The sequence below is a fragment of the Mucilaginibacter sp. P4_D1 genome (assembly GCF_056401935.1).
The window spans coordinates 1-57671 of the sequence record NZ_JBFUIJ010000039.1; the positions used below are offsets into that span (position 1 = coordinate 1).

Annotated in this window: 47 protein-coding genes (1 of these 47 running past the window's edge); 34 read left to right on the forward strand and 13 right to left on the reverse strand. The window is 45.7% G+C overall.

The window, feature by feature from the left end; genetic code table 11:
* Window positions 1-355: 355 nt before the first annotated feature.
* Window positions 356-1027, reverse strand: coding sequence for a hypothetical protein (locus AC1DV1_RS24365; RefSeq protein ID WP_477364840.1), 672 nt, complete (start codon window positions 1025-1027; stop codon window positions 356-358).
* 1013 nt (window positions 1028-2040) lie between these two features.
* On the opposite strand from AC1DV1_RS24365, the gene AC1DV1_RS24370 reads away from it, so the two are divergent.
* From AC1DV1_RS24370 to AC1DV1_RS24390, 5 genes are all read left to right on the forward strand, one after another.
* Window positions 2041-2397: a hypothetical protein gene (locus tag AC1DV1_RS24370; RefSeq protein ID WP_477364843.1), complete on the forward strand. Its 357-nt coding sequence runs from the start codon at window positions 2041-2043 to the stop codon at window positions 2395-2397.
* A gap of 46 nt (window positions 2398-2443) precedes the next feature.
* A complete protein-coding gene (locus AC1DV1_RS24375) occupies window positions 2444-6424 on the forward strand; it encodes a hypothetical protein (protein WP_477364846.1) in 3981 nt (1326 codons plus the stop codon).
* 42 nt (window positions 6425-6466) lie between these two features.
* The gene (locus AC1DV1_RS24380) at window positions 6467-10069 is read left to right on the forward strand and encodes a DUF6443 domain-containing protein (protein ID WP_477364849.1); all 3603 of its coding nucleotides are present in this window, start codon (window positions 6467-6469) and stop codon (window positions 10067-10069) included.
* 1 nt (window position 10070) lies between these two features.
* Window positions 10071-10397: an NTF2 fold immunity protein gene (locus AC1DV1_RS24385; RefSeq protein ID WP_477364852.1), complete on the forward strand. Its 327-nt coding sequence runs from the start codon at window positions 10071-10073 to the stop codon at window positions 10395-10397.
* A 389-nt stretch (window positions 10398-10786) separates the two neighbouring features.
* Complete coding sequence (locus AC1DV1_RS24390; RefSeq protein WP_477364855.1) at window positions 10787-11209, forward strand: hypothetical protein; 423 nt, start codon at window positions 10787-10789, stop codon at window positions 11207-11209.
* A 496-nt stretch (window positions 11210-11705) separates the two neighbouring features.
* Here AC1DV1_RS24390 and AC1DV1_RS24395 read toward each other — a convergent pair whose 3' ends face one another.
* On the reverse strand, window positions 11706-13604 hold the full coding sequence (locus AC1DV1_RS24395; RefSeq protein WP_477364858.1) for a T9SS type B sorting domain-containing protein: 1899 nt from the start codon (window positions 13602-13604) through the stop codon (window positions 11706-11708).
* Window positions 13605-13880: 276 nt separating this feature from the next.
* Between AC1DV1_RS24395 and AC1DV1_RS24400 the strand changes: the two genes are divergently transcribed.
* The 15 genes from AC1DV1_RS24400 to AC1DV1_RS24470 all read left to right on the forward strand — a co-directional run bounded on the left by AC1DV1_RS24400 (window position 13881) and on the right by AC1DV1_RS24470 (window position 34906).
* The gene (locus AC1DV1_RS24400; protein WP_477364861.1) at window positions 13881-15371 is read left to right on the forward strand and encodes a phytoene desaturase family protein; all 1491 of its coding nucleotides are present in this window, start codon (window positions 13881-13883) and stop codon (window positions 15369-15371) included.
* On the forward strand, window positions 15368-16204 hold the full coding sequence (locus AC1DV1_RS24405) for a phytoene/squalene synthase family protein (protein WP_477364864.1): 837 nt from the start codon (window positions 15368-15370) through the stop codon (window positions 16202-16204). The genes AC1DV1_RS24400 and AC1DV1_RS24405 overlap by 4 nt, the downstream gene beginning before the upstream one ends.
* Window positions 16201-16674 (forward strand): hypothetical protein, encoded by a 474-nt coding sequence (locus AC1DV1_RS24410; RefSeq protein ID WP_477364867.1) that lies wholly within the window; start codon window positions 16201-16203, stop codon window positions 16672-16674. The genes AC1DV1_RS24405 and AC1DV1_RS24410 overlap by 4 nt, the downstream gene beginning before the upstream one ends.
* Window positions 16675-16692: 18 nt before the next feature.
* Window positions 16693-17208, forward strand: a complete 516-nt coding sequence (gene idi, locus AC1DV1_RS24415; protein WP_477364870.1) for an isopentenyl-diphosphate Delta-isomerase — start codon at window positions 16693-16695, stop codon at window positions 17206-17208.
* 19 nt (window positions 17209-17227) lie between these two features.
* Window positions 17228-17686, forward strand: a complete 459-nt coding sequence (locus AC1DV1_RS24420) for a sterol desaturase family protein (RefSeq protein ID WP_477364873.1) — start codon at window positions 17228-17230, stop codon at window positions 17684-17686.
* Window positions 17683-18417, forward strand: a complete 735-nt coding sequence (locus AC1DV1_RS24425; RefSeq protein ID WP_477364876.1) for a lycopene cyclase domain-containing protein — start codon at window positions 17683-17685, stop codon at window positions 18415-18417. The genes AC1DV1_RS24420 and AC1DV1_RS24425 overlap by 4 nt, the downstream gene beginning before the upstream one ends.
* A 28-nt stretch (window positions 18418-18445) precedes the next feature.
* A complete protein-coding gene (folE, locus tag AC1DV1_RS24430) occupies window positions 18446-19129 on the forward strand; it encodes a GTP cyclohydrolase I FolE (protein WP_477364879.1) in 684 nt (227 codons plus the stop codon).
* The gene (locus AC1DV1_RS24435) at window positions 19126-19842 is read left to right on the forward strand and encodes an SDR family NAD(P)-dependent oxidoreductase (protein ID WP_477364882.1); all 717 of its coding nucleotides are present in this window, start codon (window positions 19126-19128) and stop codon (window positions 19840-19842) included. The genes folE and AC1DV1_RS24435 overlap by 4 nt, the downstream gene beginning before the upstream one ends.
* 1 nt (window position 19843) lies before the next feature.
* Window positions 19844-20482 (forward strand): flavin reductase family protein, encoded by a 639-nt coding sequence (locus AC1DV1_RS24440; RefSeq protein WP_477364885.1) that lies wholly within the window; start codon window positions 19844-19846, stop codon window positions 20480-20482.
* 82 nt (window positions 20483-20564) lie between these two features.
* Complete coding sequence (locus AC1DV1_RS24445; RefSeq protein ID WP_477364888.1) at window positions 20565-21608, forward strand: oxygenase MpaB family protein; 1044 nt, start codon at window positions 20565-20567, stop codon at window positions 21606-21608.
* 57 nt (window positions 21609-21665) lie between these two features.
* A complete protein-coding gene (locus AC1DV1_RS24450) occupies window positions 21666-22349 on the forward strand; it encodes a MarR family winged helix-turn-helix transcriptional regulator (RefSeq protein ID WP_477364891.1) in 684 nt (227 codons plus the stop codon).
* 29 nt (window positions 22350-22378) lie between these two features.
* Window positions 22379-23155: a 3'(2'),5'-bisphosphate nucleotidase CysQ gene (gene cysQ, locus AC1DV1_RS24455; protein ID WP_477364894.1), complete on the forward strand. Its 777-nt coding sequence runs from the start codon at window positions 22379-22381 to the stop codon at window positions 23153-23155.
* Window positions 23156-23737: 582 nt separating this feature from the next.
* Window positions 23738-25465, forward strand: a complete 1728-nt coding sequence (locus AC1DV1_RS24460) for a hypothetical protein (protein WP_477364897.1) — start codon at window positions 23738-23740, stop codon at window positions 25463-25465.
* Between the two features lie 4 nt (window positions 25466-25469).
* Window positions 25470-32843, forward strand: coding sequence for a hypothetical protein (locus tag AC1DV1_RS24465; RefSeq protein WP_477364900.1), 7374 nt, complete (start codon window positions 25470-25472; stop codon window positions 32841-32843).
* Window positions 32844-32848: 5 nt separating this feature from the next.
* Window positions 32849-34906 (forward strand): fibronectin type III domain-containing protein, encoded by a 2058-nt coding sequence (locus AC1DV1_RS24470; RefSeq protein ID WP_477364903.1) that lies wholly within the window; start codon window positions 32849-32851, stop codon window positions 34904-34906.
* 225 nt (window positions 34907-35131) lie between these two features.
* Here the strand turns inward: AC1DV1_RS24470 and AC1DV1_RS24475 are convergent, their stop codons facing one another.
* The 4 genes from AC1DV1_RS24475 to AC1DV1_RS24490 form a co-directional block, all read right to left on the reverse strand.
* Entirely contained in the window at window positions 35132-35875 is a 744-nt protein-coding gene (locus AC1DV1_RS24475; RefSeq protein ID WP_477364906.1) for a hypothetical protein, read from the reverse strand.
* 160 nt (window positions 35876-36035) lie between these two features.
* Window positions 36036-37478: a L,D-transpeptidase scaffold domain-containing protein gene (locus AC1DV1_RS24480; protein ID WP_477364910.1), complete on the reverse strand. Its 1443-nt coding sequence runs from the start codon at window positions 37476-37478 to the stop codon at window positions 36036-36038.
* Between the two features lie 158 nt (window positions 37479-37636).
* On the reverse strand, window positions 37637-38050 hold the full coding sequence (locus AC1DV1_RS24485; RefSeq protein ID WP_477364913.1) for a hypothetical protein: 414 nt from the start codon (window positions 38048-38050) through the stop codon (window positions 37637-37639).
* A gap of 97 nt (window positions 38051-38147) precedes the next feature.
* Complete coding sequence (locus tag AC1DV1_RS24490; protein ID WP_477364916.1) at window positions 38148-38867, reverse strand: LOG family protein; 720 nt, start codon at window positions 38865-38867, stop codon at window positions 38148-38150.
* 272 nt (window positions 38868-39139) lie between these two features.
* Here AC1DV1_RS24490 and AC1DV1_RS24495 point away from each other — a divergent pair, with 272 nt between their 5' ends.
* The 4 genes from AC1DV1_RS24495 to hemN all read left to right on the forward strand — a co-directional run bounded on the left by AC1DV1_RS24495 (window position 39140) and on the right by hemN (window position 43859).
* Window positions 39140-40327, forward strand: a complete 1188-nt coding sequence (locus tag AC1DV1_RS24495; protein WP_477364919.1) for a PAS domain-containing sensor histidine kinase — start codon at window positions 39140-39142, stop codon at window positions 40325-40327.
* Window positions 40324-41373, forward strand: a complete 1050-nt coding sequence (locus AC1DV1_RS24500; protein WP_477364922.1) for a response regulator — start codon at window positions 40324-40326, stop codon at window positions 41371-41373. The genes AC1DV1_RS24495 and AC1DV1_RS24500 overlap by 4 nt, the downstream gene beginning before the upstream one ends.
* 81 nt (window positions 41374-41454) lie before the next feature.
* On the forward strand, window positions 41455-42489 hold the full coding sequence (locus AC1DV1_RS24505; RefSeq protein WP_477364925.1) for a 2-hydroxyacid dehydrogenase: 1035 nt from the start codon (window positions 41455-41457) through the stop codon (window positions 42487-42489).
* The gene (hemN, locus tag AC1DV1_RS24510; RefSeq protein ID WP_477364928.1) at window positions 42489-43859 is read left to right on the forward strand and encodes an oxygen-independent coproporphyrinogen III oxidase; all 1371 of its coding nucleotides are present in this window, start codon (window positions 42489-42491) and stop codon (window positions 43857-43859) included. The genes AC1DV1_RS24505 and hemN overlap by 1 nt, the downstream gene beginning before the upstream one ends.
* Before the next feature lie 131 nt (window positions 43860-43990).
* Here the strand turns inward: hemN and AC1DV1_RS24515 are convergent, their stop codons facing one another.
* The 4 genes from AC1DV1_RS24515 to AC1DV1_RS24530 form a co-directional block, all read right to left on the reverse strand.
* A complete protein-coding gene (locus AC1DV1_RS24515) occupies window positions 43991-45262 on the reverse strand; it encodes an aspartate kinase (protein WP_477364931.1) in 1272 nt (423 codons plus the stop codon).
* Complete coding sequence (locus AC1DV1_RS24520; RefSeq protein WP_477364934.1) at window positions 45263-46057, reverse strand: RsiV family protein; 795 nt, start codon at window positions 46055-46057, stop codon at window positions 45263-45265.
* A gap of 268 nt (window positions 46058-46325) precedes the next feature.
* On the reverse strand, window positions 46326-46745 hold the full coding sequence (locus tag AC1DV1_RS24525) for an N-acetyltransferase family protein (RefSeq protein ID WP_477365003.1): 420 nt from the start codon (window positions 46743-46745) through the stop codon (window positions 46326-46328).
* A gap of 245 nt (window positions 46746-46990) precedes the next feature.
* Complete coding sequence (locus tag AC1DV1_RS24530) at window positions 46991-47680, reverse strand: YggS family pyridoxal phosphate-dependent enzyme (RefSeq protein WP_477364937.1); 690 nt, start codon at window positions 47678-47680, stop codon at window positions 46991-46993.
* A gap of 43 nt (window positions 47681-47723) precedes the next feature.
* On the opposite strand from AC1DV1_RS24530, the gene AC1DV1_RS24535 reads away from it, so the two are divergent.
* The 5 genes from AC1DV1_RS24535 to AC1DV1_RS24555 all read left to right on the forward strand — a co-directional run bounded on the left by AC1DV1_RS24535 (window position 47724) and on the right by AC1DV1_RS24555 (window position 52920).
* The gene (locus tag AC1DV1_RS24535; RefSeq protein WP_477364940.1) at window positions 47724-48335 is read left to right on the forward strand and encodes a DUF4296 domain-containing protein; all 612 of its coding nucleotides are present in this window, start codon (window positions 47724-47726) and stop codon (window positions 48333-48335) included.
* Window positions 48316-50688: an endonuclease MutS2 gene (locus AC1DV1_RS24540; protein WP_477364943.1), complete on the forward strand. Its 2373-nt coding sequence runs from the start codon at window positions 48316-48318 to the stop codon at window positions 50686-50688. The genes AC1DV1_RS24535 and AC1DV1_RS24540 overlap by 20 nt, the downstream gene beginning before the upstream one ends.
* A gap of 3 nt (window positions 50689-50691) precedes the next feature.
* The gene (locus AC1DV1_RS24545; protein WP_477364946.1) at window positions 50692-51213 is read left to right on the forward strand and encodes a hypothetical protein; all 522 of its coding nucleotides are present in this window, start codon (window positions 50692-50694) and stop codon (window positions 51211-51213) included.
* 48 nt (window positions 51214-51261) lie between these two features.
* Entirely contained in the window at window positions 51262-51624 is a 363-nt protein-coding gene (locus AC1DV1_RS24550; RefSeq protein WP_477364951.1) for a VOC family protein, read from the forward strand.
* 210 nt (window positions 51625-51834) lie between these two features.
* Complete coding sequence (locus AC1DV1_RS24555; RefSeq protein WP_477364954.1) at window positions 51835-52920, forward strand: SGNH/GDSL hydrolase family protein; 1086 nt, start codon at window positions 51835-51837, stop codon at window positions 52918-52920.
* Between the two features lie 184 nt (window positions 52921-53104).
* On the opposite strand, the gene AC1DV1_RS24560 is transcribed toward AC1DV1_RS24555, so the two are convergent.
* A complete protein-coding gene (locus tag AC1DV1_RS24560; protein ID WP_477364957.1) occupies window positions 53105-53647 on the reverse strand; it encodes a hypothetical protein in 543 nt (180 codons plus the stop codon).
* A 229-nt stretch (window positions 53648-53876) separates the two neighbouring features.
* Between AC1DV1_RS24560 and AC1DV1_RS24565 the strand changes: the two genes are divergently transcribed.
* From AC1DV1_RS24565 to AC1DV1_RS24585, 5 genes are all read left to right on the forward strand, one after another.
* Window positions 53877-54572 (forward strand): CoA transferase subunit A, encoded by a 696-nt coding sequence (locus AC1DV1_RS24565; RefSeq protein WP_477364960.1) that lies wholly within the window; start codon window positions 53877-53879, stop codon window positions 54570-54572.
* A 56-nt stretch (window positions 54573-54628) separates the two neighbouring features.
* Window positions 54629-54820 (forward strand): four helix bundle protein, encoded by a 192-nt coding sequence (locus tag AC1DV1_RS24570; RefSeq protein WP_477364963.1) that lies wholly within the window; start codon window positions 54629-54631, stop codon window positions 54818-54820.
* Window positions 54807-54977: a four helix bundle protein gene (locus AC1DV1_RS24575; RefSeq protein ID WP_477364966.1), complete on the forward strand. Its 171-nt coding sequence runs from the start codon at window positions 54807-54809 to the stop codon at window positions 54975-54977. The genes AC1DV1_RS24570 and AC1DV1_RS24575 overlap by 14 nt, the downstream gene beginning before the upstream one ends.
* 39 nt (window positions 54978-55016) lie before the next feature.
* Window positions 55017-55673 (forward strand): 3-oxoacid CoA-transferase subunit B, encoded by a 657-nt coding sequence (locus AC1DV1_RS24580; protein ID WP_477364969.1) that lies wholly within the window; start codon window positions 55017-55019, stop codon window positions 55671-55673.
* 94 nt (window positions 55674-55767) lie between these two features.
* Window positions 55768-56103 (forward strand): superinfection immunity protein, encoded by a 336-nt coding sequence (locus AC1DV1_RS24585; RefSeq protein WP_477364972.1) that lies wholly within the window; start codon window positions 55768-55770, stop codon window positions 56101-56103.
* 62 nt (window positions 56104-56165) lie between these two features.
* On the opposite strand, the gene AC1DV1_RS24590 is transcribed toward AC1DV1_RS24585, so the two are convergent.
* Together AC1DV1_RS24590 and AC1DV1_RS24595 are read right to left on the reverse strand one after the other, a co-directional pair.
* Window positions 56166-56798, reverse strand: coding sequence for a uridine kinase family protein (locus tag AC1DV1_RS24590; RefSeq protein ID WP_477364975.1), 633 nt, complete (start codon window positions 56796-56798; stop codon window positions 56166-56168).
* Window positions 56791-57671: the 3' portion of a LysM peptidoglycan-binding domain-containing protein gene (locus AC1DV1_RS24595; protein ID WP_477364978.1), read on the reverse strand. It continues 139 nt past the right edge of the window; only the last 881 of its 1020 coding nucleotides appear in the window; its start codon lies beyond the right edge, outside the window; it ends in the stop codon at window positions 56791-56793. Before AC1DV1_RS24595 ends, AC1DV1_RS24590 begins: the two co-directional genes overlap by 8 nt.

Genomic DNA, 57671 nt, shown 5'->3' on the forward strand with positions numbered 1-57671 from the left:
GTAAAACGTGGGAGAGTAGGTCGGTGCCAAATCTTATCCGCCTTAAAGGCTGAATCGTGAAACCCTTCATCATACTGATGAGGGGTTTTTGCGTTTTGAAAAGTTCAATCATTCATTAGTTCATTGGTGTTCGGTTGGATACCTTGCTTTGCTGAGTTTAGCTTACAAAAGGTACACGTTTGTGGTAAAAAGATGTACTTCCTGCGCAGGTTATTGGTACTAATAGGCAATAAATATGCAATAAGTTACTACAGGTATAAATTGCTATGCGGGTAAACGGTTTACTGACAAGGTAGTGTCACTTGAATGCAGCACACCACCTCCAGGTATAATAGTGGGTAGTTTTAAAAATTACTTACAACAGGGACTTATTAGCAACCCAATTTCGTAGCAGATGTTTGTTTGCTGTTAAACTGCCAATCATGAAAAATTTATTGGTGCTTAGTGCTGGCGATGTATCTGTTTTTTCCCGTACCACTCCTTCCTTGTTGATATAGCTGGAATGAAGGAAATAGCAACCGGTAGTGGTTTTAACAATATAGCCGGTATGAAAATCAAGGCCAATAATGAAAACCGAGTTAATCGGCTGTTTGGCCAGGTAGCTATTCAGTTTACCGAGGCTATTAAATGATTCAATGCCCACGCAGAGCTTTTTGATCATGTCGCCGGAACGAACTTCGGCAAGGCCCACCCGGTTAATCTTAAAACCGAGGTCTGTTAAGGTATTGGTTATAAAATACCCGCAAGCAATACTTCCTGCTTTGGGTTGCTGTGTAGTTCCATGAAATTCCCAGGGGGTACCCGCCCAATAGTTATAAATATCCTCATCTATCAGTTTGAACAAATAGTTACCAATATCTTTTGCCGGGTGTTTAATCAGTAGGCTTTTATGGTCAATTACACTTTTTTTAAAGGTGTTATAGTCAACCTTGTTATTAGCAGATAATTGCGCGTTTTTATAATTGCCATTGCCAAATGCTGTAATAACAATCCAGGTATAAAGGGAAACTAATTGTGCAAGGTGCATAAATTGCTGCGCATGAGAACGTGCTGTAACTAAGGTACATAAATGCTTTCAATTCTGCATTGCAACCCGTCGGTTTTTGCAACAAGAATGTTTGCGGGCAACCTCCTCAGCGTTTTGACGCACTGTTCCACCTCGCCGGGGTTCGGCTATGTCGGGGAGGCATTATCTTTTTTAGCACAGGTTTTGTGCGCTGCTGCTTTAGCGATGACAGGCCTGCGCTTTGCTACATATCTTGATGGCCACAAAGTCGCAACTTAGCCCCATTGCTTCATCTGAAAAAACATCGTTTTTAGCCATCTATCTTGCTACTTGATACTAACTACTTGCTACTTTAAATGGGCGTTTCCCCGTTGGTAGAAACGGGGGCGGGCTTTTCATTCATACGCCTGCAGGCGTTACGCTCGTGGGCCGGTACCCATTGCAATCCCTAACGCGAACGCCGGAAACCGTAGGCTTCAATGCTCCACAAAAATAAGATGATTTGCATGCGGGCACATTTCGATGTTATAGGGGTGGCAGCTGAAATACTTGCTTGCACCGCAGGGCAAACGCATATAAATTGGGTTAACATAACTTAACATATTTCAAATATATTTTTTATAAATATTTGATAATCAATTTTTTGTATTTTATCATGGTTAACACTAAACTGATCGTGCAGTTTAGACACATCTAATATTTGTGCGTGTCATCGGGGAGTTAATACGTTTTAGCATAGGTGTTGAGTAGAGGTTTGAGCGTTGGCTCAGCTGTGCTTTAATCGGTATTTGTTTAAAGGAAGTCACAAGTGACACTCACGTACACAGCCGTACAACAATTGTGCCCAAGAGGGGGCGATCCGCTTCCCTTTGCCCAAAATCTGAAAACAGCTCGCGCCGTAACCGACTAATATTTGTTTCAAAAATCCGGTACCCCGTATTTTAACGGGGTGCCGGCAGGTGAAAACACCTATTGCAAAATAACTTTTATGCTACTAATTTAAGTCCCGAAACTATTGATACCCCGATAACTAAATGAAACCACGAATCCTTATCACCACCGTATTATCCGGCTGCTTCGCCTTGTGCTTTGTGGGCGCGACCAACCCGAGCGGCAAATGGACCGGCGCACTTCGCCAGGCCGACAGCACCGCCTACCCTTTAACTTATAACTTTACGCTCATCGGCGATTCTGTTGCCGGTACAGCCAAAAGCCCGCTGGGCGAATTTCCGATTGACCAGGGAAGGCTGGATACCGCCGGACTGCACTTTAAAGTTACCGTAAACGGGCTTGATGTCTACCACAACGGAACGGTATACGCCGATTCCATAGGCATGAACATGAGCTTGAACGGCTCGGTGGTGCATTGCAGGCTCAGCCGGTCCAATTAAAAAAACAAATAATTTAGATAATCCCTGATACTTTATCCATCATCACATGCGGTTTAAAACCCTCGTCCTGCCCTTATTATGCCTGCTGGCAGCAATCTTCCCTTCCGCGAGCTTGCTTGCGCAAACCACACCATCCGTCTCGCCGCACTTCGCGTTACGCACGGACCTGATTCCGGCATCGCCCAACGCGGCTTCGCTCGGCAAGTACGGCGTGGTGCCCGTTTCCATGCAGACGGGCATCCCGAGCATTTCCATCCCCATCACCGAAGTGAGCGGCAGGCAGCTGAAGATTCCCATAACACTTACGTACAACAACAACGGCTTCAGGCCGACCGAGGCGGCAAGCTGGGTGGGCTGGGGATGGTCGGTAAACTGCGGCGGAGTGATCACACGCATCGTGCGCGACAAGGTCGACGAGTTCGTGCAGTCGCAGTACAGCTACAACAACACCAGCTGGCGGTACACTACGGCCGACTCCGTCACCCGCAAGTTCATGGACCAGGCCCTGTACGACAATATCGTAGACACAGAGCCGGACGTATACGCTTACAACTTCGCCGGCTATACGGGCAAGTTCTTCATCAAGAACGGTACCTGCCACCAGTATCCCTACAACCAGCTAAACATATCGTACCTGAGCCCGACCGGGGGCTTCGTAATCACCGCCCCGGATGGTACCGTCTACACGTTTAACGTGGCGGAGCATACCGTAAACCCGCAAAACACCAACCAGGCTCCCGAAACCTACGTGCTGCCGACAGACTACGTCTCCAGCTGGTACCTGGGAAACGCCACCTCGGCCGACTACAAGGACCAGATTACGTTCAGCTACTCGTCGCCGGTGATGATCGACCAGCGGGGGCCAGGCAGGCAGGGTATGACCGTGGAGCATCCCGGCGGCGGCGGCCCGGTTTACACGCCCGGACTAATCAGCTTCGCCTACCCTACGCGGGCCGCCGCCGTACAGCTTACGCAGGTGACCAGCTCAAAGATGACGGTGGTGTTCAATGCGGCAACTGCCCGGCTCGACATGCCGACGGCCCAACTGGACAACATTGACATCAAGAACTACCAGGGCACTGTCGTTAACCGCTTCAAGTTCAACTACGGGTATTTTTCCGATCCTTCTCTGGGCATCTACACCACCCACCGGCTCAAGCTGCTGGGCGTTGACGAGGGGATAAACGCGGCAATGCTCAAAAGGCACACCTTTTACTACAACGGCGGCTTCGGAGGGGGGTACATCGGCACATCGCGGAACCTGCCGGCAGTTGACCACTGGGGATACTCCAACGGCGGCGACATCTCGGAAACGGCCAACATGATGCCCAATACAATCTATCCGCAGGGCGTAACCAAGGACCCCAACATGTCCTACAGCCAGCAAACTGTGCTCAACAAGATCGTCTATCCTACCGGCGGATCCTCGGTGTTCGAGTACGAGCCGAATATCTACAGTACCGGTACCACACTTCTTGTCAACAATATGAACAACGGCGACAACATACACCGGATGGACAGCACCACCACCAATGTCATCTCGTCAACCACCAGCTTTACCATCACCAACGCGCAGATGGTGCACCTATACTACTCCAGGAACCCCAAACTTGGGATGTACTACGCGCCAAGCGGCTACGGCCCAGATGACCCGACGAAGAACTTCACGCCCGAGGTGACGATCACGCCGGGCAACTATACCTTCAGCATTAACTACTTCAGGGACGACGCCAGCAAGGCCGATTCGGTGCTCCTACAGCCAGGCACCTACAGCATGCTTATCAAGTGCGACGACAAGGAGAACGACGTGGGCGCCAGCCTGCAGTACAAGCAGCAGACCAGCCAGGTTGTGGAGGGCATCCCGGGCCCCGGCCTCCGGATCAGGCGCATCAGTAACTACCTCAATTCTTCGGCCACAGGTACGGCATCGGCGGTAAAGGAGTACGTGTACAAGGACAGCACGGGCACGTCTACCGGCGTACTGATCAACGTGCCGTTTTACGATGAGGGTGATTACACCGAGATGCAGTACAAAATAACGGGCCTGGAAACCCGGTCGTACCGGAATTACAGCGCCGCAAGCAACAACGGCCTTAGCGTGAGCCAGGACATGTACTACAAGAAGGTGTACGAGAAGGACGTGAACGGCAGCGAGTTCCTGCTGAGCAGCAGCGAGTTTGACGCCTTGGGAACGGCAGGCAACAACAGCCTGTCTGTTGTGCAGAAGCGCAAGACCGACTTCAAGCGCGTGGGCACCAGCTACGTGCGCCTGCAAAAGCAGGAATCCAGCTACGACCTCGACGTTACCGAGACGGCGCTGTTTATAGGCATCAAGCCCCACCTGGCCGTCCGCAGGATTCCCTGCGTCGGCATATACCCGCCGTCTTTGGGTTGCGGGTTTCCCGAAGAAATGCTGCGGGAGTACATCTACAGCAACTACAATACCGTGCCTGCCTTCCTGCGGCTGAAAAGCGAGCGACATGTGAGCTATGTGAACACCAGCGACTCGGTAGTTACCTCGTCGGCCTATTTATACACCATTCCTTACCGGAATAAAGTGCTTGCGTCGACAACTGATTCAAAGGGTACTACCCGGGTGGAGAAATACAAGTACCAGGCAGACTACGCCACGGGCAGCGGCGCCACCGGCATCAGCATGGTGATTGAAAAGCAGGGCTGGCTCAAACGCTCGGCCACCGATTCGGTAATGACCGATGGGGTGATCACCGATTATGACCAAAACAAACCCCGCACCCTATACAGTTTCATTAATGCCAACCCTGTTGCCAGCCTGAACCAGGAAACCAAGAACGCGCAGGGCTTATATACCAGTATCCTGAGCGACAGCAGGTATAAAGCACGCATTACCACCAATTACAACAGTACTACTGCCAATGTGGAAAGCCAGGACATTGCAGGCTATTACCCTACAACCACCACCAGCCACCAGGTAGCCTACCTGTGGGGTTATCATAACAATTACCCCATTGCCCAGGTTAAGAACGCCGACCTGGCCGGGGCGGCCTATACCAGCTTTGAAGACGACGACAACAGCTGGACTTATACTGCTGCCAATGTGGTTGGCACCGATGCGCGCACGGGGGTAAAAAGCTACAGCGGCACCATCAGTAAAAGCAGCCTGCCATCGGGCAATTACAGGGTAAGCCTTTGGGGCAAGGGCAGCGCCACTATAACCATTGGCGGCGTAGCCAAAACCATGACCAGCACCTGGACATTGTATGAATGGACGCTGACGGGGATAACCAGCATATCGATAAGCAGCAACGGCAATTTGATTGACGAGGTAAGACTATGCCCGGTAGGCACTCAGATGACCACTTACGTATATGTACCTCTGACCGGCGTAACCGCCAGCACCGACGCTAAAGGCATGACCACCTTTTTCGAGTACGACAGCGAAAGCCGGCTGGTAAACGTAAAGGACCGGCAGGGCAATATCCTGAAAAACTACGATTACAACTATGCAAATCAGGGCCCGGTATGGCAGGACAGCGGGGTGCCGCCGCGATGCGTTACGAACGGCGTTGGCCAAAACACGGGCGAGCAGCAAAAGCAGCAGGTGGATACCAACCCCTACAGCCCAACCTACAACCAAACGCAATGGGTAAGCAATGGTACCAATACCTCGGCCTGCCCGGTGCCGCCAACCATTTATGTAAATGTGTCGGTGGGCAGCACCAGCGTAAGTAACGGGCTCACGTACAATACGTATGTGTTTAAATCGTACTCGGATTCCAACTGTACGCAAGCATATAATGTGCCCGTTACGCTTACCATCAATTACCAGTACATAAAGAATGCGACCTACAATGACGGGCGCTCGCCGAACCCTGAAGTGACCACCACAAACAGTACAGTTACCATATCTTCGGGTACCAACCAGGGCACCAGCGCATCGCTGCTATCATCCGGTTGTTTTACCAATAGCAGTATACAAATCTGTTATTCGTCGTCGGTAACCGTACAGGCGGGAACTGGTTATGTACCCGTAAACCCCGAGATATAATAATTCCATCATACCCCATAACCCTTATTTAAAAAAGAACAAATGGAATTACACGATAAAATATATAAAAGCATCCTGCTGGTGGCAGGCCTGCTTATTGGCAATGCACTATTTGCTCAAACCACCACGCAAAACTATGTGCGCAGCCGGATACCGCGCACGGCTATAAAAACCAATACCCGGCTTGACCAGCTGACAACGGTAAAAGACTCGGTGATGACGACGATCCAGTACGTCGACGGGCTGGGCAGCCCGCTGCAAACGGTGCAAAGGCAGGCATCTCCGGCGGGCTATGACGTGGTACAGCCCTTTGCCTATGACGGGTATTACCGGGAGGCGCAAAAATACCTGCCCTATGTAAACAGCACGACCAGTTACGGTACCTACCGCACGGATGCGCTGGGCGCGACAACTGGCGTAAAGGCTTTTTATAATCCATCGAACGGGACAATTGAAGGCAAGCAAAGCAATGCCATTGTGCTTACACAGTTCCCGTATGCGGTAACCGCCTTTGAGCCCTCGCCGCTGGGCAGGGTAATTGAGCAGGGAGCGCCCGGCGCGGCCTGGCAGTTGTCTGCCAATCCCGATGCCGACCATACGGTAAGGGTTGCCTTTACCAGTAATGAGCAAACCAGCACATTTAGTACTACCAATGTAAGCAGCACCAATCTGGGCAGCCGCAAGGCCGCACTGTATACCGCTACCATTAATGCAAGTGGCAGCAGGAACCTGGTACGTACAGGCAATACAGCTACCTACAGTCCTAATCAATTGGATGTAACCATAGCCAAGGATGAGAACTGGAAGGCAACCGACGGCTGCTTCGGCACAACCGAAACCTATAAGGACAAAGAAGGCCACATTGTGCTGAAACGCACTTACAACATTAAAGGCACGGTTGCCGAGATGCTGAGCACCTATTACGTATACGATGAACGGGGCAGTCTGAGCTTCGTGCTGCCGCCGGGAGCAAGCCCCGATGCTACGGCCACGATAAGCCAGGCAACAATTGATAATATTTGCTACCAGTACCGTTACGACGGCCGGGGCAGGCTTACGCAGAAAAAAGTACCGGGTAAGGGCTGGGAGTTTATGATCTATAACACCTTAGACCAGGTGATCGGCACGCAGGATTCGGTGCAACGCATGAAAGCGCCGCAGGAATGGACAGTTACCAAATATGACGCAATGGGCAGGCCAGTAATTACGGGAATATTTCAGCATACCGGCAGTACCGGGGGCGTAAACAATCTTGCAACCGTACAGGGCCTTGCTGATGTGGTAACCACCCAATGGGAAACCACCACTACAACTGGCACGGGTTATACAAGTAATGCATGGCCAACAACCATCAATACGGTGCTAAGTGTTTCTTATTATGATAGCTACAGCAATATCCCCGGCCTTCCATCCATGTACAACCAGCTGGGCAATACTTTGTACAGCAGCCATACCACCGGGCTGGTTACAGCCACCAAGACGTTGGTGCTCAATACTACCGCCGATTACCTGTGGAGTATGCCGTACTATGATGAAGATGGGGAAGTGATCCGCACGTTTACGCAGCACTACGTGGGCGGCTCGTCGGCGCTGAGCCAGTACAACTACGACGACGTCATCACCGGGTACAACTTCGCCAAGCAGTTGGTAACCAACTACCGGGTGCACTATACCGCCAACGCTGCCAAGACGGCCCCGGTGCGGAAGCTGATGTCGTCTGAAGCCTATTCCTACGACCATATGGGCAGGCGCAGGTCGAATGCCAGCCAGCTGCAGGACAGCACCAATACCATCCAGGGTGCAGTACGGGTATCCTTAGCCAGCTATAACGAACTGGGGCAGCTCACCAAAAAAAGCCTGCATTCGGTCAACGGCACCTCCAATTTTTTACAGAACCTGGATTATAGGTATAACCCAAGGGGATGGCTGACCAATATCAATAACCCCACCCTGAGCGCCGATGGGGGGATAACCAATACCGATACCAACGACCAGTTTGGTATAGAGTTGAAATATGATAATGCGGCGGTGCCGCTGTACAACGGCAACATTGGCAGCACCGCGGTGAAGACCACGGCCCTGTCGGGCACCAGTTACCCGGCCCTTACTTACAACTACAGCTACGACAAGCTGAACCGGTTGACGGATGCCATAAGTACGACCACAACCACAGGTGACGGTTTTTACAACGAAAACCTGACTTACGATCCAATGGGCAATATCCAAACGCTGAAACGGTACGATAAAAACGGAACAGCAGCCCAGCTGATAGACAACCTGAGCTATACCTACGTAAGTGGTAATAAGGTTGACCGGATTGATGATAGCGGTACCAACTCAGGGTTTAACAATACGGTAAGCCAGGTGGGTGAGTATACTTATGATGGCAACGGCAACCAGCTTGTTGACCTGAATAAAGGGCTTACCCAGGCTTACAATATGCTGAACCTGCCGCAAACTGTGGTCAGGTCCGGTATATCCGTTGCCTATATCTACGATGCCACGGGCAGGAAGCTGAGGAAGCTGTCGACGACCGTTAGCACAACCACCGTAACCGAGTACGTGAGCGGCATCCAGTACGAGTATACTGGAACTAATCCCGTGATTTCCTTTATTCAGACGGAAGAGGGCCGTGCGAGAAAAAGCGGGATCGTATACAAGTACGAGTATGATTTGAAGGACCACCTGGGCAACACCAGGCTGACCACCACCTGGGACCCATCGGACGTGAACCAGCTTACGCCGCTTAACTCGCAGCGGAATGACTATTACGCGTTTGGATATACCATACAAAGTTTGATCGGCTCTTTGCCAAGTTCTCCAAATCACTATCTTTACAATCACAAGGAGCTGCAGGACGAGACGGGGCTTTACGATTACGGCGCGCGGTTCTATGATCCGGTGATTGGGAGGTGGAGTGCAGTTGATCCATTGGCAGAGAAAATGAGGAGATGGAGCCCTTACAGCTATGCGTTTGATAATCCCATTAGATTTATAGATCCTGATGGAATGAAGCCTGGCGATGTTTTTACATCAATGGACGAGGCAGCGAAGGATTGGGGAAGATACTATAACGGTAATTCAATATGGGCGAATCGAGAATACGCTTCATCCATTTATACTGTCGTCAAGGATGGCAAAACCTTTTTTGCTTATACAAAGGCCGAAGCTGGCGACGCCCGCCATTCCAATGCCCCAGTTCCTTGGTGGAATCACACTGTCGCGGACATACACTCCCATGCAGGATATGATGAAAAATGGGATTATAAAGTTGATCCTCATACAGGCAAGTATGTTGACTGGAATAACACTTTTTCCGATCCCGACAAAGAACTAAATAATCATTTTGGTTATCCTGGATATGTAGTCACACCTAATGGAAGCTTGCAAAAATATGATCCAGAAACTGGTAAGATAACTCAAATAAGCTCAGACATGCCAGGCGACCCAAGAGACGATAGACGCGTAAAGAAAATAAAGCCTGTTTTCAATGAAAAATTGGAAATTTACCTTTTTAAGGATGCTCTTCACGATTTATTGCAGGGATCTGAGCATAACAAAGGCAATAATGGAGGGAACGATGCCTACAATACAATTATGTCCTGGATTCAGAAAAACCCTTCAATTAAACTAAACTTCGAATAATATGAAAAACAAGCCTATTAAAATAACAGTGATGTTTTTTTTGTTCACACTCCTTTGTTCATGCAAACAAAAAGTATCTGACGGGCCTAAAGTGAAAGGCCTTGTTCCCAACAAGGAAACGGCAATTAAAATAGCTGAAGCAGTATGGTTGCCCATATACGGAAAAGATATCTATGACGAAGAACCGTTTGACGCTGTTTTGACCGAATATGGAACCTGGATGGTTATGGGCTCACTTCATGGACAACATGGCGGAGGTGAGCTTAAGATCATCTTGCAACCCAAGGATGGCAAAATCCTTTTCGCTGGCCGAGATCCTGGAAAATGAAGCGGGCATGAATCTCCCCTGATAGATGGACTCCATGCTAGGTATTAAATATGCAAATCCTGGATGATTGATTTCATCCGGGGGGGTATACCCCCCCCAGCTACCGCAAGCACTTTTCCCCAGCTACCACCAGGGCTTTTTGAACGCTACCGCAGGCCTCCTGTCCTGTGGTACTCATGCAATGCAGGGTGTATGTTGGATAATATAAAGCTGTAGAATAACCAGAGCCTGGCCGTGATGCCGGGCTTTGTTTTGAAGGTGCTAAGAACTTAGATATTAGCGATGTTAAAGCTAAATTCGGCACAAAATATGATATCGGCATATAACAAGCGAAAGCTTACGCAGATAAATTAAATAAGGCAAAAACATCAACAACCAAAGAATAAAGCATGGATTACACAATAACGCCATATGAGTCTCTCGGAAATATCCCTTTGGGACTACATAGAAATGAAATCAGGAAACTCCTAAAAGAGCCTAATATTGAATTTTACCGTAACCAATTTTCTAAAACTCCAACTGATTTTTTCGAAAATTTAGGGCTTTTTATAGGTTATGATGAAGATTTTTTATGTGAAGCAATAGAAATAGTGAAGCCTGCAAATCCGATTTTGTTTACGATTGAACTGTTAAACTTGCCCTATGCGTCGGTCGAAGAGCAAATTGCAGAGTGGGACGATGGGTTAGAGATTATGTATACAGGTTTTACATCTTATAAATTTGGCGTAGGTGTGTATGCCCCGAACAGAGATGACTCTCCGAATGAAGTTAGCGAATCGGTAATTGTGTTTAAGAAAGGGTATTACGATTAGTACCCCCAGTTGTCCGTAGTCTACCCTCGCCCGCGCTTTGTTAGAGTTGTTCTCCAACAAACTCGTTACCCGTTATAATGTCGCAGAAAGCCAAACCATTCTGGCCACTATCATAATACCGGGCCGGCGAATATTTGCGCCCTTCGCCCTTGTTGATATGGTTACTGCGGCTGCTATGTCACCCTTTAAGGGCTGTTTGGTTGGTGTATTTTAATCGATGGGCGATGCCCGTCGCAGATGGATGACGCCCTTTCGGGGCTGGCCTGTTGGCGAATTTTTAATCGATGTGGAATGCCTGTTGCCATTTCGAGGCCGGGCTATAGGCAACATTTTCGTACACGACCATAATTTAACATTGCCAGCCCTGAAAGCGTATAATCTGTCAGCACGGGGCGGCGCCCCGTGCTGCAAAGCGATACATGTGTGACAGCCCTGAAAGGGTGACATCTGCTTTACAATAATATGATTATAATTACTGCTCACTCAAAACTGCAAACTATTTCACCACCGTCACACTGCCCGATAGCGCCTTCTTGCCATTCTTCAGGTTTACGATGTAATAATAGGTGGCAGGCGGAACGGGTTGGCCGTTAAAGGTGCCGTCCCAGGAGGTGCTGTAGCCGGCTGATCTGAATATGCGCTGGCCGTAGCGGTTAAATACTTCTACCGTGTTTTTGGGGTAGGTGCTTAAGCCGGTGATGGCCCAAAGATCATTGCTGCCGTCGCCATTGGGCGAAAAGCTGTTGGGTATGCTGATATCAACCGGAACTGCCGGTGGGTTTACGGTAATAGCAAACTGAACGGGTAAACCGGGGCATTCATTATCGCTTAAAATAGCCATAAACCTGCCCCCGGGTTGAACCGGAATTTGTTGCGCAACGGTGTTGGTAGCCGCGTTGATAACGGATATATACGGCGAAAGGGAATTAACCACGTAAACCTTGCTGCCATCGCTATTGGTGGTGATGCCTGCCGGGTTTTGGCCTACATCAACAGTGGCGGCAATGCTGCGGGTTAAGGTGTTGATGACGGTAACTTTTTTGTCGTTAATGAGGGATACGTAAAGCCTTGCCCCATCCGGGCTTATGGCCAGGCAGTTGGCGGCTGTGCCAACATCTATTTTATACAGGATACGCCTGGCGGCAATATCTATAACGGCTACATCGTGCGAGTTGTAATTGGCTACGTACAGCGTTTTATTATCGGGACTGATGATAATACTGTTGGGCGTTGTGCCGGTAATGATGGCATATTCAAAATAACTGGTAGCGGTATCATAAAACTGCACAAGGTTTGAGCCTGCATTGATGATGTACAGTTTTTTACCGTCGGCGCTGATGGTCAAATCATACGGGGTATCGCCTGTGGTAACGGTTTTTATAACGGCGTAATTAGCCGTGCTGATGGTGGTTAACTGGTTGATGCTGGCATCGGTAATATATAACTTGCTGCCATCGGGGCTTATGACCATGCCAACAGGATCGAACCCGGCCGGGAAAGTGGTGATTACTTTATTGGTGACGGTATTGATTACGGCTATGGTATGCGAGCCCTCGTTGTTTACATACAGCAGGCTTTTATCGGGACTAAACACCAGCCGCTGCGGGCTGGAGTTTGCCGGCATCCCCTCGGTAATAACCTGCTCAACACTATTGGTAATGGTATTGATAAGCGAAACCGAGTTTGACGAGCTGTTGGCTGCATAGGCGTAACTTGCCGGCGCGGGTGTAACTGTGATATGTGCGGTTACAGGCGCGGTGCCGGTATTTATAGCTGTAAACGGGGTTATATCCTGGTTTCCGCTTGCGGCCAGGCCGATGCTGGGATTATCATTTGTCCAGCTGAAGCTGCGTGCGGTGCCTGTAAAAATAACGCCGGTGGTAAGCTGTCCGTTTTGCACGGTTTGATCGGGAATGGGGTTAACCAGGGGCAGGGGATTAATATGACCGCTTACCCTTGCTGTTTGCGTTACTTCGCCCGAGGTTAGCGCGACATCGCCCGAAATATTACCAGCCGCGGCCTGTGCCGATGAACGTACATAAACTACCTGGCTGGATATTAAACCGGATGTTTGTGTAAGTACAACGCTTGTATTAAAAGTACCATCGGCAGTAAGCGATACCTCGAAAYCGCCGGGTGCGGTAACCTGTACATCGGCAGATAAACCACTTGCCGATACCGTGAATTGCTGAACAGCCGGGCTGGTAGAGGCGGTACCGGCACAGGCAGAAATAGCCCCGGTTACTTCGCCAACAATCAATTGCGGCGCGGCGGTTGTGGATTTGGATAATATCTTAAAAGCAACATTTTCCCGTGGGCCTGGCGCTGCCAAAGCCTTTATCATTACCAGGAGTAGTAATGCAATTATAAACGGTAAATGCAGGTGCTTTTTCATATAACTTCGTCGCCGGCAAATTAAAACGACTGTTAAACGCTGTAATTTTTGTAAATATAAGGCTAATATTAACTTAACTGATAATGGCGTCCGCGGCAAACTTGAGTTAACAGGGTTTATCTTAAAACACGGGGTTGTAAATAATTTTATTTATTTGGTACTATATTATACAATAATTTAATTATTGATACAATTAAGTACTATATTTGTTTGTTGATTAGTTGGTTTATCCGGGTTGATGAACCATATTTACATAAACAATCATTTTAGCTTATTTTGAACAATAAAACCAATTTTGCTGTTATTGGCTCGGGCTTTGCCGGTTTAAGTGCTGCTGCATACCTGGCAAAGGCCGAATACCAGGTTGATGTGATTGAAAAAAATGCAACCATAGGCGGCCGTGCCCGGCAGTTGACCACCAATAACGGTTACTTGTTTGATATGGGCCCAAGCTGGTATTGGATGCCCGAGGTATTTGAAAAGTTTTTCAATGACTTTGGTTATAAGCCTGCCGATTTTTATGAACTGAAGCAACTGGATCCCGGATTTTCGGTAGTTTTTGGTGATGACGGTGTTATGGCCGTGCCTGCTGACTTCAGCGCCTTATGCCAATTGTTTGAGTCGATAGAAACCGGCAGCGCGGCGCAATTAAAAGTGTTTTTGGCTGAGGCCGCTTATAAATATAAAACGGGAATGAATAAACTGGTTTACAAACCCGGTTTGTCGCTTACCGAATTTTTGGATTGGGACCTGTTTAAAGGAGTTTTTAAATTACAGGTGTTTACTGCCTTTAGCAAACACGTCAGGAAGTTTTTTAAAAATCCCAGGCTAATAGCGCTCATGGAGTTTCCTGTACTGTTTTTAGGGGCCATGCCCGAAGATACCCCGGCTTTATACAGTCTCATGAATTACGCCGGCCTACAGCTGGGTACCTGGTATCCGAAGGGCGGTTTTGGTAAAATTATTGAGGGGATGCAGGAAGTTTGCAAAGCGCAGGGCGTGAAATTTCGTACCAATACGGCTGTTACTTCAATTAAGGTAGTCAACAACCGGGTTTCGGCAATTGCTACTGCCCATGATACGAAGGACTATGATGGCGTTATCGCTGCGGCGGATTATCATCATGTAGAAGAAAAACTGCTGGAGCCACAATTCAGAAATTACCAGGAATCGTATTGGGACAAACGGGTAATGGCGCCATCAAGCCTTATTTTTTACCTTGGTGTAACACGCAAAATAGATAGGCTTGACCACCACACTTTGTTTTTTGACGCCGATTTGAAACAGCACGCGCAGGAAATATATAAAGAGCCCCAATGGCCTTCAAAACCACTGTTTTATGTTTGCTGCCCTTCAAAAACCGATGACACCGTGGCACCCGCAGGGCACGAAAACCTGTTTATCCTGATGCCGCTGGCACCTGGGATTGAGGATAACGGCGACCTGAGGGAAAAATACTTTAATTTGATTATGGACAGGCTTGAACGTTTTAGCGACATAGCTATAAGGCAACATCTGGATTATAAGCAAAGCTATTGTATAAATGATTTTGTTGCCGATTATAACTCCTATAAAGGCAATGCTTATGGGTTGGCTAATACACTCATGCAAACGGCAAATCTTAAGCCATCCATCAGCAACCGCCGGGTAGGTAATTTATTTTATGCCGGGCAGCTTACAGTTCCTGGCCCCGGTGTGCCGCCGTCAATTATATCGGGTAAAGTTTCGGCMCAGCAATTAATCAAATATTCAACCAAAAATAAATGAAAGCGAGATTCGATAAATTATCTGCCACGTGCAGCAGGGAAACCACCCGGCTATACAGTACCAGTTTTTCGCTGGGTATCTATTTTTTAAAGAAAGAGCTTCGGGACCCCATATACGCCATTTATGGCTTTGTAAGGCTGGCCGACGAAATTGTGGATAGCTTTCACGATTATCCCAAAGCTTTGCTGTTAGCTGAGTTTAAAGAAGATTGTTTCCGCGCTATAAGCCGTGGCATCAGCATCAACCCTGTACTCAATTCTTTTCAGCAGGTTGTTAATAAATATCACATCAACCATGACCTTATCAGGCAGTTTTTAAAGAGCATGGAAATGGACCTGGCAGTGCAGGAGTACACCCCCGATAAGTACGAGGAATATATACTTGGTTCGGCACAGGTAGTGGGTTTAATGTGCCTGCATGTGTTTACCAACGGCAACGCTGATGAGTTTGAACGGCTGCGCCTGCCTGCTATGAAATTAGGATCCGCCTTTCAAAAAGTGAATTTTTTAAGAGATGCAAACGCCGATTACCAGGAACTGAACCGGAACTATTTTCCGCAAGTAAACCTGGCTTCTTTTTCTGATGGTGATAAAAAAGCTATCGAGCAAGATATTCTTCGCGAGTTTAACGAGGCACTGGACGGTATCAGGCAGCTGCCCCGTTCATGCCGCAAGGGTGTTTACCTGGCTTATGTTTACTACAGGCAGTTATTTCGGAAGATAGCCAATGTGCCGGCCGAGCGGGTGATGGAGCAACGCATCCGTGTATCCAACGGGCATAAATTTTGGCTGATGTTTGATTCGCTGGTGCGGTACAAATTAAATGTGTTATGAAGCTTGCCTTATATATTACGCTGATGCTTCCTTTACTTAGCCTGCAGCAGCCAAAGCCGACGCTAAAACAGTTGCGGTCGCTTTACAGGTATTCTGCAACCGAAAAGGACTCGTCGGCGAAATTTCTGCTGCTTACAACAACAGTTGATAGTGCTGCTACACCTATACTGTGTTGTTACAAAGGCGTGGCCCAGGTTATACAGGCCCGGTTTACAGGTAGCCCTTTCAGTAAGTTGAAAAAATTCAACACCGGTAAGTTGATGATAGAAAACGCCATAGCCCGCGATACCCTGAATGTAGAAATGCGTTTGTTGCGGTACAACATACAGGCAAATGCCCCCGCGTTTTTAGGATACAATGGCAGTTTGCAAAAAGACGAAGCATTTTTAAAAGCCAACTGTTACAAGCTTGATGATGCTGAATTAAAACTAATGGTAAACAAAGCTGTGGCCGCCCCCAAAAGCAATTGATAATTTAATACCGGTACGATGGAAGAGCATGTTGTTTTGGTTGATGATGATGATAACGAAGTGGGTACCATGGAAAAGATGGAGGCCCACCTGCAGGGTAAAAAGCACCGCGCATTTTCGGTATTTGTTTTTAACCTGGAAGGCGAGTTGTTATTACAGCAGCGCGCATTGGATAAGTACCACTCGGGCGGTAAATGGACAAACACCTGCTGCAGCCACCCGCGGCCCGGCGAGGATACACTTGAGGCTGCCCATCGCCGCTTAATGGAAGAGATGGGTATGGATTGCCAGTTAAATCACGTTTTTAGCTTCAGCTATCTTGCCGCGGTGCAGGCAAACCTCGTTGAAAACGAATACGACCACGTATTTTTTGGCGTAAGTAACGCGGTGCCCAATCCATCGCCCGCTGAGGTAGCGGCCTACCGGTACATCAGCCTTGATGACCTTGCCCGGGAGCTTGTTGAACATCCTGCCGATTATACGGAATGGCTGAAGATCTGCTTTGAGCAGGTGCACACAAATTATTACCAATAACCCCAATTAACCTGCAATAATGAACGCTTTAATTATCATAATCACATTTTTTGCGATGGAGGGCGTTGCCTGGTTTACCCATAAATATGTAATGCATGGCTTGTTATGGGTATGGCACCGCGACCATCATAAAAAAGAACAGCCCGGTTACCTGGAAAAAAACGACCTGTTTTTCCTCGTCTTCGCTATACCGGGTATCAGTTGCCTGGCCGCGGGTACCTTGGGGGCCATGCCGGTTTTTACTTGTGTGGGTACCGGTATCACGCTGTATGGTGCCTGCTACTTTTTTGTGCACGATTTATTTATACATCAGCGCATTAAAGTACTGCGTAACTCGCAAAACTGGTATTTAAAGGCCATTCGCAGGGCGCACAAAATGCACCATAAGCATATTGGGAAAGAAGAAGGCGAGTGTTTTGGCATGCTATGGGTTCCTTTTAAATATTTCCGCGAAAACAAAAACAATCAGCCGGCATGAAAAGCACTTATCTGTTGATTGATTTTTTTTCAATCCTGGTACCTTTTCTGTATTCGTTTCATCCAAAGCTAAAGTTTTACAAAAACTGGCCGGCCTTTTTTTCGGCCGTAATTATTACGGGTTTACTTTTTATTGGATGGGACATGTATTTTACCCATCTGAAAATATGGGGGTTTAATCCGGCTTACCTGATCGGGATAAATGTAGGTAACCTGCCCATTGAGGAAGTACTGTTTTTTTTATGTATTCCTTATTCCTGTGTTTTTTCTTACGTATGCCTTAATATGCTCATCAAAAAAAATATACCGAAGGCGTTGGAATCTGCCATTAGTATACTGCTGATAGTTTCATCGGTTTTTATGGCGGTATTTTTCAGGAATTTAAGCTACACAGCCTTCACTTTTATGGCGTTGGCTGTCCTGGTTTTTGTGGCAAGGTTTGTTTTGCAGGTCACCTGGCTACCCGGTTTTTATGTAAGCTACCTTATACTGCTATTGCCATTTTTAATTGTAAACGGGCTGCTTACCGGCACAGGTTTGCAGCAGCCGGTCGTTTGGTATAACCCGGCGCAAATGCTTAATATCCGCATCCTGACCATACCAATTGAAGATATTTTTTATGGCATGGACCTGATACTTTTAAACGTAATGATTTATTCATGGATAGGGGATAAGCAACGCCGCCACCATGAAGTTGCTAAAAAAATGGTAACAGCTATAAACCTGGTTTGAATTGTACACCGAACACTCAAATATATTAATGATAAACAACGATACTTTAATTAAAAACAATACGAGCAGCGATTTTGCCGATGCTGCCCTGGAACACGCGGGTTCGGCATTTGACACGCCTTTGCGCAGCGATGCTTTTGAGCTTGACGATGAAACTAAAATAGAATTGATTGAAAAGCATTTTGCCGGCATTATGCATGTGTTAGGGATGGATCTGGACGACGATAGCCTGAAAGATACACCTAAGCGGGTTGCCAAAATGTATGTTAAGGAGATATTTAGCGGCTTAAACCCGGCTAACAAGCCTGTGCCCACGCTTTTTAAAAACCCTTTTAATTACAACCAGATGCTGGTTGAAAAAAATATAGCGGTATTTAGCAATTGTGAGCACCATTTTGTGCCTATTGTTGGTAAAGCTCATGTTGCCTATATCAGCAACGGGCAGGTAATTGGTTTGTCAAAACTCAACAGGATTGTTCAATACTGTTCGCAAAGGCCGCAGGTGCAGGAAAGGCTTACGATACAAATTGCAGGCCTGATAAAAGAGGCCCTGGGTACCGAAGATGTGGCGGTGATAGTAGATGCATACCACCATTGCGTTTCCAGCCGGGGTATAAGGGATGTAGGCAGTACAACTATTACGGCCGAGTACAGCGGCAAATTCCTTAACCCCGAAACAAAAAATGAATTTCTTAAATACATAGGCTCATGAATTTCCAGGGCAAAAATATTGTAGTAGCGGGTGGCAGTTCGGGCATCGGCCTGGCCCTGGTTAAACAGCTTAGCCAGGCCGGGGCACAGGTTTATGTTATTTCAAGGAACCTGTCTGGCAGTTTACCTCAAAGTGTTAAGCATCTTGCAGCTGATGTTACCGGCAATCTGGAAACTGCAGCCACTTTTTTTCCCGAAGTATTGCACGGCGTAGTTTATGCTGTTGGCAGCATTAATTTAAAGCCGTTCAGCAGGCTTACCGACGCTGATTTTTTGAATGATTACCAGCTAAATGTGGTAGGTGCGGCCCGCGTTGTACAACAGGCGCTTAAGGGGTTAAAGGCCTCGGGTTCATCATCTGTAGTATTTGTAAGTTCGGTAGCGGCAAAAACAGGCATGCCTTATCACGCCAGTATAGCAGCGGCAAAAAGCGGGCTCGAGGGTATGGCTCTTTCGCTGGCAGCCGAACTGGCCGCTCAAAAAATAAGGGTAAACGTGGTTGCGCCATCGTTAACAGATACCCCTATGGCGCAAAACCTGTTAAGCACTGCCGAAAAAAAGGAAGCATCAGCAAAAAGGCATCCCATGGGTAAATACGGACAGCCCGAAGATATCAGCCAGGCCATCGCTTTTTTACTTTCGGACGATAGCAGCTGGATAACGGGCCAGGTTATAGGTATTGATGGCGGATTGGGTAAATTGAAAACAAACTGATATGACAAGTATTAATAGCAGGCAAATTGCGGCTATGGAAAAGCGCTACCGGGTTAACCTGGTAAATAGTTTAAACGGCTATAAATCGCTTAACCTGTTGGGTACCATTAACCCCGATGGTATAACCAACCTGTGTTTGGTTAGTTCGGTTTTTCACCTCGGGTCAAACCCGCCGTTATTCGGCGTGATCATCCGGCCCGAGCGCGAACATAATGATACCCTCCGTAACATTAGCCTGGTGGGGCAATATACCCTCAACAATGTGTTACCGGCATGGTACAAGCAGGCGCATCAAACCAGTGCAAGCTACCCATCAGGTGTGTCGGAATTTGATGAGTGTGGATTTAAAAAAATGTATAGCCAGGGTTTCCTGGCGCCCTTTGTTGCAAGCTCCACCGTGCGGATGGGGCTCGAACTGCGGGAAATGACAGACCTGGCAATAAATGGCACTACGATGGTGATAGGCGAGGTGGTATTACTAATGGCCGATGATAGCCTGTTAGCCGATGACGGAACGATAAACCATGCTGCCGCGTGCACCATGACGGTATCCGGGCTGGATAGTTATTACCTGCCGCAGCCGGTGGGCCGCCTGGCGTATGCCAAACCGGGTGTTCAGCCGAAAGAAATAGAATTATAACTATAAATGGATGGCTCGATTAATGCAACAATGAAGAGCGGAAGGCTTGCCGCAGAAGCTATTATTCAATCAATGAATTAAAATGAGTGGGCACAATACTTATACCAACGAGTTTTTGAACGGCAAAAGATTGCTGGGCGACCAGCCTGCAGATGCGTTTATTGCCCAGGCTTTTAAGGATGCCGGCTTGAAAAAGGATTTGCAGCTTTGGTTAAGTGGTACCGCGGGCTATAGCCGTTTAACTGAGCAATTTCCGGGTGTGCCATTCATAAATGAAGCCAATTGTTTGCCGGCATGGGCCAGCCCCAGGCTAATGAAAACCGGCGCCGCTTTTTTTGCCAGGCACGCCGAAACTATCATGACTTTACTGGGCCTGCTTTCGCTTCCGTATTGTTACACCGCTGCTAATGGCGCCATGGTGCTCTATCTCTCGGAACGGATGAGAAATGAAACCAGTAAAAGGCTGCACGAAACCGCGGTATTTGTTTGGGAAATAATGGCGCCCGGCGCCTTTGCAGGCGAGGGTAACGGTTTTACCGAAATACTAAAAGTAAGGTTAATGCATGCCGCCGTACGGTACTATACGCTGCAAAGCGGCAAATGGAACGATGATTGGGGACTCCCTATTAACCAGGAAGATATGGCCGGCACTAATCTTTCGTTTTCGCTGATCGTTATCCGGGGCTTGCGGCTTATGGGCTTTACGGTGAGCGAGGCCGACCAGGAAGCCTATATCCACTTGTGGAATGTTATCGGTTACTTATCAGGCCTTCAGGAGAATTTGATCCCCACGACTTCAAAAATGGCGCAGCTGCTTGATCATACCATTAATGCCCGCCAGTTTTGCGTTTCGGAACATGGCCGCCAGCTTACGCAAACCCTTACAACACATATCGTATCGGTAAACGAGGGCAAAGCCACAGCCAATGAGATACTGGGGCTAATGCGTTATTTACTGGGTGCTGATGTTGCCGATATGCTGGGCATTGATGCCCGCGTTTTGCCAGCTTATAAATTAACACTGCTGCGCACCTTAAATTTGTTCAAGGGGTTTAAGCCCGAAAAAGATCCGCAAACGGCTTATATGAGGGCCTATTCGGAGTTCAAAAAGCAGAAAATAGCATAACAAGATAAAACTTATAAATTTGGCAACAAATGGCGGTAACCGTTAGATAGAAAAATCATGAAATCATACAAACTCATTCATCAATTGATAAGCCTTGTAGAAGAGATGGAGAAGGAGAACAAAGGCGATGAAGTTTCCATTCAGGATTTTACCGGTTTTTTACTTAACCATGTAGCCGACCCTGCCGACGATTATGTTAATGGCGATGTCCGTTTCGGTAAAAGCGAAAAAATGGCGCTTGAAGTGGCCTATCAACTGGATAATAATATAGGCAGGTTGTTTGTATTTATGAGCCGTTACGCCAAATTCTACATTAAAAAAGCACTGGATGGCACCCCCCTGCAAACCGCCGAAGAATTTACCGGGCTGGCTATTTTGCTTACGCATGATCACTTAACAAAAAGCGAATTGATTAACTATAACCTGCAGGAAAAAACATCGGGCACAGAAGTGATCAGGAGATTGATAGCTGCAGGCCTGGCCAGGCAATGGGATAACCCCGAAGACAAACGCGGCAAATACGTGGGCATTACCGATAAGGGCAAGCAGTTATTATACGAGGTTTTTGTAGATACAAGCTATGCCGGCAAAATGATAACCGGCAAGCTCAGCATTTCCGAGAAACTTACACTGCAGCACCTGCTGCAAAAGCTGGAAGATTTTCATTACGAACATCATGAAAAGAAAACCATCAGCACAAAGGCCGATATGAAAGCCTTTATTGAAGAAGGCGTTGATTAAAAACCAAACGCAACATTTTTTGAAACTATATGGAAAATAGCATCTCAATCATCTCGCCAGGCGAACTTACCGCCTTATTGTTATTGGCTAAGCAAGCCGGAGCAGGTATTTTAAGCGTTTACAATACACATATCGAGGTAACGCTGAAAGACGACTTGTCGCCCTTGACGCTGGCAGATAAAGTATCCCATGATATCATTACCGAAGGTTTAACCGCGCTTACTCCCGCTATCCCGATAATTTCTGAAGAAGGCAAGGATATTCCCTATGAGACCAGGAAAAATTGGGAATATTACTGGTGCGTTGATCCGCTTGACGGCACCAGGGAGTTTATTAAACGCAACGGCGAGTTTACCGTGAACATTGCGCTTATGCATAACAATACCCCGGTTTTAGGCATCATCTACGTACCAGTAACCGATGATCTTTATTATGGAGGTGAAGGGATTGGCAGCTGGAAGGAAACAACCGAAGGCGGGAAAACGCAAATTTATGCCGACGTGAACGCTTCGGAATGGATATCTGTAGGCAGCCGGTCGCATGCATCAGCAGAGGAAGCAGAGCTGCTGGCGCGATACCCTGTTTCGGCTACTATTTCCATTGGCAGTTCCATTAAGTTTTGCTTGATAGCCGAAGGTAAAGCCCATATTTACTACCGCCATGGCCCCACCATGGAATGGGACACCGCCGCCGGCCAGGCCATTGCCGGTTACAGTGGCGCAGTAATGACAAGGCCCGACGGCCAGCCATTCGAATACAACAAACCATCGTTATTAAACGGAAGTTTTTTGGTTAAGGTAGGATAGGGGAAGCATATATAATTTCGGACAAAAAAAACAATTAGGCTTATGTGAATAGGTAAATAGCCATCGTGCTGATTCCATGACCTGGCTACTGGATATTAGAGCCCTCTAAACGGCGAAGGTCATGCATTTTTTATAGCAGATAGTAATTTTGAAAAGCCACTCCGTTAGGAGTGAAATGTCGGTAGAATAATCAGGCCTCCGTCTTTTTCGTGCCATAGGTACGAAACTATCAACCATGTTTAGCCATTTATCAATGCTTATCCGATCTGAAAAATTCAATAGTGACGTACCTACGGCACGTAATTATTTTTTGACCTATTTCGACCGACATTCAACCCCTATGGGATTTTTCTAAAACATGTGCACAGCCCTCGCCCGAGGGGATGGCATCCCCCCCCAAAATACCCCAAAGATGCTATATAGCATCTTTAAACAACGGCCTACTTTAGTTTCAAGTTAATGCCGTAGCCCTTACACTATTTTGTTGCCGCTAATTTCTAAAAGATAAGTGCTGTTTGATGTGGATAACAGGAGTTGAATTATACGGTTTGAAAACGCTGTTGATTTAACTCCTATTGATAAATGAAGCATTTCTGTAAGTTTTGTAAAGGTACCACCCTTAAAATACTGCTTGCTTTTGCCGTATTAGCCTGTGTAAGGCCCCGCGTGTTTGCGCAGGACTTAAGCAATATCCAGAACGCTAAGCCTGTAACCATAGGAGGTGCGTTCCAGGCCACCGGTATCGGCTATGGGGCCGAGGGTATTGCCGATAGGCGGCAGCCCTTTAACTACCTGCTCAACGGCGATCTTTTCTTTAATTTTTATGGTGTGGTTGTCCCGGTAGGCTTTAGCTATACCAAATCGCAATCAACCTTTGTGCAGCCTTTTAACCAGTTTGGTATCAGCCCAACCTATAAATGGGTTACCCTGCACGCGGGTTACCGCAACGTTGAATTTTCGCCTTATACGCTGGCGGGGCATACCTTATATGGCCTGGGTGCCGAACTTCATCCCGGCAAATTAAGGCTGGGGTTTATGTATGGCCGCTTAAATAAGGCAACCACGGTTGATACCACATCGGGCGCATTGGTGCCGTATTCGTTTTCGCGCAAGGCATACGCCGCAAAGCTGGGTTACGGTACCGAAGCCAACTTTTTTGAACTGAGCTACCTGCAGGCAAAGGACGACAGCACATCGGTAAGCAGGAACGGGGTGCCGGTTACCAGCTATGTAACACCTGCGGCAAATACGGTAGCCGGGTACGAAACCCGTTTTACATTTTTCAAGCATTTGTTTTTTGAAAGCGCGGGGGCCCTAAGCCTGTACACCCGCGATTTAAATTCGCCCATTAAAGTAGATACTTCCAAAAACAGCCTGCTTAAACAGCTTAAAAGCTTTGCCGATATAAACGGCACCAGCCAGTATTTTACCGCCCTGAACGCCGCTATGGGCTACCGCGATAAATATGTAGGCCTGAAGGTAGTTTACAAACGCATCGACCCGGAATACCAAAGCATGGGTGCGTATTATTTTGATACCGATTTGGAATCATGGTCGATAGCGCCAAGTTTTAACTTTTTTAAAAACAAGGTGAGGCTGGCCGGTAACCTGGGTTTTCAGCACGATAACCTGCTGCATCAAAAACGATCAACCAATAAACGCGTTATTGGGGCCGGCAATATGAACATCGAGTTCAGCCGGTCGTTTGCTATTGATGCCAACTACAGCAATTTCTCCAACGATCAAAAGCCCAATACGGTTAAATATCCCGATTCGCTGCGTATTGTGCAAACAACCAGTAATATATCTTTCACGCCCCGTTACACCATCATCACTGCCGATCATGTGCATGTAATCAGCATCACCGCTGCCATGAGTAAACTGAATGATTTAAACAAGATCATCACCAGCCAGCTTACCACCAACCGCAATGTAGATACCAAACAATATTTTATTACCTACGCGCTCACCTTTACCAAAAAAAGCCTCGGCCTGGTATTCAATGTAAACCGGACTGATTTAACCAGCCCCGAAGCAAAATATACCTACCAGGGCGTAACCGTGGGCACCTTTGGTTCCTTTTTTAAAACAAAGCTGCAGGCCAACGTGAATGTATCGGCTATGCAGGGTATTACCAACCAGGGTAAAAGCCTGATCATAAATGGCTCGGGCGGTTTAACCTACCGGGTAAACAGGCTCAACTCGCTTAAATACGCGGCCTTTTACACCGGTAACAACCCGGCGCCGGGCAGTACCCAAAAATCAACCAGCGAATACAGGAATGAACTTAGCTACCTACTTAACTTTTAAGCACATGAAAAAGAAATACAATTTACTTAAAGGATTAATAACTGTAATGCTGGTAGCCGCGCAATGTGCGGCGCATGCACAGGTAACTATAAGCACCCAGGTGTTCCCACCCTTTCGCGCACATTTAACAGATTACTCATCGCACCCCGAGCAAATGCTTATCACCGTCATGAATACCGGTACCAAAACCTTACGCATTCAGCTGCGGGGTAATGTTACCGGTGATAATGGGGTAGAGCTGCGGGTAAGCTCGACCTATAAAAGCAAAACTCCGATAACATTAACTGCCGGCGGCATCAGGGTAATAAACGCCGGCGATTTGCCTTACTTTTTTGATTTTACCAAATTTGTATACACCGGCTATACCCAAAGCGACTTTTTCAGGGTAGGCGGCCTGCCCGAGGGCAATTACCGCTTATGCCTGCAGGCATTTGACTACGATACCAACGCCGTACTAAGCGGCAGCGATCCAACCGGCTGTAGTAACGTGTTCACGGTAACCAACGTAGATCCGCCGGTAATTACCGCCCCTTATGACGGGCAGCAGATCATCGCCCTGGCAGCCAATATATTTACCATCAACTGGACAACCCCCGCCGGGGCGCCGCCATCAACCATGTACAACATTCGTATTGTAGAGGTATTGGGCAACAAAAACATCAACGATGCTGTGATGAGCGCCCAGCCGCCCTATTTGTTTGATAAACAGGTAATGGGTAACACCTATGTGTACAGCCCAGCCGACCCGGCACTTACCGAAGGCCGGCAATATGCCATGATGATAACCGCTATCGACCCCAATAATACCGTAACGTTTAAAAACAAAGGGAACAGCACTATTATAGGCTTTACCTATAAAGCCCCAATGAAACTGTTAAACGCGCCGGTAATTACCTCGGCGCTTGATGTGGCTTCCATCCCATCTCAAATTACGTTTACTACAGATGGTACCCCCGTGCATAAAACGCTCAAACTTCGTATTGTAAGTGTTGATGATGGCCAAACACCTGCCGACGCCCTGGCTTCGGTAAACCCTACATTTGTATTCGAAAAGCAAATAGTGTTTGACCAGATAACGCCCTACCAGGACAAACAATATTATCCAAACCTGGTTATTGACGGTCATCCGGCTATGTTCTATGATATAGCCTTGCCACCATCGTACAGAGTATCGTACATGTATCGTGAGGGCGATGGGTTTCATACCATATACCTTACGGCAATTGGCTTTCCTGCAGCAAAGCAGGGCGCTAAGTTTGCCGCGGTAGTACAGGAGATAGATCCTGACAACCCTGTAGCCATTATCAACAACGGTATGAGCAGTATCATGACATTCAGAAATGGCGATCCGTTAAGCATCGTACCAACTATGAGCTTTCCTGCCGATGCATCTACTCTAACAACAAGCGGCATTCAGCAAAGCTCCGCAGGTTTTTACATGAAAATGGCCGATCCTAAATGGCCTTATGCGGGTATGGTATACAATTTGAAAGTGGCCGAAGTGCCCGACGGGTTTACACCGGAAATAGCTATGAAAAATGCCACAGGCTATGTCTTTTCGGCCCCTATTAATAATTCGACAGGTACCTATCAAATTTTTTTTAAATATAGCCTGTTAACAAGCGGCAAAAAGTACGCGCTACAGGTACAGGTGGCCGATACCCGGAACCAATACATTATGGCCAATAACGGTTATGGCCCGGCAACCAGTTTTACATATCAAAACGTTCAGCCGGTAGCTATTACTACCTCTGCCGATTTGACGAATGTGACCATGTTTAAAGACTTTCATGATAATCCGCAAAAATTTAAGGTAACCATCACCAATAACCAAAACACAACGCTTTATTATGCCACAACACTGCGTATTTACAAGGATGGAAACCAAATAAGCCAGGGCACAGCCGCTAATACAGCCGTATTACCCGCCGGTCAGTCATACACTTATACCGGATCTGATTTTTTTGGCTCTCAATCAGACCTGGTTTCGGGTGCCTACCAGGCCGTTGTTGAATTATATCCGCAGAAAGACGCTGGTCAAAAGTACGGCACTGGCGTATCGGCAACAAATACCACTACACTTGCTTTTCCTACCAGCTACAACATACCCTACACGGCTGTTCCGTTGCTTAGCAGCCCAACCGGTGATATTACTTTAACGCCGGGCGATGGTATGGCCATTGCATGGGCTACCCCCGATGGTATATCGGCAGCTACAAAATACCGTTTAAAATTACGGCAGGATAAGATATTGCTTGATACTACCATAGCAGGCAATACTTATCAGTACGCGCAAAGCAAGGGGCTGTTAAAATCGGGCGTTAATACAACTATAAACGTGCAGGCCATTGACCCTAACAATACTTTTGCCTTTACACATGATGGGTTGGATGTAAATTTGAAATGGGCACAGCTTGCGGGTGCGCCAGATGGTTTAGCTTACCATGTACAGCTTTTGCAGGGAAAAAATGTGATAAGGGATACCGTTACCCGGTTTAAAAACTTTTTAATCCGGCAAAACGCAGGCACACTCGTTAAGGGGACACAGTATACAGTAAAATTATGGGGCGTTGATGCAGCCGACACGGCGGCTATAGACTGGGCGGGAATGGCTACCAAAACATTTGTTTATACCCAGGCTGCTTATCCGGCCGGATATACTAATGTTAATGGCACAGTCAGGCTAAATTCAGGTGCCCCTTTGGCCAATACAAGTATCGCCATAAACGCAACTATTTACACTTTTACATACGCGTCAGATCGCGATCGGTTCAACGGCTTTAGCGAGGACATGCTGAACCGGACGGAGGCCGACAGGGAATATTATATGGGTTTCCGGCTGTCTACCATGGCAGTAGGCACCGCGGTAACTGATGGGCAGGGCCATTTTTCAATTAAATCGCCAGATTTGGCTACGCTGAACGGTAAATTCGCGCGGGTTTATATGAAACCGGTCTCCAACAGCGATGTTATCAGCCTGCGCGATACCACTGTAGAACTTGTGGCGGGAGCTAACAATAGTATGGGCGTTTTAAGGGCCTATAAATTTGGCGAGCAGTACAACAGCACCTTAACAGGCACCGTTAAATTTGCTTTCAGGCAAACAGAAGTTTCGGCTACCGGCGGCGACTATAATTTGCCGGGTACGGTTACTTATCCGCTGGCAAATACCAGGTTTAAGCTGCGCATGTTTACCAAAAAGTTTACCCAGCCCGCGGTTTGGTACTGGTACGTATACCACAGCTCGGAAGATGATGTTACACGGTCTAACCAGCAGGGGCTAAGCACAACCGATGAAGAAATTGGCGAAGTAACCACCGATGACAAAGGGAATTTTACAACAACCATATATAACAAAGCCAATTTTGATAAGGTAAATTACATTACGCTTGATGACTGGCCCGGCGTGTTTTACTATAAAGTTTACCTGGTAAGCACCGATGGGCGTTTTATATTACCTGTAGCCCAAACAACCTTGCAGGCAGCCGATAATGTAAGTTTAGGTACGCTTACCGCCCTGGCCAATACCTACAGGTTTACGCCGACCATAGCGGATGGCAAAGGTACCTCCAACGCCGATGGGCAAATTGCCTTGTACCGGAAATCGGACTTTTACACCACCAACACCAATTTACAGGCTGAAGGTAACCTAAGTGTAAAGGCAACGGCAGATACTGTTATAAATGGCGATAAATACCGCAAAATAGGTATTACCGCGCCCGGCAAATCACTCAACGGTTTGTTTTACAACACCAATACAGGCGATGAGTATAAGGTTATTGTAAGCGGCGCAAGGTATATTACCAATACAGCCACCATGAGCTACGCCGGTAAAGGTACCACCGCACCAACACAGCCCGATAATTATGCTGCCACGTATACCATGAGCTACACGCAGCCAACATTTGCGGGCCATGTTACTAAATTCATCAACAATGTTAAGTACCCGGCTGCCAATGCTGTAGTGCGCGTGGCGTTACCGGGGGGCGCGCTGGGCAGTAATACCGATATTTTGGTAAGTACTGATGAGTCGGGGTATTTTAAAGCCACCTTGCCGGCCGATTCTATTGGGTTTTATTCGGCAAACTCGCCGGCGCATCCGTATTCTATCCGCCTGACCGATGACACCGATCCGCTGGGCAGTTTCCGCGATACCTTGGTTATCAGCCAGCCCGGCCAGCAGCGGATAAAAGATGCCAGCATATTTATACCAACGTTTACGGTATCGGGCAAAGTGATTGATCAAAAAAATCAGCCTTTGGCGGGTGTAATGGTACTTTCAAAAACGCTGGGGCGATCGGTAGTTACCAAATTTGACGGCACATTTACCCTGGGTTCGCAAAATGGGGCCGATACGCTGATATTGAGTAAAACATCATGCAGCACCAACAGGTTAGGCATCAACATCAATGGTGCCAACCTTGCCCTGCCCAATATTACCCTAAGCAGGCTCAGTTACCCGGTAAACATCACCGTAACCGATAATAACAACGCGGCTATTGCGGGTGCTGTCATCAGCATATCAAATGCCACCGGCGGCAACTATACCACCAACGCGCAGGGCGTTGTAGCGGTAAGCACATATGATAGTAACCCCGAAATAGAAATAGCCGGCCCGGCCGGAAGTAATTATGTTAATGCCCAGGCGGGCCCGCAATTAGATGCCAACGCGGTTACCAGCTTAAAAATTAAACTGGATCATGGGGTTGTTATCAGCGGTAAAGTAACTGCCGATGCCAATACCGTGGCGGGTGCACAGGTGGCCGTAGATGGACTGGAATACATAAAAGCTGCAACCGACAATGCTGGCAAATACAGCATTAACATCCCCAAAGGGAATAACCTGCTAAAGGCTTCAAAACCAGGCTTTGTAACCGATAACAAACCCGGGAATTATGCTGCAGATCAGTCGCTTGACTTTAGTCTAACAACCGCACCCGCCAGCTTAAAAACCTTGTTAGGTTATCCAATACAAATTGATGCCATTGCCGATAATGGCGGCAACAAGATCATTAGCGGCTCATTTGTAAATGTGCCGGGCAACAGCACTTTTTCCGTTAAAGCAGGTACCGGAATCAAATTCCATAATATCGAGGTAGGGGTGGTTAACGGCATATACGCCCCCATAAAAGGCGATGTACAAACCGACGAAACATCGGTACCTGTAAAGGCTTTTGGCTACCTGCCCCTTAACCTGACCAACGGCGGTAGCCAGGTAGTTATAAGCAATGTAAATAATGGCCAGTCGGGCGTAATCAAAGGCGATTTGAAGGTAGACTATGCCACCTTTATCCCTGCCGATGCCGGTACAATCATCAACAGCGATGCGCAGCATTTTGTATTGGCCAGCCAGGGCGCTACCGGGCAGGTACCAGTTTTCAGCACAGCTGCCGATGCTGCTAATAGCACTACACTTTACCTTAAAGCTGCTACCACAGCCCAGCAACTTACATTGGCCGGGTTTAAAGTTGCGGTTGATATGCCCAACAGCACCATTACAGCCAACGGGATCCATTACATTGGCACGATGAGTTTAGCAACTGTAAAGGGTATGGGCAACAGTTCCCTGGCTTTAGATGATATACAGGTTGATACAACCGGGCACGTAAGCAATGTAGTTGCGGCTTATAACGCCGGCTTTGATATTTTTAACTGGAAGGCCAACGTAAGCAGTGTTGCCTATAATGATAACGGTTTTACTTTTGGCGGCAACCTGAAAGTGTTCCTGCCATCATCGCAGGCGTTTACACAATCCATCGCCTTTACAGACATGGTGATAACTCCCGACCAGATTTTTGGCGGTAACCTGCAAATGCCCGATGATGGTATTGATGTGGTAGGTGCCGCCAGCTTTAAGCCGGGCAGTACGCCATTCAGCTTTGGTTTAACATCCGATGGCAGCGCGTATTATTTAACCGGCTCGGGATCGTTAAGCGTTGCAAAATTGTTTGATGATTTCAAGATCAACGAGTTCACCATTCAAACCGATGGTAAGTTTTATGCCGATATCCCGCTTGATTATAAAAAGGATTTTGTGGGCCTTGGCAAAATGCATGTTACCGGAATTAAGGTAAATACCATTAATACCCTAAGGGTTGATATTTTGGGCGAATTTGAGTTAAGCGCCATCCCTAATTTTAAGGCAACGGTTGGCAATGTACACTTTGGGCAGGGCAAAACCGTAAGTGTTGATGAGTTAGGCATTGAAATGGATTTGGCCAGCATTGGCAAAACAGAACTTAAAGTAAAATACGTTGATAATGCCGATACCACAGGTTTTGAAGGATCGGGCAAGTTTGGCATTACCACACTTGGCTCATCTGATGTTGGGTTTAAGTATTACAAAACAGCACAGGGCCTTACCGTTGGCGGTAATTTTATGGCGGCTACCAGGATCCCGCTGGGGGTAACAGGCTATTTTATTACCAGCGTAGGCGGCGGCTTTACCTTAGGCCCCCACAGCGATTGGACGGTAACCATTTCAGGCATTATCCAGGCCGGGCTTAACGCATCGTTATCAAAAACAACGGTTAACCTAACGGTAGCGCCGGGACCGGTAATAACGGGTACATCAGAAACTATCATCAAGCAAATGGCAACCATAGATGGTAATATAGTGCTTGATATCCCGAATAAAAAACTAAACATTGATGTTACCGGTAAAATGGACCTGGTGCCCGGTCTGGCATCTACAGCCGAGGGCTGGATAGTAATAAGTGTTGACCCTAATGATGCTTATTTTTTCCTGGGCGCGCAGGTTGATATGAATACCATGGGCGGCATACTATCCAACAAGGGCGAGTTTTATGCAGGTGTTAACGTTGATATTACCAAACACAAAAGCGATTTAAAGCAGTATTTTGATAAAATGAACCAGAACGACCCCGTTTTCGCCAATAATATCTTCAATGGCTTTAGCGGCAGGGTAAGCAGCACCACTTCCAAAGATTTTAGCTACAATTTTTATATAGCCAGTATAAGCGCTCATCTTAACTACAGTAATTATGGGTCGGTTTATGGCAATATAGGCGCAAGTCAGTACGGTTTTAACCTGGGTACCAAATGGGATATCGGCGGAAGCGCCAGCGTTGGGTACGATGTTTTTAGCGCCACGCTTAGTGTTGGGGTTGATTTTGGAGCCAACCTTACCGGCACCTACAATTCGGCAACCAACCATTTATCGCTGGCTGCCAAAGGCAACGCGGGCTTTCATGCCAATTACAACAGCAGCGGCTGTTATAATGGGATAGGAGTAGATTGGGATTGTTGTTGTTGGGGAATTGTATGCTGGCCAAGTGGTTTAACGGTGGGCATTTGCGCCAATGCCAGTATGGAAGTTGATGTTGATTCAAGTTCAGGGGTATCTGTTAAAATATAATCAGTATGAAGCGTCAAATCATGAAAATAAATAGGATCCTGGTTGTCATTTTGTTAATGACCGGAAAACAGGTTTTTGCGCAGTATGCAAACAGCACTATACCGGTTTACAATTACCGGGGCAACCCAATGATATTGTTTTCGCAAGATAACAAAACCACTGTGCAGCTAAGCCGTGCCATTGGCGATACAATAAAAGGCTTTACGCCATTGCAGGTGCCGCAAATGGCGGCAACCATGCAGCAGTTCAGGCTTATTGCCGGCAGCATACTTACCGATACCTTAAAAAGACGGTTAAAGCTGGCTACCGATGCAGCCTTGTGGAATCATCTTAAAGCCAACCACGATTTTAAAAGCTACGGCTACCTGGCATTAAACGGGGGCTTTTTAAAGGCCATGGGCGTAGCGCTGAACGATAGCATTGGCACGCAGCCAACGGGTACAACGGTATACTATAAATTAAAGGTATCCGGCACGGTTAAAACTACATTTACCGGAACCTACATTGTGGGCGAACCGGCGAGGTTTGAAAAACCAAAACTTAAGCTACGTAAACTCCAGGATGGTGTTATCCGCTTAAAATGGGCTTATAAGCCTATATTCCGGGAGCATGTGCCGCTTTTTGCAGGGGTGTATTATTACACTGTCGATGGTGGTTTCCAGGCCCTGTCTTCAAAAATAACATCTACCATAACAGCCGACTCGGTCTTTTTTTCCTATGTAACCAAAGCGCGGCCACTAAGGTTAAACAAATTTTTTATCCGCCCTGCCGATTTATTTGGCAATGAAAGTGTAGTGCCGTCAGATACCGCCACCCTTACGGTAGCCTATACCGGGCATATGCCTGTTGTTGAAGGCATAACCGCTCACAGCAGCGTTAAAGGCATTACACTGGAGTGGAAGCACATGGAAGAAAATATAGGAGCCATCGGTATCGAGGTGCAGCGCTCGTTAAGCATGGCAACAGGGTATAAAGTAATTGATACCGTTGCCGCGACAGCAACTTTGTATACCGATGATAAGGTTAAAACAGCGGTCCCATACTACTATCGTTTACGATCGGTACGTGACAAGGATACCAAAAACGACCAGGTATCATCATATACCACCGCCGTTTATATGGATAAGGGCAAACCCGATGCCCCTTACGCGCCAAAAGCGATAACCACGGCCAAAGGGATACGCGTGGCCTGGAAAAAGGTGGCCAATGCCGATGGTTATTACGTATATCGCTCGTTAACAAGTGATGATAGCAAGCCCGAAACTATCTCGCACCTGCTGGCGGATACTGCCACATCGTTTTTGGATAACGCGGCCAACCGCAGCAGCCGTACCGATTACTATTACACCGTAAAAGCCATCAGTAAAAGCGGCATCGAAAGTGATTTTTCGGCACCGGCAACAAGCCGGTTTGTAAACGGCAAAGATTTTATTGCCGCCCCGGCGGGTTTGCGGCTTAGCGTAAAAGGTAAAATTATACACGTGGAGTGGCAGGAAAATAAAAATCCGGATGCCTACGTGGTGGGATATGCAATATATAAAAGAAAGACATCTGCCAATAACCCGCCATTAACTGATGCCGCCAGCCAGCCGGCCACCACTACTGCGAAGCAACTGTACTTTACCAGGGTTGATCAAAGTAAAATCGGCCTAAAGGCAACTTATTACGATGACAAACAGGCAAATGATGGCGCTTACGAATATGCTGTAGCCACGGTAGATGCCTTCGGCAAGCAAAGCCCTTTATCGGCCATAGCCTCAACTGCTTTTTTCGCTAAAAACGCCATAGTAAGGCCGCCATCAAAAATGTTTGCCCGGTATATTGTGGATGCCGTAGAGTTAAAATGGGAACCATCTGACGAAAGTACCGCCGTTACCTATGCCATATACCGCCGGGCTGTCGAGGATAAGGACATGGTAAAGCTGGCGCTGTCAACCGCGGGAGATAATACTTACTTAGATAAAACCGCCCTGAAACAAAAACTTTATGTTTACCAGTTGAAAGCTGTAAAGGATAATTTGGAAAGTAAAGAGGGAATTGAGAAGACGGTAAGGACATATTGAGTTTAACAATGTTTTTCGGTTCCTGCTTCGATGGAGAGTTTTCTGTCCTCTCGAGGAATCTCCAATACTATTAAGTTGGCGGAAACCTCAGAAAGTGTTAAGCTTGATGAAAAATGAAAGCTTTTTCCACTCTGGGGGCGGTCTATTATGTAGCGTGCCTCTGGCATGTAAAAATTGATATGTATTTTAACGGCGTTGGAGAGTTTCAGAGGGAACCGCGTTTTATCATCTCATCCATCCTTCAATTTTGTAATTCTTACTTATTAGTTTTCTTTCTTTTCCTCCGTTGTCGGGTTTAAACCAAACCTCAAATCTTGCGGCGTAGGGTTTTCCCCAATCGCCTTCATATATTGTAAAATCTGAGATTGTACCGTATTTTCTTATCGCGTTGGAGGGATTGTAAATAGCAACCCAGCTTCTTCTTTCAAGTTCATCGGCCGATAATTGGTCATTTTGGGTTATCTCAAACGCTTTGATATATATTCTTCCGGCATCTATCTTCCCCGTCCAGAAATCATATTCATAAAGCCCGGGTTGGAATGAATTATACAATTGAAAGTCGGTTACTGTTACCTTCCTGTTTGTCACGCTATCTGGCCGTTTTTCGTCAGAGGCTAAGTCAGCAGGGATACTAATCGGGATATTAGTTGGTATCGTCAAATGGTCGGCGTATGTGTCTGGTCGTTCCTGGTCTATAAAAAACATTGCTATCGCATACGCCACTAAGGCCAAAATTGTACCGCCAAACAACACAAGACTAAAAATTCCGGCCAGCCACTTTCTTTTTATAAACTGGTAGATGGTCGAAATCAAAATAACAAGGAGTGCAAGCCCCAAAAGAATAAGGGCAAAAATCCCAAAAGCGACATTTTTCCAAATTTCTGAAAAACCAAATATCAAACAAGCAACAACTAAGAAAATCGTTGGCCTCCACCATTTGTCAAAAAAAAATCTAAAAAAATCAATCATAAGTTTAGGGTTACGTGACTATCAGGTTGCCCGTTCGGCAAGCGCTGAAGAGACGCAATTAAGGTAAGATTATTTTAATACACTTCCCCAGATATAAAACGGAATTTTGTATCATTAGATATGGAGGAGCACGACGTTTTATACAATGGTTTTGCACTGCTTATAAAAGGGTGTCGGTGCCGTACAATGCCATCTGCAGGCTGTTATCTAAGTTGTAGATGTCGGTAAGGGTTATCAGTTCGCCATCTTTTATTTCGCAGGTTAAATAGGTGATTTTGATGGGCATGGGCTTTTTAAGGAAGATGTTTTGCTTAAAGTAGGTATTCAGTCCTCTATCCAATGCTTTGATCTTGTCGGCCGAGTCGTCATTTTTTAACAAAAGGGTCGCAAACCTGCGTGCTTGTTCAATGCGGATACAGCCGTTGCTTAAAGCCCGGTTCTTTTTTGCAAATAACGATTGCTGCGGAGTATCATGCAGGTATATTTTATAAACGTTATCAAAACGGAACACCACCAATCCCAGCGCGTTGTCGCAGCCTATGGTTTGCCGGGCATAGTATTGGGCCGGGCTGCTTTTTATTTTGGCTAAATTAACCGGGGTTGGTTCAATAAATTCGCCGGCCTTATTGTATAATCCGTAGTGGTTGTTATCCAGGTATGCGGTGTCGCTCATCGCGTTTGGCAGCACGGTTCCGGCGAACATTGCTGCGGGTACTTTCCATTCGGGCGCTGTTGTTAAATAAGTTATGGCACTTTGCAGGGTTGGCGTAGGCGTTTCCGGCCTGCCCACAATCACTTTAAAATTACAGGTTGAATCTTTAATATGCAGTTTTAAGCTGTACGATGGAATATTGATGTGGATGTAATATTTATCATCGGTGTTAACCCATCTCAGGCGTTCCATATTAATGGCAATCTTGCGTTCCTGGGCTTGCGGAAGCTCGTAACAATTATTTTGGCGCAGGCCTTCAAGTAGATACAGTTTTCGCCTTAGGTCTGCATATTCCGGCATGGTTGGCTGGGCTGCGGCTACGGCCGTTATTAAGTTTTTTTGCAATAGGGCCAGCGCCAGGATTTTATCAGCCATAAAACCGGCATCAACCAAAGCGTCAATTTTGTTTGCCGGGTATTCCGGGTTTAGTTTTCCGTAGTGCAAGTTATTTATCAGGTTGATGATGGCATCGGTTAACATAATATCAAATAGGGCCCGTTGTTCAAGCCGTACCTTTTTTAGGGTATCCAAAATATGATGTAATTGATTATTAGTTAATTCTTTAGGATGGTAGTCGGCATGTGAAAGCCCGAATTGTAAAACGCAGTCAATCAGCTGAATAGCCTGCCACGCCGGCCCTTCATAATTTTGTGGTTTTAGCCATATAGGCATAAAGCCCTCCTGCGCATACATCCGGCTTACCGATTTGGGATAGTATAGTTGCAGCCTCACATCCTTATCGGCCAACTGCTTTTTAATTTCTTTACCCAATAGGCTATCGGCCGGGTTACTGCTGTTATTGGTAGCAAACGCGACTTTAGCACTGGTACCTGATAGCATGAATATGGTTAAGCCTGCCAATAAAATGCCTTTGTTAAATTTCGATTTCATGCCAATTAAGTTATGCTGTAAAAATCGCTAATTGAAGACCCGGAAATAATGACTTCGGGCATCTTTTGACCTGATTTTAAGCACGATAATGCCMATGAAAAATAAAAAAGCGCCCGTATAAACAGGCGCTTGCAATTGTTAAATAATAAGGGGTCAAATTAAGTTGTAATATTGTTATTTACCTGTGCGGTGTCCAGCACCAAATTAAACAGGTCCTGTTTAACCTGTCTGAATTCGCGGGTTAGGTTGATCATAGAATTGGCCAGTTTTACCTGGGTGGAGGCAAGCGCATCGGTATCTTCCGGAATAATGTCTTCCGACATCAATTCCAATAGCCTTACCTGCCTTGTCAGCAATTCTTCAACTTCTGTGTCCTGCAGGTGCTTTAATGCCTTGCCGGTGGCAATAAGCTGGTGGATGTGGTTCATATCCTGCAAACCGGCTATATGCTTATCCAGTAACCTTTGCAGAAACGATGTTTCTACCTTGAAAAATTCAAGATCGGATAACCACCGTCGGGCTATTACGTAGTACTGTAATGAACGTGCAGATATTGATGTATTAGCTTGCATATCAACTTTAGTAATTATTAAGATGGTGTTATTCACCTGCTGGTAAAATTAGCAGGCCTCGAATACCTAAAAAATGACCATCGTCACCTTATGCAAATTAAGCGCGTTCAAACAGCCATTTAATTGGTTTGGGTTTTGCTTTCGTTTTCAGGCCATATTGTTTGATGCTTTTTTCTTTAATAAGGTTAACGGCTTCTTCAATATCATCGGTAACCAGGTAAAGGTCGGCATCAAATTCGCCTATGGTTGCGTTCCTTTTCATCACCTGTATATGCTCAAGCAGCTCTTTATGGTATTCGGTCCCGAAGATGATAACCGGGAAATTGTTTATTTTATGGGTTTGTATCAGCGTGAGTGCTTCAAAATATTCGTCTAAAGTACCATAGCCGCCAGGCATCACTATAAATGCAAAAGAGTATTTAACCAGCAGTACCTTACGCAAAAAAAAGTGCTTCATGTATACCCACTTATCCAGGTAGGGGTTGGGTTTTTGTTCAACCGGCAACTGAATGTTACAGCCTACCGATCGTCCGCCAACATCTTTGGCGCCGCGGTTGGCCGCTTCCATTAGGCCTGGTCCCCCGCCCGTTAGTATGGTAAACCCAAGTTTGGCAAATTCGGCCGCTGCTTTCCTGGTAAGCTGGTAGTAGGGGTGGTCTTCCTTGTACCTGGCCGAGCCGAAAACGGTTATACATGGGCCTATAAAATGCAGGGCCCTAAAGCCGTGGATGAGGTCGGCCATGGTTTTGAAGGTAAATTTGAGTTCGCTTAGCCTTGAATGCGGGCCTTCAAGAAATTTGATCTCGGCATTATTCATAATCGCGGTTTATTGGAGGTTATTTATACTAAAATTAAATACCGTGTAAAGGTTGATGTTAATCGCGGTTTAAAACATGACTATGCTCATTAAACTAAGTGGTGGTTGTCAGGTTATAAAGGGCAGAGTTAACCGGCCCGGGCAATAGCAACCAACTGGTCGTGGATAAAAAAATGATCATCGTCACATTTAAACATGAAAACTATTATATTTTAATTGGCTGTTTATGCCAATATTTGTGACGTTCGTCAGTTTATTGATAACACCTGTTTATGGAAAATGCGGCCTTACTAAAAGCTATTATTGAAAACGCCATTGATGGCATCATTACCATCAACGGGCGGGGAATTGTGGAAACGATTAACCCTTCGGGATGTAAGCTGTTTTTGTGTAAGCCGGAAGATGTTGTTGGTAAAAATATATCGGTATTAATGCCGCAGCCTTATAAGGCACAGCATGACGAGTATATACACCGTTATCAGCAAACGAACGACCCTCACATCATTGGCATAGGCCGGGAGGTTACCGGTTTACGCACGGATGGTACAACCTTCCCCTTCAGGCTTGCCGTAAGCGAAGTGGATTTTGCCGGCAGAAAAATATACGCAGGTTTTATACATGACCTTTCACGGGAAAAAGAAGCCGAGGAACAGTTAAAAGATTATGCCGCCCACCTGGAAGATTTGGTTGAACAGCGCACTCAAACCCTTAAAAATACGGTACACGCGTTGCAACAGGCAAAAGAAGAGGTGAGTGTATCGCTTGAAAAAGAGAAAGAGCTGGGGCATTTAAAAAGCCGTTTTGTATCAATGGCTTCGCACGAATTCAGGACACCCTTAAGCGCGGTGCAGTTATCAGCATCATTAATTGAAAAATACGCGCAGCCTTATGATAATGCCAACATCCGCAAGCATGTTGCTAAAATTAAAAATGCGGTTGGTAATTTAACAACCATCCTTAATGATTTTCTGTCGCTGGAAAAACTGGAGGCGGGTAAGGTTGAGCCAGCTTGCGCCCCGTTTGACCTGGTGAAATTTTCGGAAGAAATAACCGAAGAGTTGCAAATGGTTGCCAAACAAAATCAAAACATTATTTATCAGCACACCGGCACCCGCAGTATAGTTAGCCTCGATCAAAACCTGCTCAGGAATTGTATTATTAACCTGATATCGAATGCTATCAAATATTCGGGCGAGAATACTTTTATCGAGTTTAACACCGAAATTGCCGATAGCAACTGCGTAATAACCATTAAAGATAATGGCATTGGTATACCCGATACCGATCAGAAACATTTGTTTGAAGCATTTTTCCGGGCGCATAATACAGGTAACATTCCGGGTACCGGGTTGGGCCTGAATATTGTGGCGCGCTATACCAGTTTGATGGATGGCCGTATTGAATTTAAAAGCGATATAAACCAGGGAACTTTGTTCACCATAACTTTTCCAATATCATGAGTAAGAAAGTTTTGATTATTGAAGATAATAATGACATCCGCGAAAATGTAGTTGAAATTCTTGAGTTGGCCAACTACCAGGTATTTGATGCTAATAATGGCAAAAAAGGGGTAGAGCTTGCTATAAAAGAATTGCCTGATATTATTTTGTGCGATATTATGATGCCCGAACTGGATGGCTACGGCGTTTTATACATGCTGAACAAAAATACTGATACGGCTGCAATTCCGTTTATATTTTTAACAGCCAAAGCCGAGCGGGTAGATTTGCGCAAAGGGATGGAATTGGGTGCCGATGATTACCTTACCAAGCCTTTTGATGATATGGAGCTTTTAAACGCTATTGAAAGCCGGCTGAAGAAAAAAGAACTGCACCAAAATTTCTATAGTAAATCGCTTGACAGGTTGAACAGCCTGATAGCAAAAAATGACGGCCTGGCCGAATTAAGAAAGATAATTGCCGAGCGTAAAGGCCGCCATGTTAAAAAGAACCAGGTAATTTATTATGAGAGTGATAAAGGCAACGGCCTTTACCTGGTAATAACCGGCCGCATAAAAACAATAAAGCTTGCCGAGGACGGGCGTGAGCTGATGACAGGCATTTACGTGGGTGAAGACTACCTGGGTATTAACGCTATTTTATCTAACGAGCCTTATTCAGATACAGCAACCGCGCTTGAAGATAGTACGCTTTGCCTTATCCCCAAAGATCAGATAGATCACCTGTTGAACCATTATCCTGATGTAGCCCGCGAATTTATAAAATTACTGGCCAATGATATCCGCGATAAGGAAGATCAGCTCATGCAGCTGGCTTATCACTCGGTACGTAAACGAATGGCCGAAGCTTTAACCCGCCTGCACCGGCAGGATGCAAATAATGAGGGCATAAAAATAACCCGTGAAGACCTGGCGGCTATGGCTGGTATGGCTACCGAAACCGTAAGCCGTACACTATCTGATTTTAAAGATGAAGGATTGATAGAAAAAAAAGGCAGCCTGATCACTATTCTTAAGCCAGAAAAGTTATCTAAAATGAAAAACTGATAACGATCATTTTTTGGGCTGATTACGCTCATACTATTGGGGGCCGCGCAATTGTAGCTTTGTTTTTATAAACAAGATACGATGAAAGCGGTAGCCTACAGTATAAAACCTTTCGAAAAAGAATACCTGGCAAAGGCCAATCAAAAAAAGCACGATATCACCCTTATTTCAAATCCATTGGGGCCTGATACTGCTATTTATGCCGAAGGTAAAGACGCTGTTATTGTGTTTACCAACGATGATGTTTCGGCCGTTGTGATAGGCAAACTGGCCGCACTTGGGGTAAAATATATCGTTACCCGATCGTCGGGTACCGACCATATCGATAAAGATGCCGCCGCCGCGCATCACATGAAAATTGCAAACGTACCTTCTTACTCGCCACAAGCCATTGCCGAGCATGCCGTAGCTATGGCCTTTGCCCTTAACAGGCAGGTAGTTAAAGCCGATCAGCATAGCCACGCATTTGATTTTAGGAACGATGGCCTCATCGGCTTTAATTTTGCCGGTAAAACCGTTGGGATAGTAGGCCTGGGTAGCACAGGCAAGGCCGCAGCCGCAATTTATCATGGGCTGGGTTGTAATGTTATTGGTTATGATCTTTTTTTTCCGGCCGATGAACCTTACGCCAAACCAGTATCGCTGGAATATTTACTGGAAAATGCGGATATCATAACCCTGCACGTTCCGTTAACAGCCGACACGCGGCATTTTATAAATACCGAAAGTATTGCTAAAATGAAAAATGGAGTGATGCTGATAAATACGTCCCGCGGTTTGCTTGTCAATACCGAGGATGCGCTTTCGGCGATAGAAAGCGGCAAAATAGGGTACCTGGGCATTGATGTGTATGAATTTGAAAAAGGTTTGTTTTTTGAAGATCATCAAAATGATGCCACAAAAGATCCTTTGCTAAATAAGCTGATGGAGCACCCTAATGTGCTGGTAACACCGCACCAGGCATACCTTACCCGCGAAGCGCTGCAGGAGATAGCCAATTCAACCATAAAAAGCCTTGATTTATGGCAGCAAAACAAATGTGTGGGTAAAGCATGCGCCTGTGCAAAAGAATGCCAGAAAACGGTAACCAACAACATCATGACCGACGTTAAATAATGGAAAATAAATCGCTCCTGCTTACTGATAAATATAATGTAGCTGTCCCGCGCTACACCAGTTATCCAACAATGCCTTACTGGGATGCCAATACCTTTAGCGTCGAATTATGGCAGCAATCTGTAAAGTTTTCATTTACTGAAAGCAATGCGCAATCGGGTATCAGTTTATACATCCATTTGCCTTATTGCGAAAGTTTGTGTACTTACTGCGGCTGCAATACCCGTATTACCAAAAATCACAGGGTTGAAGAACCTTATATAGCCGCTGTTTTAAAAGAGTGGGATATGTACCTGGCGGTTTTTAACGACAAGCCGGTGATAAAGGAAATTCATATGGGCGGGGGCACCCCTACCTTTTTTAGCCCCAAAAACCTGCAAACGCTTATAAAAGGGATTATTAAAAAGGCCACGATACACCCCGATGCCGAATTTAGCTTTGAAGCACACCCGGCAAATACAACGGTAGATCATTTGCAGATTTTGTATGACCTTGGCTTCAGAAGGCTATCATTAGGTATACAGGACTTTGATCCTAAGGTGCAGTTTATCATCAACCGCCATCAAACTGCCGACCAGGTGATGGCTGTAACCCAACAAGCCCGCAGGATAGGTTATACCTCCATTAATTACGATTTGATATACGGACTGCCTTTGCAAACTTTGGCCGGCCTTGCCGATACCATGAACAAGGTAGCCTTATTCAGGCCGGATAGGATTGCGTTTTATAGCTATGCCCACGTGCCATGGATAAAACCCGGCCAAAGGCGTTTTACCGAGCAGGACTTGCCCGATGCTGCTGCCAAAACCAAGCTGCACGAAACCGGTAGGGCTTTATTAATGCACTATGGCTACCACGAAATTGGTATGGATCATTTTGCATTACCGGGCGATACGCTTTTACACGCAGAACAAAATGGCAAGCTGCACCGCAATTTTATGGGCTACACCCATCAGCATACCCGGTTACAGGTTGGCCTTGGGGTATCCGCCATCAGCGACTCGTGGTACAGCTTTGCGCAAAACGTAAAAACGGTTGAGGAGTACTTTCAACTGATAGCCGATGGCCAACTGCCCGTATTTAAAGGACATATTTTAACTGCGGAGGATTTGATTGTCAGGAAGCATATCCTGAACATCATGTGCACAGGGCAAACCGTATGGAACCATCATGGCGAGCCGTGCGCTGCCGTAGCCGACGGACTGGATAGATTAGATGCATTGGCCGACGACGGCCTTGTTGAATTAAACTCCCTGGGACTTACGGTTACCGAAATGGGCAAACGCTACCTACGCAATATTTGTATGTGCCTTGATGCCCGGCTATGGGCCGATAAACCCGCCACGCAGTTGTTTAGTATGGCTATATAAATCATGAACGCAGAATGCCCGATACCGAGATCTTTATAGTCAGGTGTCGGGCATGCTATAGTAATTGCGTCAAACTTTTAACCTCGTAATAGTTTTTAACGTTGGGATGGGGGGCTTTCTAAATCAAATTTTCAAAAGCTATTGCTTCCCTTCACCACCATCTGTGCCGTATTCCTGCTGATTTGTTCCAGTAGTATTGTCTTACCGGCTGTTAATTCCTTCAGCGAAATTTCATCATAATGCCTGGTGGTGATCAGCGTTAAACCGCTATTGTATTTTACTTTAAATTCCTGTTTAAGATTGCGTAGCAGTTTGTCAAAACGATCTTCATGAAAATCAAAACAAACCGTAAAACTGAGGGCCGAGGTTTGCATTACGTTTACTTTTACCTGGTTTTGGGCAAACAGGCCGAAGATTCCGCTCAGGTGATCTTCTGATATAAAAGAATAATCAATAGGCGAAATGGATAGCAGTACCTGGTTTTGCTTCAGGATGATAACCGGCTTTTCAAACTTGTTGATGCCATCTTCTTTAATTACGGTGCCAGGGGCTTCGGGATGGGTAAATGGCTTTACCAGCAAGGGTATTTTGGCGTTTTGTAAAGGCTTTATTGTTTTTGGGTGGATAACGCTGGCGCCGTAATAGGTCATCTCGATGGCTTCGGTATAAGATAGTTCATCAAATTTTACCGTGTCGTCAAAATATTTGGGGTCGGCATTCAGGATGCCGGGAACATCTTTCCAGGTGGTAACGGATTGGGCACCCAGGCAGGAGGCGAAGATGGATGCAGTATAATCAGATCCTTCGCGGCCCAAGGTAGTGGTAAAGTTTTCGGATGTACCACCTAAAAACCCCTGTGTTACAACCACGCCTTTTTGCAACATGGCGGGGATATCCTTGCTAATGCTTGCCCGCGTTTTATCCCATTGTACAAGGCCCTCGCGGTAGCTGTTATCGGTATGGATATAGCCGCGAACATCAAGCCATTGGCTTTTTATGCCATTTTTGTTAAGGTAAGCAGATACAATGCGGGTTGATACCAATTCGCCAATGGATACTACCTGGTCGTAAATAAAATCGTAACTATCGTGTGGCTCATCTTCAATGGCCCAGTCAATCTCCACAAAAGTGTTGGCCACATCGTCAAAAACAGGATCATTGGCTTCAAACAACTCGTGCAAAATATCAAAGTGATATTGTTTGATGCTGTCGAAGATACTATGCATATCCTCGGTTTGATCTACATAAGCTTTAGTGAGCTTCTCCAGCGCGTTAGTGGTTTTGCCCATGGCCGATACCACGATGAGTAATTGCTGGCCATCGTATTGTTTAACAACATTGGCCAGATTAATAATACCATCGGCATCCTTAACTGATGCCCCTCCGAATTTAAATACAAGCATTTATTTAATGAATTTGCCCACAACCGAATTTGGCCTGAGCAATGTTTTAATTTGTGAATAGGGGATAAACAGCTCCGTAATACCCGCGGCATAAGGCTTAATTTCATATTGGTTGTAAACAAACTTGAGCCCTATAGGCGTAACCGAGAAATTATCGTTCAGCGCGAATTTATTATCCTTGAAAAAATAGTCGCGGGCCAGGGAAGATGTATCGCTTAGTTTTTCATCCTTCCTAAAAATACCTTCGGCAACGGCCTTTAATTTATCGCCATAACCCTCAATAAAAAGATCATTTAAGGTAATGTTTTTGTTGGCTTTTGCATTCCAGTTGATAAAATATGTTCCTGATGATCCATGTGCGCCGCCCTGGTAGGTATAACCACTAACTTCGAGAGTGGTAATGCTGGAATCCTGCATCAGCACTTTGGCATAGGCGCTTACAGTCCACTTAGGATGCTTTTTTAAATAATCGGCATAAGCCAGTAAAAATTTGGATGCGTTGTGCAGGTATTTAATATCTGCATTGCCATTGGTAAAAATACCCGATAACTTTTGCATAACCGAATCGTTAAGCCTTGGTTGCCCATCAAAAACCACGTAGCTGGCTTTTACAACCGTATCCTTATGATTTGTAGGCTGCCCTGGCAAGGTAGCCGGAAAGGTTGTAAGGCCATTTGTTGAATACCGAAGCGTGTCTTTAAAAACATCCTTATCTTCTTTGGGTTTAACACTCCATTGGCACGATGCAAACGTAAATCCGACTAAAATAAAACAAAGCTTACTGATGGTTTTCATGTTAGATGTTGTTTTGGTAATTATAGCTTAATATACCAATAGCTTGTTTGGTTTTACAAGGGCATTGTTTTTGAACGCTGGCTAAGACTCACCCGACGAGGCTTCGCCCGTCACCCTCTCTTCACGTGCGGTGGAAAGAGGGGCTTGAAAGTATCACTCATTGCCAGTAATTTAACTTTATTTAAGCCCCTCTTTCCGGCGAAGCCGAAGAGAGGGTGGCCAGCGCAGCGTAGYCGGGTGAGTCTTCCCCGCCATGCAATGCCGGTTGCTAATACCTCTGCAACTGCTCTTTCGACAACGACACATTAAGCCATCCTGCCTCAATATTAGCCTCGTATTTTTTGTAAAAGTTAATAGCAGGCTGGTTCCAGTCCAATACCTGCCAAACCATACCGCTAAAGGCAAGTTCTTTGGCTTCTACAATCAGCCTGTCAAGCAAAAGTTTGCCAATTTTTTGGCCGCGATAGGCTTCGGTAACAATTAAATCTTCCAGGTACAGGCGGCAGCCCTTCCAGGTAGAGTAGCGGATATAATAAAGCGCGAAACCTACTATCAACCCGTCAACGTCGGCCACATAAGCCTTCCAAACAGGTTTAGCGCCAAAACCGGCATCAATAAATTCGTCTAAAGTAACGGTTACTTCCTCCGGCGCCCGTTCAAACAGGGCCAGCTCATTTACCAATTCCATCAACCGCGGGCAATCATCAATGGTGGCAGGGCGTATAGCCCCCCCCGCCCCCTGAAGGGGGAGCTTTTGATTGGTTTGGTTTGTTATTTCGTTAGTTTCCAATTTTGTAAATTCTTTAATTATGTAAAACGTGCAGCGCTCCTGGGCACCTATTAAAACAAATAATTTGCGAAAAATTCCGGCTCAGTTAACCTAATCAACCCAATCCAACTTAATCAACCACTCAACCACTCACCACTCCCCAACTAATTATTCTTCCAATGCTTCACCACCCTGGTGCCAAAAATAGTGCTGCCCAGGCGTACCATGTTGCTGCCTTGTTCAATAGCTATTTTATAATCAGACGACATGCCCATCGATAAAATGTTAAAACTATCATCTTTTCTGAAATAGCTCACTTTTATTCCGTCAAAAAAGGTCTTCAGTTCGTAATATTCGTCTTTTATTTGTTTTTCGTTATCGGTATTGGTGGCAATACCCATTAACCCGCGGATGCGGATATTTTTACAAGCTGCAAATTCATCCGAACGTAACAGCTCTATCGCTTCATCAAAACCCAGCCCAAATTTGGTTTCCTCGTCGGCAATATAAATTTGCAGCAGGCAATCAATTACCCTGTCGGCTTTTTGGGCATGTTTGTTTATCTCCTGTAGCAGCTTTACGCTATCAACAGATTGTATCATGCTTACAAAAGGTGCGATGTACTTTACCTTATTGGTTTGCAGGTGGCCAATCAGGTGCCATTCAATATCTTTGGGCAATTGCTCCTGTTTTTCAACCAGCTCCTGTACCTGGTTTTCGCCAAATAAACGCTGCCCGGCATCGTATGCTTCCTGCACTTCGGCAGCGGGTTTTGTTTTTGATACGGCCAACAATATTACCTTGTCGGCCTCCGTTTCTTTTTTTAAGCTTTTGATATTATCTGCAATGCTCATTTATCCGTAAATTTGCTTAATTAATCAGCCGCTAAATTACAGAATGTATAAATACTTGACCTTGTTTTTTTCAGTAACACTTTTTTTGTGCGGTTGCAAAAGCGATAGTGTCCCCTCAAAATTTATCCAGCCCAAAAAAATGACTGGCTTATTGGTGCAGATACACCTCATAGATGGCTCGTTATATAATGGTTTGCAGGGGGGCGATAGCCTGTACAAATATGGTATGGGCAAATATTTAGATGCTTTCAGGAAATTCGATACCGACTCGGCCCAGTTCAGGAAAAGCATGCAGTACTACGCCAGCGAACCCGACAAACTGTTTAAAATATATGACTCTGTTGAGGTTAGGATAAAAACCATGTCAGATTCTGTTAACCTGTCCCAAAACAAACAGCGCGCAATTACCCAAAAGGCCGATTCGCTAAAAGCGGATTCGGTAAGGAAAGCGTTGCTTAAACCAAAAACACCTGCCCAAAAAGCCGATTCGGTTAAGCAGGCAAAAATCAGGGAAAGAGTGATGGCCCGGAAAGCCGATTCATTAAAGGCCGATTTGGCTAAACAGGCAAAAACTAAAAGAGCGATGAATTCAAAAATCGACTCGGCAAAAAAATTAAAACATAGAAAAAAACTTAATGCTGTACCCATTAAATAGTGTAGATAAGCTTGGGTTTACCGAAGTAAAGGAATTAATAAAGGCTCATTGCCTGAGCGAGATGGGCCAGCAAATGGTTGATAAGATACAGGTGATGAGCAATTACGACCAGATTGCCAAGTTTTTAAGCCAGGCCAACGAGTTCAAAAATATCCTGGTAAACGATGCTGCACTACCCATTCATCATTTTTTTGATATTAAATCCCTGGCCAATAAAGCCCGTATAGAAGGTGTTTTTTTGAGCGAGGAAGAATTTTACCAGGTGCAGACATCTCTGCAAACGGTATTTGCCGTTATCGCTTATTTTAGCGAGCGGGAAGGCCTTTACCCTAACCTGGAGGCGCTTTTTGAGCACCTGCCTATTGAGAAAGCCATTCTGAAAAAGATTGACGCCGTTATTGACCCCAAAGGAAAAATACGCCCCAATGCATCGCGCGATTTGCAGGAGATAACATCGGGCATAGCCAAAGCCGAACAGGAAGCTCGCAAAAAAATTGACCAGATTTTTAAAAATGCATCATCGAGTGGCTGGACGGCCGATGGATCGCTCACGGTACGCGATGGCAGGTTGTGCATCCCGCTCCTGGCCGAAAACAAGCGTAAGCTAAAAGGTTTTATTCACGATGAATCGGCCTCGGGCCAAACCGTTTACATGGAACCCGAAGAGGTATTTACCCTCAACAACCGTGTACGCGACCTGGAATTTGAGCGCCGCCGCGAGATTGTTAAAATATTGACCGCCTTAACAACCGAGTTAAGGCCTTATGCGCCGCTTTTACTATCATACCACAGCCTGCTAACCAAGCTTGATTTTGTACGCGCCAAGGCCCTGTTTGCCATTGATATTGAAGGCGAAATGCCCCAGGTGGTGAACGAGCCAAAACTGAAATTATTTAATGCCCGCCATCCGCTACTGTTCCTGAATTTTAAAAAGGAGCAAAAAACAGTAGTGCCGTTGAATGTGCAGATTGACGAAGGTACACGCATCATTGTGGTATCGGGGCCTAACGCGGGCGGTAAATCTGTTTGTATGAAAACGGTTGGCCTGCTGCAAATGATGGTGCAGGCCGGTTTGCTGATACCGGCTGCCGAAGCCAGCGTGATAGGTGTATTTAAGCAGATGTTTGTTGACATAGGGGATGACCAATCTATCGAGAGCGATTTAAGTACCTATAGCGCCCATCTATCCAAAATGAAAAATTTTGTGGAGCAGGCCAATGGTAAAACCTTGATACTGATTGATGAGTTTGGTACCGGTACCGACCCGCAATTTGGCGGCCCCATTGCCGAGGCAGTGCTGGAATCGTTGAACCATAAAAAGGTGAGGGGGATGGTGACCACGCACTATAGCAATCTAAAGATCTTCGCCAGCAATACCGAGGGGATAGAAAATGCATCGATGCTGTTTAATAACGTAGAGATGAAGCCGCTTTACCGGCTGGAAGTTGGCAAGCCCGGCAGTTCATACGCTTTTGAAATAGCCCAGAAAATAGGCCTTCCGCCAAACGTTCTTAACCTGGCCCGGAACAAAATAAGCGAGGGCCAGAAGAAAGTAGACACCCTGTTGGTTGACCTTGAGCGCGAAAAACGCGAGATATTTGAAACTAAACAAAAGCTGGACAAGCAGCAGCGCAAGGTCAACGAGTTGCAGGCCGAGAACGAAAAGCTGAAAAGCTACCTGGACGAAAATAAAAAAGTACTGATACGCGAAGCTAAAGACCAGGCCAAAAATATTATCCTGAATGCCAATAAGCTGGTTGAAAACACCATATCCGAAATTAAAAGCAGCAATGCCGATAAGGAGAAAACCCGCACCCTGCGCGAGAATCTGAATATTGAGCTTAAAAAGAACACGGTAAAAGTTGAGCAGGTAAAATCAACCACAGCGGCAGCTGCTGCCGAGGAGGAGCTGAAGCCTGGCGACTGGGTAAAATTAACCGATTCGGAAACTACCGGGCAGGTGATAGAGATCATCCGCGATAACGTGGTAATTGCCATAGGCGATTTACGCACCGTGGCTAAAAAGAAAAAGGTGGAGCGGGTGAGCAAATCATCGGTACCCAAAGACGTTAGGCGTACCATGAACTCGCATACCAGCGATTTTGCTAATTTTAGCCCGGAGATTGACGTACGCGGCCAACGAACCGAAGATGCCCTGCACAATATCGAAAAACTGTTTGACCGTGCCCTGATGATGGGGTTTGGTAACCTCAAAATCATCCACGGCAAAGGTGATGGCATCTTGCGCAAAATGATACGCCAATACCTCAAAAAATACGACCAGGTTGACAGACTGGAAGACGAGCACGCAGATAGGGGCGGGGATGGGATAACTTATGTATATTTGAAATAGACAATGACAGTGTATTTTGCTAAATATCGTTCGGTGATATTGTTAGCTGGACTGTTATTGTTCTCGTTTACTATTCAGGCGCAGGTATATTTAAAAAGCAACGAACGGGAAGTGATCAGCTTTAATACTATCAACGGTAAAAAATTAACCTTTGCTGTAAATAGTCATAAAAAATATGTGGTTTATCGGTTTGGCACCGTTGATCATATTGATTTGGAATATCCCAGAGACCTAAATAATAGCTTTAAGAAATTTAAATGGGATTATTACATTAGAGGCGGCGGCGTACGTAATGAAGCTACCGAAATATTCCAATTACAATTTGTTAACGACGGTTTTACTTACAAATTATACGAACAATGGGATGCGGTTAGCGCGGGTACATTGCATATTATAGGAGTTATTGTAACGAACAATAAAACTAATAAGGTAATTGATATTAAAGGAGATCTCAAAACTCAACAAGGAAGCTTAAGAGAGCTGAGGGAGATAAAGGATATTGAGCTATCTGAAGATGAATTGTAAATGTGCTACATTTGATATATCGATATAAAATAATAAGCAACTCTACGCATGGCCCTAAAAACTATCACTCCAATGTTATACACCCGGCAGGTACGGGAAACGGTAGATTATTACATCAATAACCTGGGCTTTACATGTGTTGGCTATGATGAGCGCTGGGGTTGGGCAACAGTTAGCCGGGATGATATCGAAATTATGTTTGCGCTACCTAATGAGCATGAGCCTTTCGGGATGCCCAAGTTTACCGGTTCATTGTACATCCGCACCGATAAGGTTGATGACTTGTGGAAGGAGTTGAAAGAACGCGCCATTATTTGCTACCCCATTGAAACTTTTGATTTTGGCATGCGCGAATTTGCCATTTACGATTACAACGGCTACCTGTTGCAATTTGGCACACCGGTTGATTAGGGCTTCGCGTCATTGGTCATTTCGCTGCGCTGTCATTGGTCATTAGTTCGTCGGGTGCTTCAATGTTGCTTGTAAAGGTATCCAGAGGTACGGGTTTGGTGTTTAAAAGGGTGTCGAAAGGTGTGCGAACGGTGCATGGCAGGAGGGATGTTTACGGGCTTGTTTTACGTCGGCAAATTTCATAAATTAGGCCTGTAAACCGGCAAAAAAATGCGTAAAATTTACTTTGTAATCCTGTTCCTGGTATCGTCAGGATCCCTATCAACTTGCCAGGCGCAAAGCCTGGTGCTCAAAAGCAAGGATACCCATATCCGTTATACCGGCCGCATTAACATGACCGATGAGGCTGCGGAATTTTATTGGACGGGATCATCGGCAGTAATTAACTTTAAAGGGACGGGAGTATCGGCTGTTTTGCAGGATGAGCGAGGCGAAAACTATTTCACAATTATTGTAGATGGTAAGGTAATCAATACCTTACACCTGGAAAATGTCCAAAAAACATACACCCTTGCCGAAGGCCTACCCGACGGCAACCATAGCCTTGAACTATTTAAGCGCACCGAATGGGATAAAGGTAAAACCACTTTTATACAGTTTATTTTAGATAAAGGTGCATTAATATTGCCACCCGCGCCGGTTAAAAAACGCAAAATTGAGTTTTTTGGCAATTCTATCACCTGCGGTTATGCTGTCGAAGATACTACCGGGCAGGATAGGGGAAGTGCGCCTTATGAAAATGGCTACATTAGCTATGCCGCGATAACAGCACGTCATTATAATGCGGCCTATGTGGCTACGGCTAAAAGTGGCATAGGCGTATTGGTAAGCTGGTTCCCGCTTATTATGCCCGAAATGTATAACCGCCTTGACCCAACCGACCCAACAAGTCTTTGGGATTTTGCAAAATATACTCCCGATGTAGTGGTTATCAACCTGTTCCAAAACGATTCGTGGATTGTTAAAATACCTGATAATCCACAATTTAAAGACCGTTTCGGCACAAAGCCACCCGAGGCTGATCAAATTATCAAAGCATACCGGGAGATGGTAAAAAACATCCGCAAAAAATATCCGAAGGCTCAAATCCTTTGCATCCTGGGCAGCATGGATGCCACCAAAGACGGTTCGCCATGGCCCGGATATATAGAAAAAGCGGTTGCAAGTTTAAGCGATAAAGGTATTTATACGCACATGATTCCCTACAAAAATACGCCAGGGCACCCAAGCGCCAAGGAGCAGCAGGCCATGGCTGATGACCTGATAGCGTTTATGGATAAGAATATTAAGTGGTGACAATTGTGCAGATTTCAAATTTCAGATGTGCAGATGATTTTTGTCCGAACTTGGTTAACAAGATTTACCAGATTTTTTAGATTTTGATTTACAAAACCACCTTTCTTGTAAATCCTTTAATCTGAAAAATCCGAGTTCAGAAAAAATCTGCACATCTGAAATCTGTAGATATGCACATCAATTTTTATTCCCCAACTTTCTGCTGATCAGGAACCTCATTTGGTCCGGGGATATTTGCTTGGTTATTTTCGCCTTGACCGTCATCATCGGCAGTACCTTCCTGGTATTGTTGCTGCGATTCACCGGGTTTTTCGTGTTCCTCGCTGCCGGTATTTTTGCCGTTATCCTCGCTACCTGTAGCCGCATTATAGTCTGAATGCCCTGACTGGTTGGGATCCTTAAAATTATTATTCTCCGGATGCTCTTCAGCTGGCTGCGTGCGGTGGAAATACTCATTGTTATAACCCGCGTTTTGCGAAGGATTGGCCGGGTCATCACCCGATGGGGTCAGGTTGTTTTCACCAAAGCTTTGACCGCCCATGCCTTGTCCTTCCATGCCGGGTGCATCCTGCTTTTTCATGTCGTCTTTTGATGTTGGGTAGCCATGCTGCAGGTTTTCTTCCGTCAGGTTATCATCGTCATCTACGCGATATGCGTTAGGTTTATTTGGCGTTTGTTCGTTTGGTAAGTTATTACTTTCACCAAATCCGGTGTCTTTTAATTCCATAGGTTTTATGTGTTGATGCATAATTATAATATTCGAATTTTCTAATTGTTTTAATTTTTTAATTATTGAGATAGAGTTGAAGGTCGAAAGTTAAAGAGCAAGATTTAAGACAGCTTCAATATGGTGGGAGAATAATTTATCGTCGGTGAACGCCGATTGAAAAAATCTTGATTCCTGACTCTTGATTCTTGACTCTTATCAGTAGTTTTGAAATAACCAATTATAAAACATGAACAAAGTAGTAAGTGATGCCGATGAGGCCATCCGCGACATCCAGGATGGTATGACCCTGATGTTGGGTGGTTTTGGTTTATGTGGATTGYCCGAAAAATGTATAGCCGCACTGGTAAAAAAAGGGGTAAAGCAGCTTACCTGTATCAGCAACAATGCCGGCGTTGATGATTTTGGCATTGGCTTGATGCTGCAACAACGGCAGGTAAAAAAAATGATTTCATCGTACGTCGGCGAAAACGCCGAATTTGAACGCCAGTTGTTAAGCGGCGAACTGGAGGTAGAACTGATACCCCAGGGTACCCTGGCGACCCGCTGTATGGCCGCGGGCTACGGCATGCCAGCTATTTTTACCCCGGCAGGCGTTGGTACCGAGGTAGCTATAGGCAAAGAAGTCCGCAATTTTAATGGTAAAGATTACCTGATGGAAATGGCTTTCGATGCCGATTTTGCCATTGTAAAAGCCTGGAAAGGCGATACCATGGGTAACCTCATCTATAAATCAACTGCCCGGAATTTTAACCCTGTTATGGCCATGGCCGGAAAGATAACCATTGCCGAAGTAGAGGAGCTTGTTGAACCGGGACAACTGGATCCCGATCATATCCATACGCCAGGAATTTATGTTCATCGGATTTTTCAAGTCAAAGATTATGAAAAACGGATTGAACATAGGACAGTGAGGGTAATTTGAAAATTTGAGAATTTGAAGATTTGAAAATGAATAAAAATTGGTAGAATAATATTTTAATGAGAGACGATAAAGAAAACCTGATTGTTAAATTGACTTTTGAGTTTGYACTCGATATAATCGAGTTTTCGGAAGAACTGGAATTGAATAGAAAATATGCTATTGCAAGACAGATCATCAGATCGGGTACTTCAATTGGGGCGAATGTTCGTGAAGCCCAAAACGCCGAAAGTAAAAATGACTTTATATAAATTCAAGATAGCTGCCAAGGAAGCCGATGAGACTGAATACTTCCTGTTGCTTTGCCAGTTTTCGAGGGGCTATCCGTTTAGTGAGTCGCTGATTGAAAAGTTGAAGGTGATTACCAGGATATTATCAAAAATTATTGCAAGTTCAAAGGGCGGCTAAATTCAAATAGACTCATTTTCAAATTTTCAAATTAATTTTATGTTAGATAAAAACGGCATCGCTAAACGCATCGCCAAAGAAATAAAAGATGGTTACTATGTTAACCTTGGTATAGGTATCCCAACATTGGTGGCTAATTACATCCCCGAAACCATGGACGTGGTTTTGCAATCGGAGAACGGCTTGCTGGGGATGGGGCCATTTCCGTTTGAAGGAGAGGAAGACCCGGATGTAATTAATGCGGGTAAGCAAACTATTACCATGCTGCCGGGTTCGTCGATATTCGATTCGGCTATGAGTTTCGGTATGATCAGGGCAAGGAAGGTTAACCTGACTATCCTGGGCGCCATGGAGGTATCCGAAAACGGAGATATAGCCAACTGGAAAATTCCCGGCAAAATGGTGAAGGGCATGGGCGGCGCTATGGACCTGGTGGCATCGGCAGAAAATATCATTGTAGCCATGCAGCACGTAAACAAAGCGGGCGAATCGAAGTTATTACCTAAGTGCACCTTGCCTTTAACCGGCGTGCACTGTGTAAAAAAGATAGTAACCGAATTGGGCGTATTTGACGTTTTGCCGCAGGGAGGCTTTAAATTGCTGGAGCGGGCACCTGGCGTAACAGTAGAACAGATAATAAAAGCAACCGCCGGAGAGTTAATTATAGAAGGGGAGGTGCCCGAAATTGTGCTTTAAAAAAAATACCTATAATGAGGTATAGCATTAATTGAAAATTATTTGCATCTTACAGATAAGTTATTGCGTATAAATGACAATATTAAATTAAGTTATGATAGATTATCCAGAACTGATACTAATATTCATTTTGTTATCCATTACAATGCCTGTTTATCTGCTGCCATCTATAATGGCCAGGGAAAAAAATAACTTTTTATCAGTGCTACTGCTGAACGTGCTTTTAGGGTGGACTGTGATAGCCTGGATAATTTCGTTAGTTTGGGCGCTCCGCACAGAGAAAGATCCGCTCCGCTCCTATAAACTCAATACCCACAATTGCTGCCCTAAAATAGAAGCCGAACTTACGAAGCTGAGAAATTTGTTCAGAGCCGGTGTAATTACTAAAACCGATTACCACAACGAAACCAGGAAAATAATAGGAAACTGATTTTAATTTGAGGATTTGAAAATGTCTGAAATAATTTGTTAATCCTCAAATTTTCAAATTCTTTAAAAGAGCTTTTCTCTTAAGTCAGCCGATATTTCTTCTGTTACTGCGATGATATCGTCTGCAACATGTGTGTTGTTGGTTATCACCTTATCACATTCATCTTTGTAGGGCAACAGGAACTCCCTGTAGGCTGGTACCACATGGTTTACCCATTTATACATCACATCATCATGCGAGTATCCACGTTCCAGCAAATCGCGTTTAAGGCGGCGCTGCAGGGCTATGTCGTCTTCGGCCTCTATGAAAATCTTCATATCCAGCATGCCGGCAATCTCTTTAAAGTGTAGTATAAATAATCCCTCTACTATCAGGATTGGGGCCGGCTTTATTTCCAGTACTTTTGGGATGGCATCGGGATTATTGAAGGTATACTCATGTTTAATGACAGACTCTTTATTTAAAAGCTTGCCAATATCATCATGGAAATGCCGGTCGTCAATAGTCGAGGGTAAATCAAAGTTGTACAGTTTGTTCTCCTCCTTGGTCATATTATGCGCCACAGGGATGTAATAGTCATCCTGCGATACCAGGGATACTTCATCGGCAGTAAAATGCTCCAGGAAACACTTCAAAAAAAAAGTTTTGCCAGATCCGCTTCCACCGGCAATTCCAATAATATAAGGTTTATTCATTCGGGCTTCCGTAGCTGATATTTACGTTAATGCGTTTGTCTAAGGCGCCTAAAGCATCGGCAGTATTTTTGGTCATTACAATAAGCACATTTTTTGTAGCCTCACTATCGGTAAAACGGCCTACTACTTTAGCATAAGTAGTATGGTTATTCATGGGGTTGGTAATTTTTATAACCGTGCCTATTGGCGCAGTACGGTGTAAAACCAATTCTTTTTTAGGGTCAAGGCTGGTATCATCTATCCAGGTGGCTACTCCTTTCTCATTTTTTTCATATAAGCCAAAGCGGTTGGCTTTAAATTTTGCATCGGCGCTGTCAATAGGCATGTTTGCCGAATCGGTTTTTAATACATCCTGCTTGGCAACTGTCCGATCTTCCGGTGGCATACCGGTACGAACTTTAATGATCTGATCGGCCTTTAAATCATCCGAGCTTAGGTTATTTAAATTCCTGATATCCTCAACTGAAGTATTGAATCTTTTGGCGATAGAGTAAATTGTCTCGCCGGTCGATACCTTGTACTGTTGTACATTATCCATGTTTACCGCCGCAGTTGCCGGCTGCGTTGTTGCTGGTGCCGGCGTAGCTGGTTTTGGTGTTGCTGCTACAGGTTGCTGTACTACAGGTGCTGGCTGTGGCTGTGCTACCGGTGGGGTTTTTACAACGGGGGGCTGAACCTGGGGCTTTTGCTGTACTACTGTCGGTTGTACCACTGGTTTTGTTGGCTGCGCAGTAGTTGCTGCTTGCGGTTCATCAAATGGCAGGTCGGTAGGTACTTTAATAGTGCCGCCAATTTTAAGCGTGGCGTTGTTGTTAAACTGGATGATGGCTTTTGGGCTCACTTTATAGCGCCTGCCTATGGAGTAGTAATTGT

Bases quoted from the DNA above. Each gene is read 5' to 3' on its own strand.
- AC1DV1_RS24410 (WP_477364867.1), top strand. From the start codon at position 16,201: ATGAAGCTTGCCTTATATATTACGCTGATGCTTCCTTTACTTAGCCTG.
- AC1DV1_RS24370 (WP_477364843.1), top strand. From the start codon at position 2,041: ATGAAACCACGAATCCTTATCACCACCGTATTATCCGGCTGCTTCGCC.
- AC1DV1_RS24560 (WP_477364957.1), bottom strand. From the start codon at position 53,647: ATGGAATTAAAAGACACCGGATTTGGTGAAAGTAATAACTTACCAAAC.
- AC1DV1_RS24590 (WP_477364975.1), bottom strand. From the start codon at position 56,798: ATGAATAAACCTTATATTATTGGAATTGCCGGTGGAAGCGGATCTGGC.
- AC1DV1_RS24505 (WP_477364925.1), top strand. From the start codon at position 41,455: ATGAAAGCGGTAGCCTACAGTATAAAACCTTTCGAAAAAGAATACCTG.
- AC1DV1_RS24405 (WP_477364864.1), top strand. From the start codon at position 15,368: ATGAAAGCGAGATTCGATAAATTATCTGCCACGTGCAGCAGGGAAACC.
- AC1DV1_RS24385 (WP_477364852.1), top strand. From the start codon at position 10,071: ATGAAAAACAAGCCTATTAAAATAACAGTGATGTTTTTTTTGTTCACA.
- AC1DV1_RS24495 (WP_477364919.1), top strand. From the start codon at position 39,140: ATGGAAAATGCGGCCTTACTAAAAGCTATTATTGAAAACGCCATTGAT.
- hemN (WP_477364928.1), top strand. From the start codon at position 42,489: ATGGAAAATAAATCGCTCCTGCTTACTGATAAATATAATGTAGCTGTC.
- AC1DV1_RS24365 (WP_477364840.1), bottom strand. From the start codon at position 1,027: ATGCACCTTGCACAATTAGTTTCCCTTTATACCTGGATTGTTATTACA.
- AC1DV1_RS24530 (WP_477364937.1), bottom strand. From the start codon at position 47,680: ATGAGCATTGCAGATAATATCAAAAGCTTAAAAAAAGAAACGGAGGCC.
- AC1DV1_RS24425 (WP_477364876.1), top strand. From the start codon at position 17,683: ATGAAAAGCACTTATCTGTTGATTGATTTTTTTTCAATCCTGGTACCT.
- AC1DV1_RS24440 (WP_477364885.1), top strand. From the start codon at position 19,844: ATGACAAGTATTAATAGCAGGCAAATTGCGGCTATGGAAAAGCGCTAC.
- AC1DV1_RS24465 (WP_477364900.1), top strand. From the start codon at position 25,470: ATGAAAAAGAAATACAATTTACTTAAAGGATTAATAACTGTAATGCTG.
- AC1DV1_RS24420 (WP_477364873.1), top strand. From the start codon at position 17,228: ATGAACGCTTTAATTATCATAATCACATTTTTTGCGATGGAGGGCGTT.
- AC1DV1_RS24390 (WP_477364855.1), top strand. From the start codon at position 10,787: ATGGATTACACAATAACGCCATATGAGTCTCTCGGAAATATCCCTTTG.
- AC1DV1_RS24485 (WP_477364913.1), bottom strand. From the start codon at position 38,050: ATGCAAGCTAATACATCAATATCTGCACGTTCATTACAGTACTACGTA.
- AC1DV1_RS24550 (WP_477364951.1), top strand. From the start codon at position 51,262: ATGGCCCTAAAAACTATCACTCCAATGTTATACACCCGGCAGGTACGG.
- AC1DV1_RS24380 (WP_477364849.1), top strand. From the start codon at position 6,467: ATGGAATTACACGATAAAATATATAAAAGCATCCTGCTGGTGGCAGGC.
- AC1DV1_RS24460 (WP_477364897.1), top strand. From the start codon at position 23,738: ATGAAGCATTTCTGTAAGTTTTGTAAAGGTACCACCCTTAAAATACTG.
- AC1DV1_RS24585 (WP_477364972.1), top strand. From the start codon at position 55,768: ATGATAGATTATCCAGAACTGATACTAATATTCATTTTGTTATCCATT.
- AC1DV1_RS24375 (WP_477364846.1), top strand. From the start codon at position 2,444: ATGCGGTTTAAAACCCTCGTCCTGCCCTTATTATGCCTGCTGGCAGCA.
- AC1DV1_RS24490 (WP_477364916.1), bottom strand. From the start codon at position 38,867: ATGAATAATGCCGAGATCAAATTTCTTGAAGGCCCGCATTCAAGGCTA.
- AC1DV1_RS24545 (WP_477364946.1), top strand. From the start codon at position 50,692: ATGACAGTGTATTTTGCTAAATATCGTTCGGTGATATTGTTAGCTGGA.
- AC1DV1_RS24555 (WP_477364954.1), top strand. From the start codon at position 51,835: ATGCGTAAAATTTACTTTGTAATCCTGTTCCTGGTATCGTCAGGATCC.
- AC1DV1_RS24435 (WP_477364882.1), top strand. From the start codon at position 19,126: ATGAATTTCCAGGGCAAAAATATTGTAGTAGCGGGTGGCAGTTCGGGC.
- AC1DV1_RS24575 (WP_477364966.1), top strand. From the start codon at position 54,807: ATGACTTTATATAAATTCAAGATAGCTGCCAAGGAAGCCGATGAGACT.
- AC1DV1_RS24515 (WP_477364931.1), bottom strand. From the start codon at position 45,262: ATGCTTGTATTTAAATTCGGAGGGGCATCAGTTAAGGATGCCGATGGT.
- AC1DV1_RS24450 (WP_477364891.1), top strand. From the start codon at position 21,666: ATGAAATCATACAAACTCATTCATCAATTGATAAGCCTTGTAGAAGAG.
- AC1DV1_RS24535 (WP_477364940.1), top strand. From the start codon at position 47,724: ATGTATAAATACTTGACCTTGTTTTTTTCAGTAACACTTTTTTTGTGC.
- AC1DV1_RS24445 (WP_477364888.1), top strand. From the start codon at position 20,565: ATGAGTGGGCACAATACTTATACCAACGAGTTTTTGAACGGCAAAAGA.
- AC1DV1_RS24520 (WP_477364934.1), bottom strand. From the start codon at position 46,057: ATGAAAACCATCAGTAAGCTTTGTTTTATTTTAGTCGGATTTACGTTT.
- AC1DV1_RS24500 (WP_477364922.1), top strand. From the start codon at position 40,324: ATGAGTAAGAAAGTTTTGATTATTGAAGATAATAATGACATCCGCGAA.
- AC1DV1_RS24525 (WP_477365003.1), bottom strand. From the start codon at position 46,745: ATGGAATTGGTAAATGAGCTGGCCCTGTTTGAACGGGCGCCGGAGGAA.
- AC1DV1_RS24540 (WP_477364943.1), top strand. From the start codon at position 48,316: ATGCTGTACCCATTAAATAGTGTAGATAAGCTTGGGTTTACCGAAGTA.
- AC1DV1_RS24470 (WP_477364903.1), top strand. From the start codon at position 32,849: ATGAAGCGTCAAATCATGAAAATAAATAGGATCCTGGTTGTCATTTTG.
- idi (WP_477364870.1), top strand. From the start codon at position 16,693: ATGGAAGAGCATGTTGTTTTGGTTGATGATGATGATAACGAAGTGGGT.
- AC1DV1_RS24480 (WP_477364910.1), bottom strand. From the start codon at position 37,478: ATGAAATCGAAATTTAACAAAGGCATTTTATTGGCAGGCTTAACCATA.
- AC1DV1_RS24580 (WP_477364969.1), top strand. From the start codon at position 55,017: ATGTTAGATAAAAACGGCATCGCTAAACGCATCGCCAAAGAAATAAAA.
- cysQ (WP_477364894.1), top strand. From the start codon at position 22,379: ATGGAAAATAGCATCTCAATCATCTCGCCAGGCGAACTTACCGCCTTA.
- AC1DV1_RS24475 (WP_477364906.1), bottom strand. From the start codon at position 35,875: ATGATTGATTTTTTTAGATTTTTTTTTGACAAATGGTGGAGGCCAACG.
- folE (WP_477364879.1), top strand. From the start codon at position 18,446: ATGATAAACAACGATACTTTAATTAAAAACAATACGAGCAGCGATTTT.